Here is a 57,671-nt window from a genome sequence, read left to right as displayed (position 1 = left end):
CTCCAAGGACTCCGCCGGGACCACCCGGTTCACCAGACCCAGCTCCCGCGCCTCCGTCGCCGACACCGCGTCCCCGAAGAACATCAGCTCCTTCGCCCGCTGCGGCCCGATCAGCCGCGGCAGCAGGTACGCCCCGCCGCCGTCCGGGACGAGGCCACGCCGTACGAACACCTCGATGAACCGGGCCGACTCGGACGCCAGGACCAGGTCGCACGCGAACGCGAGGTGCGCCCCGATCCCCGCCGCCGTCCCGTTCACCGCCGCGATCACCGGCTTCTCGCAGTCCATGACGGACCCGATGAACCGCTGCGCCCCGCGCCGGATCGTGCGCGCCACGTCCCCGGGGACGGTCTCCGTCACCGCCGGCCCGCCCCGCAGGTCCGCGCCCGCGCAGAAGCCCCGGCCCGTCGCCGTCACCACCACCGCCCGGACGTCCGGGGCGGCGGAGGCTTCGTCGAGCAGGGCCATGATGCGTTCCCGCTGGTCCCAGGTGACCGCGTTCATCGCCTCGGGGCGGTTGAGGGTGATCCACGAGACGCCGTTCTCGACGGCGTGCAGGACGTCGGACATGGGTCTGGTCTCCTCAGCGGCAGACGGCGAGCGCGTCCAGGGCCACGGCCCCCTGCCCGCGCGGCAGCACCATCAGCGGGTTGATGTCGAGTTCGGCGAGGTCGCCGTCGAGTTCCAGGGCCATCCGCTGGACCCGCAGCACCACCTCGACGAGCGCGTCCACGTCGGCGGGCGGGGCGCCCCGTACCCCGTCGAGAAGGGCCCGGCCGCGGAGTTCGCCGAGCATCGAGCGCGCCTCGGACTCGCCGAACGGCGGGACCCGTACGGCCGTGTCGTTGAGGACCTCCACCAGGACCCCGCCCAGCCCGACCGTGACCGTCGGTCCGAACAGGTCGTCGCGGGTCACCCCCACCACCATCTCGACCCCGCGCCCGACCATCTGGCAGACGAGGATCCCGTCGAGGTCGATCGACTCGAAGCGCGCGATGTCGGTGAGTTCGCGGTACGCGTCCCTGACCTGGCTCGCGGAGGTCAGCCCGACCTTCACCAGGCCCAGTTCGGTCTTGTGGGCGAGCTGCGCGCCCGAGGCCTTCATCACGACGGGGTAGCCGACGAGCCCGGCTGCCCGGACGGCCGCCGCCGCGCTGGTGACGAGCTGCTCGCGCGGCACGCGTATCCCGTACGCCCGCAGGAGCTGCTTCGCCGCGTGCTCGCTGAGCCGCCGGCCGGGCCGCATGAGGGCCTGGGCCTTGCGGAAGGAGGGGGAGGGGGTGCGGGGGGCCTCGTCGAAGGGGGAGCGGTAGGCGGTGGTGAAGCGGTGGTGGTCGAGATAGGCCTTCACGGCGCCGATGCAGTTGGCGAAGGTGCGGAAGGTGGCGACGCGCGAGGAGCCCAGCAGGGTCGTGCGGTACGCGTCCTCCGTACCGACCGGGGAGCCCCACACCACGCACACCAGCTTGTCGGTCGCCTCCGCGGCGTCGACGAGGTCCTGGGCGAGCTTGTCGCTCATGGGCGGGAACGGCCCGGTGATCGGACAGATCAACACGCCCACCGACGGGTCGGCGAGGATCGCGTCGATGATCTTCCGGCCGCGCCAGTCGCCGACCGGGTGGCCGCCGTTGTCGACGGGGTTGGCGACGCTGAGGTACTCCGGTATCCACGTGTGCAGTTCGTCCTGCTTGGCCTGCGGGAGGGTGGGCAGCCGGAGCCCCGCCTCGGTGGCCAGGTCGGCGAAGTGGGCGCCCGTACCGCCGGAGATGGAGTAGACGACGACGCCGTCGGCCTGCGGGCGGCGGGCGCGGGCGAGCAGGGTGGCGGTGTCCTGGAGCTGGTCGAGCCCGTCGACCCGGATCACCCCGAACTGGCGCATGGCCGCGTCGACGACCTGGTCCGCGCCGGTGAGCTTGCCGGTGTGGGAGGCGGCCGTACGGGCCCCGGTCTCGGTGCGGCCGACCTTCACGGCGACGACCGGGACGCCCTGGCGGGCGGCCCGGTCGGCGGCGAGGAGGAAGGAGCGGCCGTCCTTGAGGCCCTCGACGTAACACGCGATGGCGCCGACCTCGGGCCGTCCGGCGAAGTACGAGATGAAGTCGGAGGTCTCCAGGTCGGCCTCGTTGCCGGTGGGTGCCCAGTGGGAGAGGCGGACGCCGAGCTCCTGGAGGGTGAAGACGGGCCGTCCCTGGTGACCGGACTGGGTGATGAGGGCGACGGCGGGGCCTTCGAGGTCCTCGCGGAAGCGCTCGAAGGCGTTGAGGTTGGTGTTGGGGCCGAGGAGGCGGAGTCCGGAGCGGCGTACGGCTGCGGCGAGGCGTTCCTGCGCGGCGGCTCCGGCCGCGCCGGTCTCGGCGAATCCGGAGGCGAAGGCGACCGCGAACTTCACCTTGGTCTCGGCGAGTTCCTCGATGACGGGGAGCGGGTCGGCGACGAGGAGGACGGCGAGGTCGACGGGTTCGGTGAGCGCGCCGACGGAGGGCACGCAGTCGATCCCGAACACGCGGGTACGGGTCGGGTGCACGGGCACCAGCCGGGCGCCGACCTGCTCGGCCCAGGCGAGCAGCTGCCGGGTGATCCCGGTGTTGGGCCGGCCCTCGGCGTCGGACGCGCCGACGACGGCGACGGACTCAGGCCGGAAGAAGCGGTCGAGGTCGGGCACGGCGGCGTGCAGCGGGCGACCGCTGACGTCCTGGTCGCCGGGGGCGGCGGTGACGCCGTGCACGGTGGTGCGGGGCGACTCCCCGCAGGCGACCACACGGGCGCGGAGATCGGTGGTGAAGGTGCCGTGAGTCGATCCAAGCATGTGTTCCGCCCGCCCTTCACCCATCCGTATACACCTGACGCTCAGTCAGATTACAGAACTGACGGCCAGTCAGGAATAGGTGTGAGGCGGCGCGGTTGCGTGAGGCGCCGGTTGGCGGGTCGGGACCTTCCGGTGCGGCGCCGTTTGCAGGGCCGGGACGTCCCGGTGGGTCGCCGGTTGCCGGGCCGGGACCTACTGCGCCGGGACCTCCCGGTGTGTCGCCGGTCGCCCGGCCCCGCGCCTCCCGGTGTGCTCCTACCGGGAGGCGCGGGTCCCGGCTACCGCGCGATCTGCCGTGCGATCCGCCGCGCGATCTTCTCCGCGTCGATCGCCAGCTCCCGGAACATCCCGCTGATCGGGTTCGTGAACCCCGTGAAGTAAAGCCCCGGTGCCTCGCGCGGACAGCGTGCCCCGTGCACCACCGGGTGACCGCGCCCGTCGAGCACGTCCAGATGCCCGACGAGCGGCTCCAGGGCGCGCCGGTAGCCGGTCGCCGCGATCACCGCGTCCGGGGCGATCCGGGTGCCGTCCGCGAGGACCACCTCATCGCCCTCGAAGGCCTCCACGGCCGCGACGACCTCGACCTTCCCCGCCCGCACCGCGTCGATCAGGCCCACGTCCTGCACCGGGATCGCGCCCTCGCGCTGGCGCGTCGCGAGGCCCTTCTCGGGCCGGGGCAGCCCGTACTCCGAGAGGTCCGGCGTCCCGACCCGGGCCGCGAGGGCGCCCAGGCGGTCGACGAGGGCCGTCGGCAGGCGGCGGACGAGGATGCCCGAGCGCTGTGCAGGCCAGCCGGCGGTGGTGCGCTTCACGATGTGCGGGACGGTCCGCACCGCGAGCCGCACCCGGGCGGCTCCGCCGTCGGCGACGTCGGCGGCGATCTCGGCGCCGGTGTTGCCGATGCCGACGACGAGGACGTCCTTCCCGGCGTACGGCTCCGGGTTGCGGTAGGCGCGGGCGTGGTCGAGGTGCCCCTTGTACGCGTCGCGGCCGGGCCAGTCGGGCAGTCGCGGGGTGTGGTTGTATCCGGTGGCCACGACGACCGCCCGCCCGGTGAGCCGGCGCCCTCCGGTCGCGTGCAGGACCCAGTCGTCCCCGGCCCGCTCGACGCGGAAGACCTCGACGCCCGTCACGATCTCCAGCTCGTGCTTCTCGGTGTACTTTTCCAGGTAGCGCACCACGTCCGCGCGGGCGACCCAGCGTCCGAAGGAGCGGGGCATCGCGAGCCCGGGGAGGGCGGAGAGCCGCCGGGTGGTGTGGAGCCGCAGCCGGTCGTAGTGGGCGCGCCAGGAGGCGCCGACGGCGTCGGACTTCTCCAGGACGACGGCACGGACGCCCCGCGCGCGCAGGGCGGCGGCGACGGCGAGCCCGCCGGGGCCCGCGCCGATGACGTACACGGGGTGGTCAGCCTGTGGAGGGAGTGCAAGGGGGGTGGTGGCCATGAATGCTGAGCGTAATGACGTGTACACGCTGTGGGTCTCGGTCAAGAGGGATTTCGGTTGCGAATCGGTCACGCCGACCAGGCGCCCCCGGTCGCCAGGCCCCCGCCTCTTGCGCGGGAGGCGGGGCTGCGCTGAACTGACGTACCGTCAGATTCAGTCGTGTCCCACGAGGGGAGCGCGCATGCAGACCGTCTGGCTCACCGGCGCCGAATGGCTCGCCGTCCTCCGCATCGGCCTCGGCCTGTGGTGGCTGGAGAGCTGGCGCCACAAGGACAAGAAGGGCTGGTTCGAGCGCGGAACCGGCATCGCCTGGGCCGCCGACGTGGCGGGCAAGCACAGGTGGCCGCCGGTCAAGAAGGGCTTCGAGACGGTCGTCGCACCGCGCCCCAAGCTCATGGCGTACGTCGTCGTCTACGCCGAACTGGCCATCGGACTCGGCCTGGTGGCCGGCTTCCTGACCCCGGTCGCCCTGATCGGCGGTCTCCTCCTGAACCTCCTCTACCTCGTCCTCATGATCCACGACTGGGCCGAGCAGGGGCAGAACGCGATGATGGCGCTCATCTCGCTCGTCGCGCTCCTCGCTCTGTCCTGGCAGACCTGGTCACTCGACCACGCGATCGGACTCTTCTGATGACGGCCGCCGACCCCGACATCGACGCCTTCACCCGCCCGTACTGGGACGCCGCCGCGGAGGGACACCTCCTGCTGCGCCGCTGCGCGGCCTGCGAACGACCCCACCACTACCCGCGCGAGTTCTGCCCGCACTGCTGGAGCGAGGACGTCACCTGGGAACGCGCCGGCGGCCGCGCGACCCTCTACACCTGGTCGGTCGTCCACCGGAACGACCTCCCGCCCTTCGGCGAGCGCGTCCCCTACGTGGCGGCGGTCGTCGACCTCGCCGAGGGCCCGCGCATGATGACGGAGGTCGTGGGCGTCGCGGAGGGCGACCTCCGGATCGGGATGGAGCTGGAGGTCGCCTTCCGGAGCGAGGGGGAGGTGGTGGTCCCCGTCTTCGGCCCGTGCTCAGAGGGCTGAGATGTTCCGCCAGACCTGCTCGCTCTGGCCGGAGGAGCCGCAGGTGTACGTCATGGCGAACGACCCGGCCGTCAGACACCGCCCGTCGCTCGCGTTCCTGAACATCCGCCCGGCGGACGTCGAGGAGACGACCTTCCAGGACTGGGCCGAGGAACCGTTGCACGCGGCGGTGGTGACGGTGGTGTTCCCCGCCGGCTGGAGGCAGCGGCCGGAATGCCGGTTCTTCAGCCGGAAGGTGCCGTCGTCGCCGGGCGAGAAGGTCCAGGAGAACCAGTACGTGCTGCCGCCGCTGCCCGCGGATCCGCACGCGGCGGACGTGACGAGGTCGCCGAAGCCCGCGTTGTACTCCGCCAGGCAGTTGCCGGTGGACCCGTTCTCCAGGGAGTACGTCCCCGAGGGCGCCGAGACGCCGGAGGCCGGCGGCGGCGCGGGCTTCGTGGTCCGCGGCGGCTGCGTCGTGGCCGGAGGGCGCGTCGTGGAGCCGCCACCGCCGGCGGCCGCGGGGTCGGAGCCGCCGCCGGAATCGGACGATCCCGCCCCGCCGCTGCCGGACCCGCTGCCCGAACCACTGCCCGAGCCGCTGCCTGAACCGCCGCCGGGGCCGCTCCCGCCGCCCCCGGGCCCGGTACCGCCGACGGCGGCACCGCCACCCGCACCGCCCCCGGGGCCGCCGTCGGCGGGCGGCGGAGCGCCGGGGGAGGAGGCCGGGGGCTTGGACGGCGACGGCGCGGAGCCGGACGGGGTCGTGGTGGAAGGGGAGCCGGGCGGGGTCGACGGCAGCTGTACGTTCGCCGGCTGCGAGGCCACGGAGGACGGTGAGGAGGAGGGCCCGGGGCCCGCGCCGAGCTGACCGATCTGGTACGGGCCGAGGGCCACGGTCAGGGTGGTGCCGGTCGCGACGACGACGGGCACGGCGACCATGAAGAACCGGTTGCGCCGCCGCTCACGCGGCCCGCGAGCGGCGGAACCGGTGGCGGCGAGCGGATCGGGGGAGGCGGTGGCGGGCTCCTTCGAGCCCGCCTGCGGGGTGAGGGGGGCGGTGGCGACGTCCTCGGCGGGCTCGGCCCGCGCGAGCTCCGCCAGATGCCCGGCGGTGGGCGGCTCGGCGGCGAAGGCGGCCCGCTCGGCGATGCGCTCACCGACGGCGGAGGGCCAGAGGGAGCCCGCGGCGTGCTCGGTGGAACGCTCGACGAGATCGGCGGCCGTGGGACGGTCGGCCGGGTCCTTGGCGAGACAGGTGCGGAGGAGGCCGGCGAGCTCGGGCTCGGCCTCGGCGAGCCGGCCGAACTCGGGCTCGGCGTGGACGACGCGGTAGAGCAGGTCGGGACCGGAGCCGTCGCCGAAGGGAGGGCGGCCGTTGGCCGCGTAGAGGAGGAGGCTGCCGAGGGCGAAGACATCGGCGGCGCCCGTGAGCTGCCGGTCGGCGACGGCCTGCTCGGGGGCCATGTAGGCGGGGGTGCCGATGACCATGCCGGTCTTGGTGAGCCGGCTCTGGTCGGCGGCGCGGGCGACGCCGAAGTCGATGAGGGAGAGGCCGGAGGAGGTGAGCATGACGTTGGAGGGCTTGAGGTCCCGGTGAACCATGTCGGCGCCGTGGACGACGCCGAGCCCGGCGGCGGCGTGATGGAGGAGCCGCCAGAGGGCGGGCCCGGGAAGGGGGCCGCCGTGCAGGCGGATGGCCTCGTTGAGGGTGATGCCCGGGATGAACTCGGTGGCGAACCACGGGGGCTTGGCCGTCCGGTCGCTGGCGAGCAGCTTGGTGTTGGCACCGGCGGGAAGCCGGGCGAGATTGTCGAGCTCGTGGCCGAAGTGGCTGAGGAAGTCGGCGTCTTCGGCGAGGACGGGAAGAACCCGCTTCACGGCGGCGAACTTCCCGGGCACGGCGCCGAGATAGACCCGCCCCATCCCGCCGGACCCGAGGACACCGAGCAACCTGAACGCGCCGATCTGCCGGGGATCACCCGGTTCCAGCGGCATGGCCCCGCTGCCGTCCAGACTGCCCAAATTAGAGTTGTTTTCCAGTTCCCCCTGCATGGGCCACACAGTAGCGGAGGGGGTTTGCGATCTGAATCGAAGCCAAGTGCTTGTTTCTGGACTGTAGTTGAACGGTGGAGGCGGGTTGTTGGGGTTCTGAGGGTGGGCCGGGTTGGTGGGGTGCGGGTGCGGCCGCCCTCTTTCCGAGTGTGGCGGCCTCCGCCGCCGCGTCAAGGGCGCTCCTTCGTCGCGTCGGCTTCGCCGATTCCGCTGCGCTCCACCCTTGACCCGGCGGCGGAGGCCGCCTTTTCACACTCGGAGGGCGGCCGAGGGCCGGGGCCGCGCGGATGCCGGGTAGGGGCCGGTCGTGGTGGGCGGGTGTCGGCCGGTGGGTGGGGGCTTGGTTTGCGGCTGGGGCCGGTGGGCGTTGATCCGTGGGTTCGGGGTGCGCGGTTGTTGAATGGGGCGGCCCGGCAGCGCTTAGCGACCGACCTTCGTCGTCGGGCTGGGACTCAGGCCCCGCTGGTCACCCCCGGTGGGTGGTGGGGATCGGTCGGCGGGAGTTTCTTACGCTTTCAGCGCCCGATAAGACCGATTCACCCCTCATGGGGCATCTTTCGGGATGTGTTACTCGGAGTAGCCCGCAGTTTCCCTCACCCACACCCCACCGGCAGTGACCAGCGGGGCCTGAAGCCCCACCATGAACCACCGCAACCCGCTAAGCCGGAGCCCAGCCGCCCCATTCAACAACCGCGCACCCACCCACCGACCGGCACACGCAAACCGACGCCGGGCACTGCCCGAGCCCCGGCGTGGACCCGGTCCCCCGGACCGCCCTCCGAGAGTGTTTTCGCTCCTGGAGGTGGTGGGTCAAGGGTGGCCGAAGGCCATCGCGCAGCGACGCGACGAAGGAGCGCCCTTGACGCACCGCCGGAAGGAGCGACTCTCGGAAAGAGGGCGGTCCCACCAGAAGCCCACCTACCCGGCCCACCCCAAGAAACCCAAGACCCGCACCCCCCGCCGGCCCCCGCCGGGCCCCTCACACCCCAACCGCCCCATCAATCCGTTCGCGGATCAGGTCCGCGTGGCCGTTGTGACGGGCGTACTCCTCGATCATGTGGACGAGCACCCAGCGCAGCGACACCGTTCCCCGCCACGAGTCGTGACCCTCGACGTCCAGGTGCGCAGCCTCGGCCACGAAGGCCTCCGCGAACGCGACCTCGTCCTCCCATGCCGCCCAGGACTCCGCGACGGTCCCGGGTTCGGGTCCCGCGCCGTCGAAGTCGCCCTCGGGGGATTCTGGGGAGGAGAAGCGCAGCTCGACCTCGTGTCCCGCGAGCACCGACCGGAACCACCGGCGTTCCACGTCGGCGAGGTGCCGTACGAGGCCCAGCAGCGACAGCGAGGAAGGCGGCACGGACCGTACGGCCAACTCCTCGGCCAGACCCGAGCACTTCAGCTTCAGCGTTGCCCTCTGGGCATCCAGCATGGCCACCAGCATGGTCTTCTCGTCGCCGGTCGCGGGGCCTCCGAACCGGCGCTCGCTCTCGGCGCCGGTGAACAGTTCGATCCGTCGGTCGGGAATCTTCATGCCCGCATCATGGTCTCAGCGCACGGCCACCGCATCCACGATGTGAGGCGCCGCCTCCGCCAGCGACCGGAAGTGCCGATGGGCCTCGGGGTGGGGTGCCTCGGTGTTGACCGTCCAGACCGTCATCCCCGCCGCAAGCCCCGAGCGGACGCCGGACGGCGCGTCCTCGATCACCAGGCAGTCCGCCGGGTCCGCGCCCAGTTTCTCGGCCGCGAACGTCTCGACGGGCCGCGTCCGGAGCGCGACGGCGTACACCTCGTCCCCGTCGACCCCGTACCGCGCGGCCCACTCGTGCCAGACGCGGCGCTGGTTGGCGACGGCGTCCATGAGGGTGCCGTCTACGTCGAAGAGAACGAACGTGCTGGTCATGTGCCCGATGCTAGGCGCCGGTCGTGCCGTCGACCAGCTCGCGCAGGATGTCCAGATGGCCGTTGTGCCGGGCCGTCTCCTCGACGAGGTGGAGGAGGATCCAGCGGAGGTCGACGTGCCGGCCGTCGCGGATGGCTCGTTCGGCCCGGGCTTCCAGGTCGGTCTCCGCGACGAGTTCGCGGTAGCGGGCGCTCTGCTCGGCGTATTCGTCGAGCAACTGCGCGAGGGGGAAGTCGACCCCGATGCGCATCTCCCGGTCGGGGTCCTCCTCGGTCCAGGGGCCCTTGTCGTCCTCGCCGAGGAAGACCACCTGGAACCAGTAGTACTCGACCCAGCGGAGGTGGTTGATCACTCCGCTCATGGTCATCAGGGGTGAGCCCGGGAGAGGCGCCGTGCGGGCGTTCTCGGCGGAGACGCCCTCGCATTTGGCGCGGGCGGTGTCCCGTGCGTAGTCGAGGAAGGTGGTGAGCTGGGTGCGCTCGTCCCACGCGGGCGGAGTGTCACTGAGTCTGGTCATCGCCCGAAGGGTCCCTGATCACCACGTTCCTTGTCGATGTGTTTATCGGAGCGCGACACCCACCCGTTCCTGGCTTCACCCGTCCTGGCTTCACCCGTCCTGGCGTCACCCGTCCTGGCTTCACCCGTCTCGGCTCCGCCTGCGAAGGACCCTCTTGGCGCCGAGCCGCACGGCGTACCGCTCGCGTGCCGCGAAGTCCGCCGTGCCCCACACCGCCGGGTGTCCGACCTCCGCGCACAGGTGGAGGATCGCGTCCTCGCCGACGTGGACGCCGACATGGGCCCCGTACGCGTCGGCCGTGGCGTTGAAGAGGACCAGGTCCAGGGGCTGTGCGACCGGCACGTGGACCGTGGTGCCGGTGTCGTTCCACAGCTCGGAGGAGCGCAGCTCCGGAGGCGTCAGGCCGAAGTGCCGGAGCACCGCGTACGCGAACAGCTGGCAGTTGGCGCCGGCCGAGAGCCCCGGCCGCGCGGCCACGGCGGCGGAGCCGGGGAAGCGCGAGCCGTCGTACCGGACGGTCCGGAACTCCGCCGGGAGAGCGGTGACGATCGATTCCATCGCCGTGTCCTTCCTGGCCGCCCTCGCCCCCTCAGCGCGAGGGTCTCGCGTGGCCCGACCGGCCCCGGGGCTGCTCCCGGGGCCGGTTCCGGGACCGGCCCCGTCGACGGGTCAGAACACGGTGTAGGGGTAGAGGTCGGCGTAACTGTAGGCAGCTGTACGGGGCTTGAAGGGGCGCGCCAGTCGCCGGTGACTCGTGCGGCGGTGTCAGGAGACGGAGTTGAACTTCGTTCCCTCGCCCGCGTACAGGTTCGTCGTCATCCGGACGAACGGCGCCGTCGCCGAGCCCGTCGAGCGGTAGACGTACGTGCCGCCCGCCCCGTACGCGATCAGGTCGGGGCGCCCGTCGTTCGTCACGTCGCCGCCGCCGACCAGCTGGGAGAAGCCGCCCCAGCCGGCGCCGACCCGCACACGGGCGGCGAAGGTGCTGTCGCCCTTGCCCTGGTAGAGCCAGAGGACACCGGAGGTGTCGCGGGCGACGAGGTCGCCGGCGGCCGTGCCGGCGATGTTGCCGACGGCGGTGAGGTGGTTGTAGGTCCCCCAGCCGCCGCCGACCCGCACGCGCCCGGCGAACGGGGCCGTGGTGCTGCCGGTGCCCTTGTAGAGCCAGAGGGAGCCCGCGGCGTCCGTGGCGAGGAGGTCGGAGCGGCCGTCGCCGTTGAGGTCGGAACCGCCCGCGAGCTTGTTGTAGCCGCCCCACCCGGCCCCGACCTTCACACGGCCTGCGAACGTCCCGTCGCCCTTGCCCTGGTAGAGCCAGAGCACGCCCGTGCCGTCGAGCGCGACCAGGTCGCCGGCCGCGCTGCCCGCGATGCTGCCGACGGCCTCGATCTGCTTGTACGTCCCCCAGCCCGGACCGACCTTCGTCCGCTTGCCGGTGCCGACCTGGCCGCCGGTCGGCCAGTCGAGGAGGTCGTCGCGCCACAGCACGCCCGCGGCGTCGCGGGCGAGGACGTCGGTGGAGCCGTTGTCGTTGTAGTCGTGCGGGTTCGCCGTACGGTTCACGTCGAAGTAGGCGCCGGTGGAGGTGTGGCCGTACCCGTTGAGGGAGGTCACGTCGATGTTCACGGCGTAGGTGCCGTTGGGCGCGCTGACACCGCCGATGAGGCCGTCCCAGGTGAAGCTGAAGCGGTTGCCCGAGGACGGGGCGGCGATCCGCTGCGTGAACTTCGCTCCCGTGCCGACGTGGGTGAAGGTGAGGTCGAGGGACGCGTTGGGGCGGGACAGGGTCCACGCCAGCGTCACCGTGCCGCTGTTCCTGTCGAGCGTCGCGTCGGGGACGGACGACTCGACGACCTGGACGGCCACCGGCCGGCCCGTGCCCGCGACCTTCGTGACGGTCGGCGTGCCGCCCGCGTCGGAGATCCGGAACAGGCCGTCGCCGTCCTCCACCGAGCCGCCGCGCACGAGCAGGCTGCCGTCCGCCGCGACGGCCGTGGAGGTGAAGTAGTCGAGGAGCTGGTACGCCCCGCCGGTGGAGAGGGAGCGTCCGGTCAGGGAGTCCTTGCCGTCCTCCGTGGTCGCGGTGAGGCCGCCGGGCTCGCCGTACACCACGGAGTCGCCGACGACGCCGGCGATCACGGTGTCCTGGCCGGCGATCCGGTCGAGCAGCTGGGCGGGGGCGACGCTCCCGCGGGCGTACCACTTGATGTCGGTGGAGCCGCCCGGGTGCTCGGTCCACACCAGGTGCTGCGGGGTGACGGCGGCGGTCGCGCCCGGGCCGGCGTACCCCGCGGTGTCGATCCTGGTCTGCCACTGGTCGTTGGCGTCGAGCTTTGCCAGGAAGCGGTGGTTCGTGACGTGGTCGCCGGTGCCCCGGGTGGCGAGGCCGAACGCGTCCGTGCCGGAGTGGGCGAGGACCCGGAAGGACTTCTCCCCCGAGTAGTTCGTCACCATCCGGTTGACGAGCACGCCGTTGAGCCGGGTGATGCGGTGCAGCTCGGGGTCGCCGCGGCCGTCCGGCTTCGTCGCCCAGATCGTGGTCCCCGTCAGGCCGACGAAACGGTAGTCGGTGGTGCCGAGGACCTGGACGAGGTTGATCGACCAGGCGGAGTAGCCGGGCGCGGCCATGTCGCGGAAGCTGAACTGGGCGCCGTCCTTCGTCACCACGACGTCGGACGTGGTGCTCAACGCCTCGGTGCCGGGGACGACCTCCACCGAGCCGTCGGAGAACTTCCGCCATTCCAGGACGGTTTCACCGGAGGAGGCGTCCTTCCGTGAGGTGAGGAAGCCCTGGGTGCCGGTGCTGACGATCTCGGTGTCGGCCGGGACCGAGAGCACCGCGTCCTGGGCCGCCGCCGGGGCGCCGGGCGCCGGGGTAGCGGGCGCGGGGGCGGGTGCGGCGGCGGAGGGGTCCACGGTGGCGCTCGGGCCCGCGGTGGCGCTCGGGCCCGCCGGTGCGGCGAGCGCGGCCGGGCCGGAGGCCAGGGCCGTACCGGCGGTGATCGCGAGGACGGCGGTCACGGCGGCGGTGAGTCGGCGGCGGTGAAGGGACGAACGATGCGGCACAGCGATTTACCCCCAAGAACAACCGGACGTGGCGAAGGCCACGCCCGGTTGGACTCATGATCGACTGCGGTGGTTGTACGAGCGCATCGAACAAGTGCGCCGGTTCCCCGACCGCCGGGGCGCTACCGCCGCTCCACCACACCCCGTACGTAGGCCGCCTGTCCCGCGTGCTGAAGGGCGTCCGCGATCACCGACACCAGGCGCACGCCGAGCGTGACCGGCGGGTCCCAGGCGGCGTCGACGACCCGGTCCAGGTCCGCGTTCGTCACCGACCGCACCAGGTCGAGGGTCCGCGCGTGCACCGCGTCGTGGTAGCCGAGCAGCAGGTCGGCCGGAGCCCGCACCTTGCCCACCTGGGCGCTCGTCTGGCCGTAACCGGTCGCCCCCTTCCCGAAGGGCAGCCCGAACCGGTCCCGCCAGCCGTCCGCGTCCCACAACTGGTCGGTGCCGAAGGCGCCCGCGAGGTGGTCGTCCTGGATCCGGGTGAGGTGCCAGACGAGCCAGGCGATCGAGTTGGCGTCCGGATCGACCCGGGCGGCGAGCTCGTCCTCGGTGAGGCCCTCGACGGCCTCGTGGACGGCCTCACGGACCCGGCCGAACGAGTCGACCAGCAGACCGGCGCTGTTCGTGGCGGACATGAGGGGCTCCTCTCGACGACGCGTGAGCAGGGGTTACGAGCTCCGCTGCGCCCGCCACCGCTCGACCGTCGCCTCGACGTCGAAGGGCTTGAGGTTCAGCGGCGGACCGGCCGGCGGGCGGAGCAGCGCCTCGGCGATCCTGGTGTTGATCTCGCCGAGGATCCGGCGGACCTGGCTCTCCGAGACGGCAGCGGCCACCGCCTCCTCCGCGTCCTCCGCGGCCTTGCGCAGGGCCAGTGAGGGCGGGAGCACGGACGCGCCCTCGCGGTGCATCTTCCCCTTGATCCACCACAGCTCGTCGTACGGGGCCGTGTCGTCGGGGAGCGGCTTCCCGAACCCCGACAGGCTGCTGAACTCACCACGCTCCGACGCCTCGCGGATCTGCTTGTCCACGAACGACTCGAAGCTGACTCCGGGCGGTTTGCGTTCGGTCATGTGTCCAGACTACGTAAGCCCCGAGGTACGGGTGTGGTCTTCGCGGTCTACTGCGGGACGCGGTCTTCCGGCACGCTGTGGTCCGTTCCCCCGGGGTCAACGCGCGTCGACCCCGGTCCCCAGGCCACCGACCCCCACGTACCGGAGGACGCATGCGTGCCCGGATCACCCCCCTCGGCACCCTGCTCGCGCTCGTCGCGGGCCTGCTGACCGCGCTCGTCACCACCACCCCCGCCCAGGCCGCGCCGCTCTTCAAGGCGCCCTTCCCCTGCGGCCAGACCTGGACGTACAGCCATCACTCGGCCGAGGTCCGCCAGGCCCTCGACTTCGTGCGGTCCGACGGCGGTACGACCGCCGGCACCCCGGTCCTGGCCTCGGCGTCCGGCACCGCGTACCGCTACTCCCAGCCGTCCGGCGCGGGCAACTACATCGTGGTCGACCACGGGGGCGGCTGGAAGACGTACTACTTCCACCTGAACGCCTACTCGGTGGCCAACGGCGCCGCGGTCTCCCAGGGCCAGCAGATCGGCACCACCGGCAGCACCGGCAACAGCTCCGGCGCCCACATCCACTACGAGCAGCTCCTCAACGGCGTGGGCCAGTCGATCGTGATCAACGGCTCCTCGCTCGCGCCCTACCCCGGCTCGTACGGATCCAAGTCCCTGACCAGTGACAACGGCTGCTCGGGCGGGGGAGGCGGGAAGTACTGGGTCGACACCTTCGCCCACGCCACCGGCTACGCGCAGGCCAACACCAACGACGCCCAGGGCGTCCTGAACCAGGGCACGAACTACGTCTACTGCAAGGTCTGGGGCCAGGAGATCCGGGACGGCGCGGGGAACTACAACCACTGGTGGCTCAGGACCGACCTCGACACCGTGTACGCGGGGAAGAACGGGCGCGGGGCGTACGTCTCCGCCTACTACCTGTCCCGCTGGGGCAACGACGAGGCCCGCGACAACAGCGGAACCGTGATCCCGAACTGCTGAGCGCCCGCAAAGGTCCCCAAAGGGCAGGAGCCCCGCTCGTGCCCGAAGGCACGGAGCGGGGCTCCTTGGGTACTGCTCTAGTCGTGCGTGTTCGCCGACCCTGGCCCTTAGGCCGGGGAGACGTTCTCCGCCTGCGGGCCCTTCGGGCCCTGCGTGACGTCGAAGGTCACGAGCTGGTTCTCCTCGAGCGAACGGAAGCCGTTCGCGTTGATCGCGGAGTAGTGGACGAAGACATCCGGGCCGCCGCCGTCCTGGGCGATGAAGCCGAAGCCCTTTTCAGCGTTGAACCACTTCACGGTTCCGGTAGCCATGAGCCCTCCTATGGGCCAAAGGGTCGCCCTGCTCCAGAACCTGCAAACAAGTCTGAAAACTACAAAAGCCTGCGGGTCACATGCTCCGCAGGCTCTGTACTGCAAGGGAAACCAAACTGCAACTTGCGTTGAGCGTAGCACGCAGCCCACCCGGGACGGTAGAGGGAAAGATCACGTCACTCGCATGTTTGATCTCGCTCCGTGTGCTGACGCGTGTGCCCCGGCGATGCCCACGGTACGAGACGGGTCTAGCCTCACGATGTGGACAATGCAACCGACGAGCAGCAGCGCAGCCGGCCCCGCGTCGGGCACATCCAGTTCCTGAACTGCCTCCCCCTGTACTGGGGCCTGGCCAGGACCGGAACGCTCCTCGACCTCGAGCTGACCAAGGACACCCCCGAGAAGCTCAGCGAGCGGCTCGTCCGGGGCGATCTGGACATCGGCCCCATCACCCTCGTCGAGTACCTCCGCAACGCGTCGGACCTGGTCGCGCTCCCCGACATCGCCGTCGGCTGCGACGGTCCCGTCATGTCCTGCGTGATCGTCTCGCAGCGGCCCCTGGAGGAGCTGGACGGGGCGCGCGTCGCGCTCGGCTCCACGTCCCGTACCTCCGTACGCCTCGCCCAGCTGCTCCTCGCCGAGCGGTACGGGGTGGCGCCCGACTACTACACCTGCCCCCCTGACCTGGGCCTGATGATGCAGGAGGCCGAGGCGGCCGTCCTCATCGGCGACGCCGCGCTCCGCGCCTCGCTGCACGACGCGCCCCGGCTCGGCCTCCAGGTCCACGACCTCGGCCTCATGTGGAAGGACTGGACGGGCCTCCCGTTCGTCTTCGCCGTGTGGGCGGCCCGCAAGGACTTCCTGGCCCGCGAGCCGGAGACCGTCCACGAGGTGCACCAGGCGTTCCTCGCCTCCCGTGACCTCTCCCTCGAAGAGGTCGCCAAGGTCGCCGAGCAGGCCGCCCGCTGGGAGACCTTCGACGCCGAACTCCTGGAGCGGTACTTCCGTACGCTCGACTTCCGCTTCGGCCCCGAGCAGCTCGCCGGAGTGCGCGAGTTCGCCCGCCGCACCGGACCCACGACCGGCTTCCCGTCGGACGTCGCCGTGGAACTGCTTCGTCCCGCGCGGGATTAGCGGTTCGGGCGCGTTCCGGGTTCCCGATTCGGCTTCCCGGAATTCGCCGTCGCGTCTCCGTTCGGTAATTCACCCTCATATCCATGTCCGGACCGTCCGCATTACCGCCCCGCCCCCGCGCGCGACCCGACGGAAGCGGTGAGGAGCGCTGGCGTACGCTGGTTCGGTCGACAGAACCCCTCCGAAAGGGACACACCCGGTGACCGAGAAGGCCGAACTCCAGTCTGTTCTCGACCGCGCTGCCGCGGGTGGCCGGATCACCCCCGAGGAGGCGCTCGACCTCTACCGCTCGGCGCCCCTGCACGCCCTCGGCTCCGCCGCCGACGCCGTGCGCCGCCGCCGGTACGCGGGGACCGAGCACATCGCGACGTACATCATCGAGCGGAACATCAACTACACGAACGTCTGCGTGACGGCGTGCAAGTTCTGCGCCTTCTACGCCGCCCCCAAGGACACGAAGAAGGGGTGGAGCCGCGACCTCGACGACATCCTGCGCCGCTGCGCGGAGACCGTGGAGCTCGGCGGCACCCAGATCATGTTCCAGGGCGGCCACCACCCGGACTACGGCGTCGAGTACTACGAGAAGCACTTCGCCGCCATCAAGGCCGAGTACCCGCAGCTGGTCATCCACTCCCTCGGCGCGTCCGAGGTCGAGCACATGGCCCGGATCAGCGGGGTCTCCGTCGAGGAGGCCATCACCCGCATCCACGCGGCCGGCCTCGACTCCTTCGCGGGCGCCGGCGCCGAGCTCCTGCCGGAGCGGCCGCGCAAGGCCATCGCCCCGCTCAAGGAGAGCGGCGAGCGCTGGCTGGAGATCATGGAGATCGCGCACGGCCTCGGGGTCGAGTCGACGTCCACCATGCTGATGGGCACCGGCGAGACCAACGCCGAGCGGATCGAGCACCTGCGGATGATCCGTGACGTGCAGGACCGGACGGGCGGCTTCCGGGCCTTCATCCCCTACACGTACCAGCCCGAGAACAACCACCTCAAGGGCCGCACGCAGGCCACGCTCCTCGAGTACCTGCGCATGATCGCCATCGGCCGGCTGTTCCTCGACAACGTCGCCCACATCCAGGGCTCGTGGCTCACCACGGGCAAGGAGATCGGCCAGCTCACCCTGCACTACGGCGCGGACGACCTCGGCTCGATCATGCTGGAGGAGAACGTCGTCTCCTCGGCCGGTGCCAAGCACCGCTCCAACCTGCGCGAGATGATCGACATGATCCGTACGGCCGACCGCGTCCCGGCGCAGCGCACCACGACGTACGAGCACATCGTCGTCCACGACGACCCGGCGAACGACCCGGTCGACGAGCGCGTCGCCTCCCACATCTCGTCGACGGCGATCGAGGGCGGCACGGCGCACCCCGAGCTGAAGCTCCTCGACGCCCACTGACGCGCCCGTGCTGACCATCCACGTCGCCGAGGCGACGCCCGAGACGGCGGTCCTGGTCGACGGCGACCGGATCGCCGCCGTCGGCCCGTTCGACGACCTGGTCGCCGTCCGGCCCGAGGCCCGGGTGCGCCGGTGGCCCGGCGTCCTCACCCCGGGGCTGCTCAACCCCTTCGCGCCCGAGCTCCTCGAAGGCATGTACCACCCGGACCCCCGGGAGGCCGAGGGCTTCGGCACCGAACCGATCACCGGCGAGCGGGCGCAGCGGATCTTCCGCATGGACGCCTCCCGCCGCGGCGCCTCCGCGCGCCGCGGCGTGCAGCGGCTCCTCGCCCACGGGACCGTCGCCGTGGCGGGCGAGCTCCGCGGCCAGGCGGCGGCGGACGCCGTGCGCCGGGCGGGCATGGCGGTGGGCCGGCGCCCCGAGAAGCTCCCGGGCGCCCCGTCTTTCTCACCGGCTCCGCTGATCCTGCTGCCCGGCCTGGCACCGGGCGGCCCGGCCCGCTTCGCCGTCTTCGACGTGCCGGACCGGGCCGCCCTGGTCCGCCTCGGCCCGTCGACCTGCGTCGTGACCGTGATCGGCGGACGGCTGGTCTACCGGGCCCGCTGAATCGGCTCGCAGTTCGCCAGCTGCCGTTGTTCCTCCGGGGTGAGGGTGAGGGGGAGGGTCTCAAGGAGGCTCTTCTCCTGAGGCTGTACAGGGCGTGCGTCGGCCTCCTTCACCAGGTTCACGAAGCGCGGTTCCTGGCCGACGGCGAGCAGATCCTCCACCGCCAACGGCCCCGACGATGTCCCGGATCTCACCCTCAGGGTGATCTCAGTCCTGCCCAACGAGTACTGCACGTAGGCCCCGCACAACCCGCTGATCCCCCCGGACTGCAGTTCCTTCCCCGCACAGGCGGCACTCTTCGGGTTCCACGTGCAGGCCCCCCGCCCCTCGGCGGCCGGCCGCACCGACGCGACCATCGGGAAGGTCCTGCCGCCCACGGTGATGCGGTACTGGCCCGTCTCGTCCTTCACCGGCCGGACGGAGGTGACCTTCGCCGGCAGCAGCTCGTCCAGCAGCGCGGCCATCCTCCGCTGGTAGTCCGCGCGGCGCTCGGCCTCACCGCCGACGCCCGTCGACACTCCGGTGGCGTCCGCCCCCGGACGCGGCAGCACCGTCACGCCGAGGACACCCGCCGTGACCACGGCGAAGGCCGCAGCGCCGGCCGCGAGCCGGGACCGGGCGCGCCGTCTGCGGCCCTCGCGCACGGCGATCGGGGCGAGGTCGGGGAGGGGCGGCAGGCCGTCCGTCGTCCGGTCCATGGCGTCGCGCAGCAGGGTGATGTCTTTGTCGTTCTCCACGGTGGACCTCAGCTTTCCGTGAGCGAGAGCCCGGCGTCCGCCAGGCGGGCGCGAAGGCGGGCGAGCGAACGGGAACACTGGCTCTTGACGGTGGCCTCGCTGCACCGCAGCTGGGCCGCCACGGAGGCCACGCTCTGGTCCTCCCAGTAGCGCAGGACGACCATCGCCCGTGCCCGGGGCGGGAGTTCGGCGAGGGCGGCGAGCAGTGTCACCCGCAGGTCGGTGTGGTCGGCGACCGGCGCCGGGTCCGTACCCCCGGTCCGGGTGAGGGCGAGCAGATCGCGCAGCCGGCGCCGCCGTTCGGACAGGAAGGTCCGGGTCAGGACCGTCTTGGCGTAGGCGTGCGGATGGTCGGCGGCCCCCGCGCGCCGCCAGTGCTGGTACACCTTGGCGAGCGTGGTCTGGGTCAGGTCGCGGGCGGTCTCGGGCTCGCCGCAGAGCAGGTACGCCGTGCGGTACAGCCGCTGCTGGGCGGCCCGGGCGAACGCCTCGAACCCGATGTCCGTCCCCACGTCCGTGCCGGCCTCCGTCCCGGCGCCCGGCCCCACTTCCGGTTCGGCCCCCGGTTCCACGTTCACCCCCACATCCGCTCCCACGGGTCTCATCTCGGTCGACACTGCCATCCCACCCCTGCTCCCCTCGGTCCCGGACAGCGCTGACGCAGCGCGCTTCCGACCGTCCTTGAGCACTCCCGGGCCCGAAAGGTTGAAGCGGTACGGGAGGAGATTCGGGCGGCTGCTTGAATGGGTCCCGTGACCCGAGCCAACCTGGACAAAAAGCCGCACGAAGTCGCCTCGATGTTCGACGACGTGGCGGCGAACTACGACCTCACCAACGACGTGCTCTCCCTGGGCCAGGACCGGCGCTGGCGCAAGGAGGTCGCGAAGGCGGTCGACGCACGCCCCGCGCAGAAGGTCCTCGACCTGGCGGCCGGCACGGCCACCTCCTCGCAGCCCTTCGCCCGCGCGGGCGCGTACGTCGTGCCCTGCGACTTCTCGCTCGGGATGCTCCGGGTCGGCAAGAAGAACCACCCGTGGATGCCGTTCACGGCCGGCGACGGCACGAAGCTGCCGTTCCGCGACGACGTGTTCGACGCGGTCACCATCTCCTTCGGCCTGCGGAACATCCAGGACACCGAGCAGGCGCTGCGCGAGATGTACCGCGTGACGAAGCCCGGTGGCCGGGTCGTCATCAGCGAGTTCTCGCACGCCACCTGGGCGCCGTTCCGCACGGTGTACGAGGAGTACCTGATGCGCGCGCTGCCGCCGGTGGCCCGCGCGGTCTCCTCGAACCCGGACGCGTACGTGTACCTGGCCGAGTCGATCCGCTCCTGGCCCGACCAGCCGGCCCTGGCGGGTCTGCTCCAGAAGGCCGGCTGGTCGCAGGTGGCGTGGCGGAACCTGACCGGTGGCATCGTCGCCCTCCACCGGGGCTTCAAGCCCGCCTGACCCGTTCCGCTCGTCGGGCGGGTTCCTCCTTCGCCCTCGGCCGGGCCCCTACTTCACGTAGAGCCCGTAGCCGCCGACGCCCGTGTACACCGCGTCCGCCACGTCCCGGTGCACGGGCGTTCCGTTCACCAGGTCCGTCGGCGGGGTGTGCACCTGCGTGCCCGTCTGCAGGGTCGTGGAACCGCCGCCGTCGAGGTTGAGGGCGTCGATGATGCCGAGCTCGGGGGAGTCCAGCAGCGCGGCGAAGCTCCGGAGGTAGTCGCCGTCCTCGTTGTCCTGCCCGGTGAGGGTGATGAGCACCGGGCGGCCGCGGGTGTTGGTGCCGAGGGCCGTGCGCGAGTCGGTGCAGATCAGGGTCGTACCGTCGGCGCCCTTCTCCTTGCCGCTGCAGGAGTCGGGCAGTTCGGCGGGGATGTCGCCGGAGCGCAGCAGGTGGTGGAAGGAGCTGACGACGTCGACCGAGTCGTCCAGGGGGATGTCCCGGTCCGTGGTCATGTCGTGGAGCTTCTGGTCGACGGTCACCGTGTCGTCGCGGACGAGTCGGGTGCGGAGCCACTGGGCGCCGGTGCCGATGCCCTGGATGATCCGGCCGCCGGCGGGGACGACGGTGCCGCCGCGTCCCTCGCGGGCCTCGGTGACGGCCCCGTGCGCGTCGACGACGACCTCGAAGCCGGGGTCGCCGGTCGCGGGGACGGCCGGGTCGGTGCCGGGCCGGGGGACGGGCGCCCCGTAGTCGTCGGTGAAGACGACGATCTCGTCCGGGTCGGTGTAGACCGGCGGGCTGGTGCTGACCTGGACGTCCTCGGCGTCGCGCGCGCAGTGCGGGGCGCGGCCGGGGGCCCGGTTGACGTCGTCGATCCGTACGGTCTCGCCGGTGGGCGCGGTCAGCTTCATGTCCGTGCGGAGCTTGGTGATGTGCGGGATGCCGTACTGGATCACCGCGCCGGTGCTGCCCTTGCCGGCGCTCCAGCAGCTGGAGCTGTGCAGGGTGCCGTCGGTGGCGGAGACGCCGGTGTGCACGATGGTCTTCTCCGCGCCCGCGCCCGCGGGCTCCCGCTGGAACAGGCCGCCGTTGACGCCCGCGTACGGGTGGCGGGTCGGGACCGTTGTGACCCGGGCGAGCTGCTCGGTGAGCGTCTCCGCGGTGGAGTCGTCGGTGCCGAGGGCGCCTTCCAGGGTGAGGGCTCCGGCGGTGGGGTCGATCTCGACGATCTGGAGGACGCGGGCCTTCGTGCGGTTGTCGAGCGTCGTCTCGGTCCAGGTGGTGCGGGTGACGCCGGTCGTGACCGTGACGGGGGTGCCGGCGGTCCAGCGGGCGGCGAGCGGGCTCGGGGCGGGTTCGCCGGCGCCGGAGGCGGGCGAGGTGAGGGCGAGGGCGGCGCCGAGGGCGGCGGTCGCGGCCGCCCAGGTGCGTCGGTTGCGGGTCACTGGCAGTCCGCCGTTCCGTTGACGAGCTCGTGCGAGCGGAAGGTGCCGGCGAAGGGCGCCGGGACGGTGGTGCTGTCGCCGCGCAGGACGACGTACGCGCCGAACCTCTTGCGGCCGGAGGGGTCGGCCGGGTCGGCCCAGCTGCCGGTGAAGGCGGCCTCGGGGTAGAAGCAGACGTGCTTCTGCGTGCGGTTCCAGGCCGACCTGGGGGCGGCCTCGGTGCCGTAGGAGTTGCCGTAGTTCTTGGTGGCGGGGTCGGTCGACGGGAGGTGGACGGTGATCGGGCCGCGGCCGTTGGGCTCGGTGAAGGTGCAGACCCGGTTGTCGGGGCAGCGCTCGTAGCCGGTGAAGCAGAGGGCGCGGGTCGGGACCAGCTTGTGGGCGCGGACGGCGCCGGGGGCGTACGCGTCCTTGTTGCCCGGCTTGACGGTCTCCAGGAGCCCTCCGTAGCCGGGGGCGCCGTAGACGCAGGCCCACAGGGCGGTGTTGTTCTTCGCCGAGAGGCTCGTGCCGTCCCAGGCCGCGTCGTAGCCCTGCAGGGCCTGCCGGTCGGTGAAGTCCCGTCGCTCGCCAGTCCCGTCGGCCCCGGAGTAGAGGCAGAACGTGGCGGCCGGGCAGTCGTCGTACGGGGCGGGGTCGGCGTTCGCGGGCAGGACGAGGAACGCCGAGCAGAGGAGGGCGAGGACGGCTGTGATCAGCGCGCCCCGTCGTAGGTCGGTCGTACGTAGGGTGGTCACGACCGGTGATCATGACATCGTCGTACGGACGTGCGAATTCCGTCGGGGTTCCCTCTCACGGGGTGGACCTGCGCATGTCCTTCGGGTGGCCCTCCGGACGGCCCGCGACCCGCCCCCATAGACTGCCCCGGTACGTCCGTACCGCCTCCTACCGTCGAGTCTCCGGGAGAATCCGCCGTGACCGAGCAGCCCCTCTCCGAGCACAGCGCAGATGTGATCGTCGTCGGGGCGGGCCCGGCCGGCTCGACCACGGCGTACTACCTCGCCAAGGCGGGACTGGACGTCCTCCTCCTGGAGAAGACCGCGTTCCCCCGCGAGAAGGTCTGCGGCGACGGCCTCACCCCCCGCGCCACCAAGCAGCTCGTCTCCATGGGCATCGACATCTCCGAAGAGGCCGGCTGGCTGCGGAACAAGGGCCTGCGGATCATCGGCGGCGGCGTCCGCCTGGAACTCGACTGGCCGGAACTCGCCTCGTACCCGGACTACGGACTCGTCCGCAAGCGCGACGACTTCGACGAGCAGCTCGCCCGCCAGGCCCAGAAGGCCGGCGCGCGCCTCTACGAGCGCTGCAACGTGGGCGCCCCGATCATCGACGACCGCACGGGCCGGATCACCGGCGTCCACGCCAAGCTCGGCGAGGACAAGCGCGAGGTCACCTTCCACGCCCCGCTCGTCGTCGCCGCCGACGGCAACTCCACCCGCATCTCCCTGGCGATGGGCCTGCACCGGCGCGAGGACCGCCCGATGGGCGTCGCCGTCCGCACGTACTTCACCTCGCCCCGGCACGACGACGACTACCTGGAGTCCTGGCTGGAGCTGTGGGACCGCCGCGGCGCCGAGGACCGCCTCCTCCCCGGCTACGGCTGGGTCTTCGGCATGGGCGACGGCACCTCCAACGTCGGCCTCGGCATCCTCAACTCCTCCAAGGCCTTCCGCGAGCTGGACTGGCGCGAGGTCCTCAAGGCCTGGTGCGCCTCGATGCCGGAGGACTGGGGCTTCACCCCGGACAACATGACGACGCCGATCCGCGGCGCCGCCCTCCCGATGGCCTTCAACCGCCAGCCGCACTACACCAAGGGCCTGCTGCTCGTCGGTGACGCCGGCGGCCTCGTCAACCCGTTCAACGGCGAGGGCATCGCGTACGCCATGGAGTCCGGCCAGATCGCGGCCGACGTCATCGTCCAGGCCCACGCCCGCACGACCCCCGCCCAGCGCGAACTCGCCCTGCGGAACTACCCGCAGGTCCTCAAGGACACCTACGGCGGCTACTACACGCTCGGCCGCGCCTTCGTGAAGCTCATCGGCAACCCCAAGGTCATGAAGATCGCGACCCAGCGCGGCCTCACCCACCCGATGCTCATGAAGTTCACGCTGAAGATGCTGGCGAACCTGACCGACCCGTCGGGCGGCGACGCCATGGACCGCATCATCAACGGACTCTCGAAGGTGGCCCCGAAGGCCTGAACGCCCGCCGGTAGCCGGACGGGGACACCCCGACGGCGCGGGTGAAGTGGCGGCGCAGATTGGCCGCCGAGCCCAGACCGCTGTGGTCGCCGACCAGCTCCACGGGCAGGTCGGTGGATTCCAGGAGGGTCTGGGCCCGGGCCACCCGCTGCTGGAGCAGCCACTGCAGCGGGGTGGTCCCGTACTCCTCGCGCACCCGCCGGTGGAAGGTGCGCGGGCTCATCCGGGCCCGCCGGGCCAGCTCCTCCACGGTCAGCGGCTCGGCCAGGTGCTCGGTCGCCCACTGCAGGACGGGCCCCAGGCTGTCGTCGTCGCTCGGCGGCAGCGGCGCCTCGATGAACTGGGCCTGACCGCCCGGTCGGTGGGCCGGCACGACGAGGCGCCGGGCGAGCTGCCCGGCGACCGTCGCCCCGAGGTCGGTGCGCACCAGGTGCAGGCAGAGGTCGAGCGCGGCGGTGGCCCCTGCGCTGGTCAGGACGGACCCCTCGTCCGTGTAGAGGACCGAGTCGTCCACGATCACCTCGGGGTGGCGGGCGGCCAGTTGCGCGCTGTGCTGCCAGTGCGCGGTGGCCCGGCGGCCGTCGAGGACGCCGGCGGCGGCGAGCGCGAACGCGCCGGTGCACAGCGACACCATCCGGGAGCCGGACGCGGCGGCCGCGCGCAGCGCCTCGACCAGCTCGGCCGGCACCTCCTCGCCGTCCTCCACGACCGCGTCGGGCACGGACGGTACGATGACGGTGTCCGCGCCCACGAGTCCGTCGAGACCGTGGTCGGTCCGCACGGAGAAGACGCCGCCCTCGCCGGGGTCCCCGCACAGCCTCAGCCGGTACCAGGGGTCGGCCAGGTCCGGATGCGGGATGCCGAAGACCCCCAGTGCCAGGGAGAGTTCGTACAGCTCCCACAACGACGTTCCGGTCCGCCGGTCCGGTACGACGGCGATGGCGACGGTCCCTGCGTTCATGATCCCGACCGTACGGCAGGAATCGTGCGGTCGTCGTCGGTCCTGCCACTGTCGTCCGGATTCCGCCGTTGAGAGCGTGGATCCCATGAGCGCACAGAACGTCCCCGCACCCGACTCGGGCACCCGGAACACCGACGCACAGCACGTCGGCACCCGGAATCCCGACGCCCAGCACGCCGACGCCCAGAACCCCGACGCACCGGGCATCACGGTCATCGGTCTCGGCCAGATGGGCTCCGCCCTCGCCGATGCCTTCCTCACCGCCGGCCACCGCACGACCGTCTGGAACCGCACCCCCGGGAAGGCCGACTCCCTCGTCGCCCGGGGAGCCCTCCGCGCCGCCTCCGTCGCCGAGGCCGTCGAGGCGAGCGGGCTCGTCGTGGTCTGCGTCCTCGACTACCCGGCCGTCCGCGGGCTCCTCGCCCCCGTCGCCGGGTCGCTGCGGGGCCGGGTCCTGGTCAACCTCACCTCCGGTTCGCCGGAGCAGGCCCGCGCCGAGGCGGAGTGGGCCGCGGAGCACGGCGTCGGCTACCTCGACGGAGCCGTCATGACGACCCCGCCGGGGGTCGGCGACAGCGCCAACATGTTCCTCTGGTCGGGCTCGCCCGAACTGCTCGCCGCGCACCGCGCGACGCTCGGCGTCCTCGGCGACCCGGTGGACCTCGGCCCGGACGCGGGGCTCGCCTCGCTCTACGACGCGGGGCTGCTCGGCCTCATGTGGTCCGTCTTCGGCGGCTGGCTGCACGCGACCGCCCTGGCGGGCGCGGACGGGGTGCCGGCCCGTGACTTCACGGCGGTGGCCACCCGCTGGCTGAAGACGGTCTCCTGGTTCATGACGACGTACGCCGAGCAGATCGACGAGGGGAAGTACCCCGGCGACGACGCCACCATCGACGTCCAGGTCGCGACGATCGGGCACCTGCTGCACGCGGCGGAGGCGAGGGGGGTCGACAACCGGCTGCCGGAGCTGCACCTGGAGCTGATGCGCGCGGCGGTCGCGGCGGGCCACGGAGGGGACAGTTACGCCCGGATCATCGAGAATTTCCGCAAGTAGGGTGTACGTCGCCGAGTAGGCGTTAAAGGGAAAAGCCGTCACTCCCCCGAGGAGTGACGGCTTTCCGTGTGCCGTGGGTGCGGGTCGGTCAGAGGAGACGGACCGCGCCGGAGGGCATGTCCCAGTCGAGGGAGCGCTCGACGACACCGGTCGACGAGTTCTGCGCGCCGACGTAGTTGCCGCCGCCCACGTAGATCGCGACGTGGTACGAGCCGCTGCGGCTGCCCCAGTACAGGATGTCGCCCGGCTGCAGGTTGTCCAGGGAGACGGAGGTGCCCATGCTCGACTGCTGGTAGGAGATGCGGGGCAGGTCGATGCCGGCCTCGCGGTAGGCGGCCTGGACGAGGCCGGAGCAGTCCCAGGAGTTGGGGCCGGTGCCGCCGGTGACGTACGAGTCGCCGACCTGGGCACGGGCGAAGGCCACGATCGCGGCGGCGGAGCCGGAGGGGGCCTGCGTCTGGCTCTCGTTCGAACCGGCGGAGGAACCGCTGGAGGAGCCGGAGTCCGAGGAGCTGCCGCTCCCCGACGTGGAGGTGAGCTGGGTGCGCTCGCTGGTGCGGGAGGCGCGCTCCTGCGCCTCCTTGCGCTCCTGCTCGGCCTTGGCCTCGGCCTCGGCCTCGGCCTTGAGGCGGGCCCTCTCGGCCTTCTCGGCGGCGGCCTTGCGGTCGGCCTCGGCCCTGGCCTTCTTGGCCTCCTTCGCGGCCTTCTGCAGCGCCAGGTTCTCCTGCGTCTGGAGGCTCTGGTCGAGGGCCTCCTGCTGGGAGGCCTCGGCGGAGGCGGCGACGGCGGAGGCGAGACCGGAGCCGGTCTCGAGCGAGCCCAGGGTGGGCATTTCGATGGTCTCGGTCACCGGCTCGGCATTCGCCGGCCCGGCAGCACCGGCCACCGCGATGGTGCCGAGGACGCCACCGGCAACTCCGGCTCGCAGCGCGAGCTTCGAGGCGCTGCGGCGGGGCTTCCGGTGGCTGGGTATGTGAGCGGTGTGGGACATGAGAACAACCGCTATCAGGGCTTCACGGTTCCCTTCAAGAAACGTGGGTTGCGCCACAGTTACGTTCGGAATCTCATAATCCGCTTCTGTGGCGCCCTTATTGACGCCGTAACGGGCAAATCGGGCACAGCCCATCTGGCCCTTGATCACGGGTTTTCAAGGAAACGTCCGAATTGCCCGACGCTTACCATCTCTTGACGCATGTGGCCAAGCCCCCTGTTTTTCGACCCTTCGAGGTGTGTCACAGGTCACACTTCCGTCTCGCGAACGCTCGTGAACGGGCGCACGCGTCCACCGCGGTACGCGGGGCCCCTCGACCGGGCGACGGGCGGTTCCTTTATCACCCGGATGCGTCCATCGCCAATTTGCCTGTAGTGACCATCACTTGATAGTGCGACACCCCCTCCGATCAGCGATTTCCGGTCCGGATGTCACATCTGGTGATCACCTGGGCGCTTCGCGCAACAAGATCACCGCTCATCCGACTTCATGATCCTTCGTCAGGTGGTGGAGATCACAAAGTCGTTGGTGTACCCCGTGTCGCAGATCACAGAGGGGCGGGCATAAGATGCGGGGCAGCCGGGCTTGTGAACTGCCTCACATGGGGGCGATCTTTCACGGTCCGGCCGTGCGGTCCAACGGTCAAGGACGACTGGAAGGAGCGAGGAGCGTGAATGCGTACGCGCCCGTCCTCGTGCTCGGTGCCCTGGGTGCGGGGTTTGCGATCTTCTCCGTGGTCATGGCCACGCTTATCGGCCCAAAGCGGTACAACAGGGCAAAGCTTGAGGCGTACGAGTGCGGCATCGAGCCGACACCCACTCCCGCCGGCGGCGGCCGCTTCCCGATCAAGTACTACCTGACGGCGATGCTCTTCATCGTCTTCGACATCGAGATCGTCTTCCTCTACCCCTGGGCGGTCACCTTCGACGCCCTGGGGCTTTTCGGGCTCGTGGAGATGCTGCTCTTCGTGCTCACCGTCTTCGTCGCCTACGCGTATGTGTGGCGTCGCGGCGGCCTGGAATGGGACTGAGGGGCTGAGGGGCACCTATGGGACTCGAAGAGAAACTCCCGAGCGGCTTTCTGCTGACGACGGTCGAACAGGCCGCGGGCTGGGTGCGCAAGGCGTCCGTGTTCCCCGCGACCTTCGGCCTCGCCTGCTGCGCCATCGAGATGATGACCACCGGAGCCGGCCGGTACGACCTGGCCCGCTTCGGCATGGAGGTCTTCCGCGGCTCGCCGCGGCAGGCCGACCTGATGATCGTGGCCGGCCGGGTCAGCCAGAAGATGGCGCCGGTCCTGAGGCAGGTCTACGACCAGATGCCCAACCCCAAGTGGGTGATCTCCATGGGCGTCTGCGCCTCCTCGGGCGGCATGTTCAACAACTACGCGATCGTCCAGGGCGTCGACCACATCGTGCCGGTCGACATCTACCTGCCCGGCTGCCCGCCGCGCCCGGAGATGCTGCTCGACGCGATCCTCAAGCTCCACCAGAAGATCCAGGACTCCAAGCTCGGCGTGAACGCCGAGGAGGCGGCCCGGGAGGCGGAGGAGGCGGCGCTCAAGGCGCTGCCGACCATTGAACTGAAGGGTCTGCTGAGGTGACCGACGCACGCGCGGCCGCCGGGCCGCAGACAGCGACGAAGCCGGCACCTCTGCGCCGTGCGGGCGGAGAAGGGAACGGTTCAGCACAGTGAGCGACGAGACACCCAATCCCGAGAAGGACCTCAGCGCGCAGAACCTGCCGGGGCAGCGCGGGGACCACGGCGAGGAGGTCCGCGTCCAGCGCGGCATGTTCGGCGCGAACAACGGCGGCGACACCTCCGGCTACGGCGGACTCGTCCGCTCGATCCGGCTCCCCGGACCGGCCTCCCGTCCCTACGGCGGCTGGTTCGACGAGGTCGCGGACGAACTGGAAGGCGCGCTGGAGGAGCAGGGGCTGCTCCCGGAGAACGCCATCGAGAAGACCGTCGTCGACCGCGGCGAGCTCACCTTCCACATCGAGCGGGAGCACCTCGTCCGTGTCGCCCGGACGCTCCGCGACGACCCGGCGCTCCGCTTCGAGCTCTGCACCGGCGTCTCGGGCGTCCACTACCCGGGGGACAAGGGCCGCGAGCTGCACGCCGTCTACCACCTGCGCTCGCTCACCCACGGCCGGCTGATCCGCGTGGAGACGTCCGCCCCGGACACCGACCCGCACCTGCCGTCGCTCGTCGCGGTCTACCCGACGAACGACTGGCACGAGCGCGAGACGTACGACTTCTTCGGCATCGTCTTCGACGGCCACCCCGCCCTCACCCGGATCATGATGCCGGACGACTGGCAGGGTCACCCGCAGCGCAAGGACTACCCGCTCGGCGGCATCGCCATCGAGTACAAGGGCGCCCAGATCCCGGCTCCGGACCAGCGGAGGTCGTACTCGTGAGCACTTCCCACGCGTCTCCCCGAGAGACGACAGAAGGCGCCGTCTACACGGTGACCGGTGGCGACTGGGAAGAGGTCGTCCAGTCCGCCGCCAAGGCCGACGACGAGCGCATCATCGTCAACATGGGCCCCCAGCACCCGTCCACCCACGGCGTGCTGCGGCTCATCCTGGAGATCGACGGCGAGACCGTCACCGAGGCCCGCTGCGGCATCGGCTACCTCCACACCGGCATCGAGAAGAACCTCGAGTTCCGGACCTGGACGCAGGGCACCACCTTCGTCACGCGCATGGACTACCTCACCTCGTTCTACAACGAGACGGCGTACTGCCTCGGCGTGGAGAAGCTGCTCGGCATCACCGACCAGATCCCGGACCGGGCCAGCGTCATCCGCGTCCTGCTGATGGAGCTCAACCGGCTCTCCTCCCACCTGGTGTGCATCGCCACCGGCGGCATGGAGCTCGGCGCCACCACGATCATGATCTACGGCTTCCGGGACCGCGAGATGATCCTGGACCTCTACGAGCTGATCACCGGCCTGCGCATGAACCACGCGTTCATCCGCCCCGGCGGCCTCGCCCAGGACCTGCCGCCCGGCGCCGTCGACGCCGTGCGCGAGTTCGTGAAGACCATGAAGAAGAACCTGCCGGAGTACGACAAGCTCGCCACCGGCAACCCCATCTTCAAGGCCCGCATGCAGGACGTCGGTTACCTCGACCTCACCGGCTGCATGGCGCTCGGCGCCACCGGACCGATCCTGCGCTCGGCGGGCCTCCCGCACGACCTGCGCAAGACCGACCCGTACTGCGGCTACGAGGACTACGACTTCGAGGTCCCCACCGCCGACACCTGCGACTCCTACGGACGCTTCCTCGTCCGCCTGGAGGAGATGCGGCAGTCCCTCCGGATCGTCGAGCAGTGCCTCGACCGGCTGGAGCCGGGTCCCGTCATGGTCGGCGACAAGAAGATCGCCTGGCCCGCGCAGCTCGCGCTCGGCGTCGACGGCCTCGGCAACTCGATGGACCACATCGCGAAGATCATGGGCACCTCCATGGAGGCCCTGATCCACCACTTCAAGCTGGTCACCGAAGGCTTCCGGGTCCCGGCCGGGCAGGCCTACGCGGCCGTCGAGTCGCCCAAGGGCGAGCTCGGCGTGCACGTCGTCTCCGACGGCGGCACCCGCCCCTTCCGGGTCCACTTCCGCGACCCGTCCTTCACCAACCTCCAGGCCATGGCCGCGATGTGCGAGGGCGGCCAGGTCGCCGACGTCATCGTCGCCGTCGCCTCCATCGACCCCGTGATGGGAGGCGTCGACCGATGACCGACCAGATCAGTCTGGGCATGCCCCAGCTCCCCGCCCCCGCGTACCCGGCCGAGGTCCACGCCCGTCTGACCGAGGACGCGCGGGCGATCGTCGACCGCTACCCGGACTCCCGCTCCGCGCTCCTGCCGTTGCTGCACCTCGTGCAGGCGGAGGAGGGCCATGTCACCCGCACCGGCATGGCGTTCTGCGCCGAGACCCTCGGCCTGACCACCGCCGAGGTCACCGCGGTCGCCACCTTCTACACGATGTACCGGCGCAAGCCCTCCGGTGACTACCAGGTCGGCGTCTGTACGAACACGCTCTGCGCGGTCATGGGCGGCGACGCCATCTTCGAGGAGCTCAAGGAGCACCTCGCCGTCGGCAACAACGAGACCACCGACGACGGCAAGATCACACTTGAGCACATCGAGTGCAACGCGGCCTGCGACTTCGCCCCCGTGGTGATGGTCAACTGGGAGTTCTTCGACAACCAGACCCCCGAGTCCGCCAAGCGCATGGTCGACGACCTGCGGGCCGGCCGGACCGTCGAACCCACCCGCGGCGCCCCGATCTGCACGTTCAAGGAGACCGCCCGCATCCTCGCCGGGTTCCCCGACGAGCGCCCCGGCGCCGTCGAGGCCACCGGCGGCGCCGGCCCCGCCTCGCTCGTGGGACTCCGGCTCGCCAAGGGTGAGCAGCCGCACCACCGAATCGTCCACCCGCGTGGTGAGACCTCCGGTCAGGAGGGGGAGTGATGACCTTGGCCGCCGAGATCAACAACAGCAGCCCCGAGAAGCTCCTGTCGCCCGTCCTCTCCGCCTTCTGGGACCAGCCCGACTCCTGGACCCTGGAGACCTACGAGCGGCACGAGGGATACCAGGGGCTCCGGAAGGCCCTCGCGATGAGCCCCGACGCGCTCATCGCGTACGTCAAGGAATCCGGTCTCCGCGGACGCGGCGGCGCGGGTTTCCCCACCGGCATGAAGTGGCAGTTCATCCCGCAGGGCGACGGCAAGCCGCACTACCTCGTCGTCAACGCCGACGAGTCCGAGCCCGGCACCTGCAAGGACATCCCCCTCCTCTTCGCCAACCCGCACTCCCTCATCGAGGGAATGATCATCGCCTGCTACGCGATCCGTTCCGAGCACGCGTTCATCTACCTGCGCGGCGAGGTCGTCCCCGTGCTGCGCCGCCTCCACGAGGCGGTGCGCGAGGCGTACGCCGCCGGCTACCTCGGCCGCGACGTCCTCGGCAGCGGACTGAACCTGGACATCACCGTGCACGCCGGCGCCGGCGCGTACATCTGCGGTGAGGAGACCGCGCTCCTCGACTCGCTCGAAGGGCGCCGCGGCCAGCCCCGGCTGCGCCCGCCCTTCCCCGCGGTCGCCGGTCTGTACGCCTGCCCCACCGTGGTGAACAACGTCGAGTCCATCGCGTCCGTTCCCGCGATCCTCAACAAGGGCAAGGACTGGTTCACCTCGATGGGCAGCGAGAAGTCCCCGGGCTTCACGCTGTACTCGCTGTCCGGGCACGTCTCCTCGCCCGGCCAGTACGAGGCCCCCCTCGGCATCACCCTGCGCCAGCTCCTCGACATGAGCGGCGGCATGCGCCCCGGCCACCGGCTCAAGTTCTGGACGCCCGGCGGCTCCTCCACCCCGATGTTCACCGACGAGCACCTCGACGTGCCCCTCGACTACGAGGGCGTCGGCGCCGCCGGATCGATGCTCGGCACCAAGGCGCTCCAGTGCTTCGACGAGACCACCTGCGTCGTCCGGGCCGTCACCCGCTGGACCGAGTTCTACGCCCACGAGTCCTGCGGCAAGTGCACGCCCTGCCGCGAGGGCACCTACTGGCTGGTCCAGCTGCTCCGTGACATCGAGGCGGGCAAGGGCAAGCTGTCCGACCTCGACAAGCTCAACGACATCGCCGACAACATCAACGGCAAGTCGTTCTGCGCCCTCGGCGACGGCGCCGCCTCGCCGATCTTCTCCTCGCTGAAGTACTTCCGCGAGGAGTACGAGCAGCACATCACCGGCCGCGGCTGCCCCTTCGACCCGGCCAAGTCGACCGCCTGGGCGGACAACCACAAGGAGGTGACCGCATGACCGTCACCACGCCCCAGCCCGCCGGCGGCGGCAGCCCGGCCGTACCACCGGAAGATCTCGTCTCGCTGACGATCGACGGCGTCGAGATCTCCGTCCCCAAGGGGACCCTGGTGATCCGCGCCGCCGAACAGCTCGGCATCGAGATCCCGCGCTTCTGCGACCACCCGCTCCTCGACCCCGCCGGCGCCTGCCGCCAGTGCATCGTCGAGGTCGAGGGCCAGCGCAAGCCGATGGCGTCCTGCACCATCACCTGCACCGACGGCATGGTGGTGAAGTCGCAGCTGACCAGCCCCGTCGCCGAGAAGGCCCAGCACGGTGTGATGGAGCTGCTGCTCGTCAACCACCCGCTGGACTGCCCGGTCTGCGACAAGGGCGGCGAGTGCCCCCTGCAGAACCAGGCCATGTCCCACGGGCAGTCCGAGTCCCGCTTCGAGGGCGTCAAGCGCACCTACGAGAAGCCGGTCCCGATCTCCACCCAGGTGCTGCTCGACCGCGAGCGCTGCGTCCTGTGCGCCCGCTGCACCCGCTTCTCCAACCAGGTCGCCGGCGACCCGATGATCGAACTCATCGAGCGTGGCGCCCTCCAGCAGGTCGGCACCGGCGAGGGCGACCCCTTCGAGTCGTACTTCTCCGGCAACACCATCCAGATCTGCCCGGTCGGCGCCCTCACCTCGGCCGCCTACCGCTTCCGCTCCCGCCCCTTCGACCTCGTCTCCTCGCCGTCCGTGTGCGAGCAGTGCGCCGGCGGCTGCGCCACCCGCACCGATCACCGGCGCGGCAAGGTCATGCGGCGGCTCGCCGCCGACGACCCGGAGGTCAACGAGGAGTGGATCTGCGACAAGGGCCGCTTCGGCTTCCGCTACGCCCAGCAGCGCGACCGGCTCACCACCCCGCTGGTCCGCGACGCCGACACCGGTGAACTGGAGCCCGCGTCCTGGCCCGAGGCCCTGGAGGCGGCCGCCCGCGGACTCGTCCGCGGCCGCACCGGCGTCCTGGCCGGCGGCAGGCTGACCGTCGAGGACTCCTACGCGTACGCCAAGTTCGCCCGGGTCGCCCTCGACACCAACGACATCGACTTCCGGGCCCGGATCCACTCCGGCGAGGAGGCCGACTTCCTGGCCTCCGCCGTCGCCGGACGCGGCCGGGACCTGGACGGCACGGGCGTCACGTACACCTCGCTCGAAGCCGCCCCGGCCGTCCTCCTCGTCGGCCTGGAGGCCGAGGAGGAAGCCCCCGGCGTCTTCCTGCGGCTCCGCAAGGCCTGGCGCAAGCACGGCCAGAAGACCTACGCGGTCGCCGCCTTCGCCACCCGCGGCCTGGAGAAGGCGGGCGGCACGCTGCTGCCCGCCGCCCCCGGCACCGAGACCGAGTGGCTCGACGCGCTCACCTCCCGGGTCGGCCTCGAAGGCGACGGACCCGCCGCCGCCGAGGCCCTCCGCCAGGACGGCGCGGTCCTCGTCGTCGGCGAACGCCTCGCCGGCGTCCCCGGCGCCCTGACCGCCGCCCTGCGCGCCTCCGCCGCCACCGGCGCCCGGCTCGTGTGGATCCCGCGCCGCTCCGGCGAACGCGGAGCCGTCGAGGCCGGAGCGCTCCCCGCGCTGCTGCCCGGCGGCCGGCCCGCCACCCACCCGCGCGCGCGTGAGGAGGTCGCCGCCGCCTGGGGCGTCCGCGAACTCCCGCACGGCTACGGCCGCGACACCGGCCAGATCGTCGAGGCCGCCGCCACCGGTGAACTCGCCGCCCTGCTCGTCGGCGCCGTCGAGGTCTCCGACCTCCCGGACCCGGCCCGCGCGCGCGAGGCACTCGACGCGGCCTTCGTCGTCTCCCTGGAGCTGCGGCCCAGCGAGGTCACCGCACGCGCCGACGTCGTCCTCCCGGTCGCCGCCGTCGCCGAGAAGCCCGGCACCTTCCTCAACTGGGAAGGCAGGGCCCGGATGTTCGAGGCCGCGCTGAAGCCCGAGCAGATGACCCGGCCGCTGGCCCCGGCCGACGCGCGCGTGCTCCACATGCTCGCCGACGCCCTCGACGCCCACCTGGCGCTGCCCGACCTCAGGGCCGTACGCCGGGAACTCGACCGGCTCGGCGGCTGGACGGAGGAGCGGGCCTCCGAGCCCGTCGAACCCGGCCAGGCGGCACCCCGGCCCGGCGACGGCGAGGCCGTCCTCGCCGGACACCGGATGCTCCTCGACCTCGGCCGGCTCCAGGAGGGCGACACCGCCCTCGCGGGCACCCGGCACGCGGCCGTCGCCCGGCTCTCCGCCGCCACCGCCGCCGACACCGGCGTCAAGGACGGCGACACCCTCGAAGTCACCGGCCCCGCGGGCTCCGTCGCCTTCCCGCTCCAGGTCACCGAGATGCCCGACCGCGTCGTCTGGCTCCCGCTGAACTCGGCCGGGCGCGGTGTCCTCTCCGACACCGGCGCCCACCCCGGCGACCTGGTCCGCATCGGCCCGGCGACCCCGAGCCCCGTCGATGCCACGGAGGTGCAGGCATGACCACGCCGCTCGCCGCCGAAGACCTGTCCATGTTCGGTACGGACCCCTGGTGGCTCGTCCTGATCAAGGCCGTCTTCTGCTTCGCCTTCCTGATGGTCACCGTGCTGTTCTCCATCGTGTGGGAACGCAAGGTCGTCGCCTGGATGCAGCTGCGCATCGGCCCCAACCGGCACGGCCCCTGGGGCCTCCTCCAGTCCCTCGCGGACGGCGTCAAGCTGATGCTCAAGGAGGACGTGATCGTCAAGAAGGCCGACAAGGTCGTCTACGTCCTCGCCCCGATCATCGCCGCCATCCCGGCGTTCATGGCGATCGCCGTGATCCCCTTCGGCCCGGCCGGCAACGAGGTGTCGATCTTCGGCCAGCGCACCTCGATGCAGCTCACCGACCTGCCGATCGCGATGCTGTACGTCCTCGCGGTCGCCTCCGTCGGCATCTACGGCATCGTCCTCGCCGGCTGGTCGTCCGGCTCCACGTACCCGCTGCTCGGCGGTCTGCGCTCCTGCGCGCAGATGATCTCGTACGAGATCGCCATGGGCGCGGCCTTCGCCTCCGTCTTCCTCTACTCGGGGTCGATGTCGACCTCGGCGATCGTCGAGGCGCAGGCGGACCGCTGGTTCGTGATCCTGCTGCCGGTCTCGTTCATCATCTACATCGTCACGATGGTCGGTGAGACGAACCGCGCCCCGTTCGACATGCCGGAGTCCGAGGGCGACCTCGTCGGCGGCTTCAACACCGAGTACTCGTCCATCAAGTTCGCGCTGTTCATGCTCGCCGAGTACGTGAACATGGTGACGGTCTCGGCCGTGTCGGTGACGCTCTTCCTGGGCGGCTGGCGGGCCCCGTACCCGGTCTCCACCTTCTGGGAGGGCGCGAACCACGGCTGGTGGCCGATGCTCTGGTTCGTCATCAAGGTGCAGCTGCTGCTCTTCTTCTTCATCTGGCTCCGCGGCACGCTGCCCCGCGTCCGCTACGACCAGCTGATGAAGCTCGGCTGGAAGGTCCTCATCCCGGTCTCCGTGGTCTGGCTGATGCTGGTCGCCACCGTCCGGGCGCTGCGGAACGAGAACATCGCCTTCGGCAACATCGTCCTGTACGTGGCCGGAGCCGTCCTCGGACTGCTGCTGCTCTCCTTCGTGGTCGACGTGTTCCGCGACCGGAAGGCGAAGGCCGCGGCTCCCGCACCGGAGGGCACCCGCTCCTTCGACCCGATGGCCGGAGGCTTCCCCGTACCGCCCAAGCCCGGACAGTCCCTGCCGCCCGTGCCCCGGCGCAGGCCGCGGCAGGACCGGGACCTCGTGGCCAGCGGCGCCCCCGATACAGCTCCTGCGAGTGAGGGAAAGGAGACGGACGGTGTCTGATTTCCAGAATCCGGTGGCCGGCTTCGGCGTGACCTTCAAGGCCATGTTCAAGAAGCGGCTGACCGAGCAGTACCCGGAGCAGCCGAAGACGACGGCGCCCCGCTTCCACGGCCGGCACCAGCTCAACCGTCACCCCGACGGTCTGGAGAAGTGCGTCGGCTGCGAGCTGTGCGCCTGGGCCTGTCCCGCCGACGCGATCTACGTCGAGGGCGCGGACAACACGGAAGAGGAGCGCTACTCCCCGGGCGAGCGGTACGGCCGCGTCTACCAGATCAACTACGCCCGCTGCATCCTCTGCGGACTCTGCATCGAGGCCTGCCCCACCCGGGCGCTGACGATGACCAACGAGTTCGAACTGGCCGACTCCTCCCGCGAGAACCTGATCTACACCAAGGAGCAGCTGCTCGCGGGCCTCGAGGACACCATGGTCGACTCGCCGCACGCGATCTTCCCCGGCATGACGGAGCAGGACTACTACCTGGGCCTCGTCGAAGGGGCCGCGCCCGGCACCGTCCGCCAGGTCGCCGTGTCCAAGGGCGAGAAGGACGAGCCGGAGGGGGCGGACGCATGAGCAACCTCGCCGCCTACACCACCTCGTCCGGTGAGGCCGTCCAGTTCTGGGTCCTCGGCACCGTCGCCGTCGTCGGCGCCCTCTGCACGATCCTGATGCGGCGGGCCGTGCACTCGGCGCTCTGCCTCGCCGGAACCATGATCATCCTGGCGGTCTTCTACCTGGCCAACGGGGCGTACTTCCTCGGCATCGTCCAGATCGTCGTCTACACCGGCGCGATCATGATGCTCTTCCTCTTCGTCGTCATGCTGGTCGGTGTCACGGCCGCGGACTCGCTGAAGGAGACCATCAAGGGCCAGCGCTGGTGGGCCGTCGCCTGCGGCCTCGGCTTCGGCATCCTGCTCGCCGCCGGCATCGGCAACGCCTCGCTGAAGGAGTTCGCCGGACTGGGCGCCGCCAACAGCGCCCGCGGCGGGAACGTCGAGGGCCTCGCCGCCCTCATCTTCACCAAGTACGTCTTCGCCTTCGAGATCACCGGCGCGCTCCTCATCACCGCCGCCGTCGGCGCGATGGTGCTCACCCACCGCGAGCGCACCGAGCGGGCCGCCACCCAGCGCGAACTCTCCGAGCAGCGCGTACGCGAGGGCACGCACGTGCCGCCGCTGCCCGCGCCCGGCGTCTACGCCCGGCACAACGCCGTGGACATCGCCGGTCTGCTGCCCGACGGCACGCCCGCGGAGCTCACCGTCATGCAGACCCTGCGCAAGCGGGGCCAGATCCGGGACGTGTCCACCGAGGCCCTCGCCGACCTCAAGGCCCTGGAGCAGCGCTCCGAGGAGCGGCTCGGCCGGGACCGGGACGAAGAGGAGGCCACCCGGTGAATCCCGTCAACTACCTGTACCTCGCCGCGCTGCTGTTCACCATCGGTGCGGCCGGGGTCCTGATCCGGCGCAACGCGATCGTGGTCTTCATGTGCGTGGAGCTCATGCTCAACGCCTGCAACCTCGCGTTCGTCACCTTCTCCCGCATGCACGGAAACCTCGACGGCCAGATCATCGCGTTCTTCACGATGGTCGTGGCCGCCGCGGAGGTCGTCGTCGGGCTCGCGATCATCGTGTCCGTCTTCCGTGCCCGCCACTCGGCCTCGGTCGACGACGCCAGCCTGATGAAGCTGTGAGGGGCTGACCGTGGAAAATCTCATTGCGCTGCTCATCGGGGCACCCCTGCTCGGCGCGGCCGTCCTGCTCCTGGGCGGACGGCGGCTCGACAAGGTCGGGCACTGGATCGGCACGCTCCTCGCGGGCGCCTCCTTCGCCATCGGCCTCGCGCTCTTCGCCGACATGCTCGGCAGGAGCGCCGACGACCGGGCCCTGCACCAGCGGCTCTACACCTGGATCCCCGTCGAGGGCTTCCAGGCGGACATGGCCTTCCAGCTCGACCAGCTGTCGATGACCTTCGTCCTGCTGATCAGCGGCGTCGGCACGCTCATCCACGTGTACTCCATCGGGTACATGGAGCACGACGAGCGCCGCCGCCGCTTCTTCGGCTACCTCAACCTGTTCGTCGCGGCGATGCTCCTGCTCGTCCTCGCCGACAACTACCTGCTCCTGTACTTCGGCTGGGAGGGCGTCGGTCTCGCCTCGTACCTCCTGATCGGATTCTGGCAGCACAAGCCCAGCGCGGCCACCGCCGCGAAGAAGGCGTTCCTGGTCAACCGGGTCGGCGACATGGGCCTCTCCATCGCCATCATGATCATGTTCACCACCTTCGGCACCTTCGCCTTCGGCCCGGTGCTCGAGTCGACCGGGGAGGCGAGCCAGGGCACGCTGACCGCGATCGGCCTGATGCTGCTCCTCGCCGCCTGCGGCAAGTCGGCCCAGGTGCCGCTGCAGTCCTGGCTCGGGGACGCGATGGAGGGCCCGACCCCGGTCTCGGCCCTCATCCACGCGGCCACGATGGTGACCGCCGGTGTCTATCTGATCGTCCGCTCCGCCGACATCTTCAACGCCGCGCCCGACGCCCAGCTCGTCGTCACCATCGTCGGTGCGGTCACGCTCCTCTTCGGTGCGATCGTCGGTTGCGCGAAGGACGACATCAAGAAGGCCCTCGCCGGCTCGACGATGTCCCAGATCGGCTACATGATCCTGGCCGCCGGCCTCGGCCCCATCGGCTACGTCTTCGCGATCATGCACCTGGTGACCCACGGCTTCTTCAAGGCCGGTCTGTTCCTCGGCGCCGGTTCGGTCATGCACGGCATGAACGACGAGGTCGACATGCGGAAGTACGGCGGCTTGCGGAAGTACATGCCGGTCACCTTCGTCACCTTCGGCCTCGGCTACCTCGCGATCATCGGCTTCCCCGGCCTGTCCGGCTTCTTCTCCAAGGACAAGATCATCGAGGCGGCCTTCGCCAAGGGCGGCACCGAGGGCTGGATCCTCGGCGCGGTCACCCTGCTCGGCGCGGCCATCACCGCGTACTACATGACCCGCGTGATGCTGATGACCTTCTTCGGCGAGAAGCGCTGGGAGAACGACGAGAACGGCAACCCGCCGCACCCGCACGAGTCGCCCAAGTCCATGGTCATCCCCATGGTCCTGCTCGCCGTCGGCTCCGTCGCCGCGGGCGCGTTCTTCGAGTTCGCCGGGTTCGTCGAATGGCTGGAGCCGGTCACCGGCTTCGAGCACGGCCACTCGCCGCTCAGCGCCGCCGCCGTCACCACCGCCACCGTCGCCGTCATGGTGATCGGTGTCGGCCTCGCGTACGTCCAGTACGGTCGCAAGCCCGTCCCGGTCGTCGCCCCGCGCGGCTCGCTCCTCACCCGGGCCGCCCGCCGCGACCTCCTCCAGGACGACCTCAACCACGCCGTCTTCGTCCGCGGCGGCACCCACCTGACCCGCTCGCTCGTCTACGTCGACCACACCCTGGTCGACGGCGTGGTCAACGGCACCGCGGCCTCCGTCGGAGGACTCTCCGGCCGGCTGCGCAAGCTCCAGAACGGCTACGCCCGCTCGTACGCGGTCTCCATGTTCGGAGGTACGGCGGTGCTGATCGCCGCGACCCTGCTGATGAGGGCGGTGTAACTCCCATGTCCTTCCCGCTCCTTACGGTGACGGCAGCGGTTCCGGCGGTCGGTGCGATCCTCACCGCCGCCGTCCCCGCCGCCCGCCGCACCGCCGCCAAGTGGCTGGCGCTGCTCGTCTCGCTCGCCACGCTCGCGCTCGCCGCCGTCGTCTTCGTACGGTTCGAGCCCGGCGGCGAGCGGTACCAGCTGACCGAGTCGCACTCCTGGATCAAGGACTTCGGCGTCCGCTACGAGCTCGGGGTCGACGGCATCGGGGTCGCGCTCATCGCGCTGACCGCGCTGCTGATCCCGTTCATCATCCTGGCCGGCTGGCACGACGCCGACCCGCTGGAGACCTCCTCCAAGCGGTGGCGCCCGACCCAGGGCTTCTTCGCCCTGATCCTCATGGTCGAGGCGATGGTGATCCTCTCCTTCGAGGCCACCGACGTCTTCCTCTTCTACATCCTGTTCGAAGCCATGCTCATCCCGATGTACTTCCTCATCGGCGGCTTCGGCGACCGCGCCCACGCGGGCTCCGACGAGAACGCGGCGGCCCAGCGCTCGTACGCGGCCGTCAAGTTCCTCCTCTACAACCTGGTCGGCGGCCTCATCATGCTGGCCGCCGTCATCGGGCTCTACGTGGTCGCGGGGAACTTCTCGCTCACCGAGATCGCCGAGGCCCGCGCCAACGGCTCGCTGGAGATGGCGACCAGCACGGAACGCTGGCTGTTCCTCGGCTTCTTCTTCGCCTTCGCGGTGAAGGCCCCGCTCTGGCCGCTGCACACCTGGCTGCCGAACGCGATGGGGGAGGCGACCGCCCCGGTCTCCGTCCTCATCACCGCCGTCGTCGACAAGGTCGGCACCTTCGCGATGCTCCGCTTCTGCCTCGGGCTCTTCCCCGAGGCGAGCAAGTGGGCCACCCCGGCGATCATCGTCCTCGCCCTCATCAGCATCGTGTACGGGGCGCTGCTCGCCGTCGGCCAGCGCGACATCAAGCGCCTGGTCGCCTACGCGTCGATCTCGCACTTCGGCTTCATCATCCTGGGCATCTTCGCGATGACCACCCAGGGCCAGTCCGGTGCCACGCTCTACATGGTCAACCACGGCATCTCGACGGCCGCCCTGATGCTCGTCGCCGGCTTCCTGATCTCCCGGCGCGGCTCGCGGCTCATCGCCGACTACGGCGGTGTGCAGAAGGTCGCCCCGGTGCTCGCCGGCACCTTCCTCATCGGCGGTCTCGCGACCCTGTCGCTGCCCGGACTCGCCCCGTTCGTCAGCGAGTTCCTCGTCCTGGTCGGCACGTACGCCCGCTACCCGGTGGCCGGTGTCATCGCCACCACCGGCATCGTCCTCGCCGCGCTCTACACCCTCGTCCTGTACCAGCGGACGATGACCGGGCCGGTGAAGGAGGAGGTGCGGGAGCTGCCCGACCTGCGGGTGCGTGAACTCGCGGTCGTCGTCCCGCTGATCGCCGTCCTGATCTTCCTCGGGGTCTTCCCGAAGCCGCTGACGGACGTCGTCAACCCGGCCGTGCAGCACACCATGTCCGACGTCCAGCAGAAGGACCCCCAGCCAGAAGTGGAGGCGGCCAAGTGACTGCATCCGCCGTCGCGTCCTCTGTCCACAGCCTGTGGACGACCGCTGCCGAACCGCTGGACAAGATCCCGGCACCCCACATCGAGTACGTCCAGCTCTCACCCGTACTCATCGTGCTCGGCGCCGCGATCGTCAGCGTCCTCGTCGAGGCCTTCGTGCCCCGCAAGGGCCGCTACCACAGCCAGCTCTTTCTCAGCGTGGTGGCGCTCGTCGCCTCCTTCGCCGCCATCGTCGGCCTCGCGGCCGGCGGGTACGGCTCCACCAAGGCCCACATCGCGGCCATGGGAGCCATCGCCGTCGACGGGCCCGCCCTCTTCCTCCAGGGCACCATCCTCCTCGCCTCCGTCGTCGCGATCTTCACCTTCGCCGAGCGCAGGCTCGACCCGGCCGACCACGGCCACAGGGTCGACTCCTTCGCCGCCGAGGCCGCCGCCGTCCCCGGCAGCGACCACGAGAAGGCCGCCGTCAAGGCCGGGTTCACCACCACCGAGGTGTTCCCGCTCGCCCTCTTCGCCATCGCCGGCATGCTCGTCTTCCCGGCCGCCAACGACCTCCTGACGCTCTTCATCGCCCTGGAGGTCTTCTCCCTCCCGCTGTACCTGCTCTGCGCCGTCGCCCGCCGCAAGCGGCTGATGTCGCAGGAGGCGGCCGTCAAGTACTTCCTGCTCGGCGCCTTCTCCTCGGCCTTCCTGCTCTTCGGGATCGCCCTGCTCTACGGCTACGCGGGCTCCGTCTCGTACGCCACCATCGCCCAGGTCGTCGACGGCTCGATCGCCACCGTCAACCCGGCGCTCGCCGACACCATGGGCAACGACGCGCTGCTGCTCATCGGCTTCGCGATGGTCCTCACCGGGCTCCTCTTCAAGGTCGGCGCCGTGCCGTTCCACATGTGGACCCCGGACGTCTACCAGGGCGCCCCGACCCCGGTCACCGGCTTCATGGCCGCCGCGACCAAGGTCGCCGCCTTCGGCGCGCTGCTCCGCCTGCTGTACGTCGTGCTGCCGGGCCTCACCTGGGACTGGCGGCCGGTCATGTGGGGCGTCGCCATCGTCACCATGCTGGGCGGCGCGATCGTCGCCATCACCCAGACCGACATCAAGCGGCTCCTCGCGTACTCGTCGATCGCGCACGCGGGCTTCCTGCTCGCCGGTGTCATCGCGGCCACGCCCAGCGGCATCTCGTCCGTCCTCTTCTACCTGGGGGCGTACTCCTTCGTGACCATCGGCGCCTTCGCCGTCGTCACGCTGGTCAGGGACGCGGGCGGCGAGGCCACCCACCTCTCCAAGTGGGCCGGTCTCGGGCGTCGTTCGCCTCTCGTCGCGGCGGTCTTCGCGGTGTTCCTGCTCGCCTTCGCCGGCATCCCGCTGACCTCCGGCTTCTCCGGGAAGTTCGCGGTCTTCAAGGCGGCGGCGGACGGCGGCGCGGGCGCGCTCGTCGTGGTCGGTGTGATCTCCTCGGCGATCGCCGCGTTCTTCTACATCAGGGTCATCGTGCTCATGTTCTTCAGCGAGCCCAAGGCGGACGGCCCCACGGTCGCCGTGCCCTCGGCCCTGACGACGGTCACGATCGCGGCGGGTGTGGCGGTCACGCTCGTGCTCGGCTTCGCGCCGCAGTACTTCCTGGACCTCGCGAACCAGGCGAGCGTGTTCGTCCGGTAGCTCCGGCCGTACACGTGAAGGGCCCGGCTCGGGGGCGAGCCGGGCCCTTCGTCGTACGCGGGGGTGACCCGGGGAGGCGTCCGTGCCATCGTGGAACCGCCCCAGTGGTCTGTACCAGTAGAGGAGAGGGGAGCCGCGCCATGAGCGGCACGACCGCCTTACCCGGGACACCCTGCACCACCCCCAGGGCCGGCGACCCGCCCATGCACCGCCTGGAGGTCCGGCTGCCCGACCAGGTCCCCTTCGCCGTCGGGACCTTCGACACCATCGGCCCGATGTCCCGGGCCGCCTTCCCGCACCGGCACACCTTCTACGAGATCGTCCACGTCACCGCCGGGACCGGCACCCATGTCGTGGACCTCGCGCGCTGGGAGCTCCACCCGCCCCACCTGGGCCTCATCCTGCCCGGACAGCTCCACCACTGGGAGGACGCCCGGGGACTGGACGGCACCGTCGTCCTCTTCACCGAGGACTTCCTCCTCGACCACCCCGGCGACCGGGACCTCCTGCGCCGCCTCGGCGAACGGCCCTGGCTCACCCTCGACGGACCCGCGCACGCCCGCACCGGCCGCCTGATGGGCGAACTCGTCGAGGAGTACGGGCACGGCGCCGACGGCTTCGCCACCGTCCTGCGCTCCCTGCTCCACGTCCTCCTGGTCCGTACGGCGAGACTGCGCGGCCCCGGCACCCACGCGCCCCCACCGGGCCGACCCGCCGCCGTCGCCGAGGAGTTCGCCCGCCTGCTCGCCCGTACCGGAACGGAAGGGGTGACCGTACGCGAGTGCGCCGAGCTGATCGGCGTCACCCCGGGCTACCTCGCCGAAGCCGTCAGGGCCGCCACCGGCCGCACCCCCGGCGCCCTGCTCCGCGAGTCGCGCTCCCGCGAGGCCCAGCGCCTGCTCGTCGGCACCGGGCTGTCCATACGCCAGGTCGCGGCCCGCGTCGGGTTCGACGACCCCGCGTACTTCTGCCGCTTCTTCCGCCGCGAGACGGGACTCAGCCCCGGCGACTTCCGGAGGTCCCACGAGCGGCGGCACCGCGGTCGGAAACACCACGACCGCCGTGATCCGTCCATCGAAGGCGGCGCCCCGCCCGCCTAGGTTCGATGCCGACCCCCCTCAGCCCCCACGCGAGGAGCAGGCAGGCATGGACAACGAGACCAGTACCGGGCACGTCACCCGCAAGGCGGTGCTGCGGGCCGCGCTCGCGGCCGGCATCGCGGCGCCCACGGTCCTCATGGGCGTACCGGCGCTCGCCCGTACGCTCACGGCGGGCGAGGCCGCGCCCTCGCTCACGCCGGAGTGCGACGACGGCGACGACCCCACGGTGCCGCAGACCGAGGGCCCGTACTTCAAGCCCAACTCGCCCCTGCGGAACAGCCTGCTGGAATCGGGCACGACCGGCGTCCGGCTGACGGTGAGCGGCTACGTCTTCGGGCTCGCCTGCCGGCCGATAGCCGGAGCCCTGCTCGACTTCTGGCAGGCCGACACCAACGGCGCCTACGACAACACCGGCTTCCGGTTCCGCGGCCACCAGTTCACCGACGCCCAGGGCGCGTTCAAGCTCACCACGATCGTGCCCGGCCTCTACCCGGGCCGCACCCGGCACCTCCACGTCAAGGTGCAGGCGCCCGGGCGCCCGGTGCTCACCTCGCAGCTGTACTTCCCGGGCGAGCCCCGCAACAACACCGACACCATCTTCGACGCCCGGCTCCTGATGAGCGTGCGGGACGCCGGCGGGGCCAGGGAAGCGGCCTTCGACTTCGTCCTGAACGTGCCGCAGAACCCCGGCCCGAGCCCGACGGCCACCGCGACCACCCAGCCCCCCGGCGGCAGTTGGGCCGCCGGCACCGCCTACCGGGCGGGGGACCGGGTCACCTACGGCGGCCCGGCCTATGTGTGCCTGCAGGCACACACGGGCCAGGCCGGGTGGGAGCCGCCGAACGTGCCCGCACTCTGGCGGGCCGTCTAGGCGGGACGGTCAGGCGGAGGGGAGGATCCGGCCCCGGACCTCGCCGAGCCCCACCCGCGTGCCGTCCGGGCCCGGCGCCCAGGCCGTCATCACGACCTCGTCGCCGTCCTCCAGGAACGTCCGCTTGCCACCCGCGAGTTCGATCGCGTCCCGGCCGTTCCAGGTGAGTTCGAGGAGCGAACCGCGCTGGTTCACCTCGGGCCCGGACACCGTCCCGGAGCCGTACAGGTCACCCGTGCGCAGCGAGGCGCCGTTCACCGTCATGTGGGCGAGCTGCTGCGCGGCCGTCCAGTACATGGTGGAGAACGGCGGCTCGGCCACCGCCTCGCCGTTGATCTCCACGGTGATCCGCACGTCGAAGCCGCCCGGCTCCTCCTCACCCGCGTCGTCCAGGTACGGAAGGAGCGGGAAGTCCCGCGCGGGCGGGGCGGTCCTGGCGGCGTCCAGCGCCTCCAGGGGCGTCACCCACGCGGCCACCGAGGTCTGGAACGACTTCCCCAGGAACGGGCCGAGCGGCACGTACTCCCAGGCCTGCACGTCCCGCGCCGACCAGTCGTTGAGCAGCGTCAGACCGAAGACGTGCTCACGGAAGTCGGCGAGCGCCACCGGCGTGCCGAGCTCCGACGGCGTGCCGACCAGGAAGCCGACCTCCGCCTCGATGTCCAGCTTGACGGAGGGGCCGAAGACCGGCGCCGGGTCCGTCGGGGCCTTGCGCTGCCCCGAAGGGCGTACGACGTCGGTGCCGGAGACCACGACCGTTCCCGCGCGGCCGTGGTAACCGATCGGCAGGTGCTTCCAGTTGGGTGTGAGCGCGTCGCCGTCGGGGCGGAAGATCCTGCCCACGTTCGTCGCGTGGTGCTCGCTCGCGTAGAAGTCGACGTAGTCCGCGACCTCGTACGGCAGGTGCAGGGTCACCTCGCCCAGCGGACGCAGCAGCGGCTCGATGTCCGCCCGGTGCGCGGGCACCGTGACCCAGGCGGTGAGCGCCCGGCGGACATCGCGCCAGGCGGTCCGCCCGGCCGCGAGGAGCGGGTTCAGACTCGGCCGGTCGAGCAGCGCCGCGTACGGGGAGCCGAGCGCGTGCGCCGCGGCACCCGCGTCCAGCACGTGCCCGCCGATCCGGACGCCGAGCCGGCGCCGGTCGGGCTCGTCGGCGGTGGAGAAGACGCCGTACGGGAGGTTGTGCGGGCCGAAGGGATCGCCCTCGGCCAGGTCGAGCGGGCTGTGCTCGGACATCGGTACGTGCCTCGCTTTCCACGGGTGTGGGGGACACGTTACGGGTCGCGCTGTCGGGCGTGGATGACATGGATCACACAGAAAGTGCGGCCTCCGCGGGCAACTGTCGGGCTTTGCGTCCTTTGCCCGCCAAGTGGGTGCGGGACCCCGCCGCGAGCTGCGGAAAGACCCCTCCCGGACAGTCGTTCCTCGCCATACGATCACGGTGGTATCGCGCCGCGTGAGGTTGCCGCGGGCGCGCGCCCCGCACGTCTCATCCTTCCCTGACCAGGAAAAAGGGTCCCGCACTGTGAAGATTCGTCGCATCCTCGCGACCGCCGTGGCCGCCGCCGTGACCACCCCGGTCGTCTTCCTCTCCGCCGCGCCCGCGTTCGCCGACACGAAGCCGGCGCCCGCGTCGACGCAGAAGCCCGCGGCGGGTGACGAAGACCCCGACGAGGACATGCCGTCGCTCGACGAGCTGAGGGCGGCCGTCGCGCTGGCGCAGAAGGAGTACGACGAGGCCGTCGTGGGCCTCGACACGGCCGTGAAGGCCCTGAAGGCCTACGACAAGCCCGACCACCCGCTCCAGGTCGCCGTCACCGACGCCAAGACCGCCGCCGACGCGGCCGCCACGGCGAAGACGGCCGCCGACGAGGAGCTCACGAAGGCCCAGAAGGCCCTGTCCGAGCTGCCCGCCGACGCCACCGAGGAGCAGAAGACGGCCGCCGCCGATGCCGTCACCGCCGCGCAGACCGCCGCCACCACGGCCGCCACGGCCAAGACCGCCGCCGACGAGAAGCTGGCCAAGGCCTCGAAGGACCTCGCGGAGGCCCGGGACGCCGCCTCCACGGTGGTCGACCTCGCCCAGAAGGTGAAGAAGTCCGCCGACGAGAAGCTTGCCGAGGCGAAGGACGAGCTGGAGTTCTTCGAGGAGATCGGCGAGTGCGAGGTCGAGGACCTCAAGTCCCTCAAGGTCACGCTGAGCGGCCCGAAGAAGGTCACCGCCGGCCAGAGCGCCTCCTTCTCGCTGCGCGTGACCAACGACGCCGAGCGGACGCTGGAGGACGTCAAGGTCGCCGTCAACGCCATGCGCCTCCCCGAGCCCGGCGAGGTCATCGACGACGAGACGGACTTCAGCAAGCACGTCATCCCCGTCGAGTGGTCCTCCGCCGACAACCTGGAGTGGACCCCATTCACCGAGAAGTTCGACTCCATCGAGGTCGGCAAGCTCGTCAAGGGCGGCCAGTACGACGTGAAGCTCCGCCTCACGCTCCCCGCCGACGCCCCCGCGGGCGAGGGCACGATCTTCAGCTTCGGCTCGTACGACAAGTTCGACGGTGACTGCGGCGGCGACGAGCAGTTCGCCCAGACCGACTTCGACATCCTCGCGGCCGAGACCGGCAAGCCGACGCCCGAGCCGACCCCGTCGGAGACCACCGCGACGCCCACCCCGGCGCCCACCAGCGGTGGCAACAGCAACACCAGCCAGCAGGGCGGCTCCTCGACCACCGCGGTGAAGGGCACCCTGGCCGCCACCGGCGCGAACGAGAACCTCACCCAGCTCGGCCTCGCGGCCGCCGCGACCGTCGCCCTGGGCGCCGGCGCCCTGGTGATCGGCCGCCGCCGCAAGGCCGGCGCGGACGCGTAACCGGCACCCGCTCCACCCGGTCCCCCGTACGGCGCGCTCTCAGCCCGCCGTACGGGGGATCGTCTTCTCCCACGTCCGGTGGAAGACGACCTCCCCGCCCTCCTTGCACACCACCTCGTTCACCGTGAAGAACGCGTCCGCGTCGCAGGTGATCTCCGAGCGGGTGTCGACCGTGACGTCCCAGGCCAGCTCCGGACGGTGGAGCCGGATCGACCACTCCGAGCGCGTACGGGCGGACAGCGGCCCGCTCTCGTCGATCGCGTACGTCTCCACCGCGTCTTCGGTGAACTCCAGGCCGTCGGGGTACACGCGCGTGCCGCCGTACTTCGGGTCGACCTCCAGGGTCCACTCGCCCTTCGCCACGTCCCTGACCACCACCCGCTCCGGGCGCGGTTCCTCCAGGGTGCGCGGGAACACGACGCCGAGCGGCTCCGACTGCTCCGGCTCCTCCCACGTGACGGCGTCCTGGGTGGGGCGGCGGACCGGCAGGGTCAGGGAGGAGCCCGCCGGGTCCAGGGTGAAGCCCGCCGCGTCCGGCTGCGGCCAGATCCACGGCCAGTACGTGGAAGAGACCGCGAGGCGCACCCGGTGGCCGGGCGCGAAGGCGTGGCCGATGCCGTTCAGCTCGAAGACGAAGCTCTCCGTCTCGCCGATCTGCGCCTCCACGGCCCGGTCGCGGCCGTAGCGGGCGGAGAAGTTCAGCACCCCCCGGGTGACCAGGGTGGACGAGCCGTCGGGGGCGATGTCGCAGAGGCGGGCGACGACCTGCCCGGTCGGGGCGGCCGAGCGCAGCGCGAGGCTCACCGACGGGCGGCCGAGGATCTCCACGGGCCCGCCGTCCTCCGGGACGGGGAAGTCGAAGCAGGCGGAGTGGGCGTCCTCGTCGCGCTGGTCGGGTGGCAGGTCGGCGTCGTTGCCGAAGGGGAAGAAGCGGCCCGCGTCGAGCCCGGTCTGCTGGGGCGAGTCGACCACGACCGGCACGCCCTGGAAGGCGTACGTCACGGGGGTGACGTTCGGGGAGGGCCAGGCGGGGTCGGCGACCCAGCGCCCCGGCAGCTCGTCGTACACCGTCGCCGGCAGGTGCGAGTCGCTGATCCAGGAGCGGAGCAGCGGCTCGGCCATCACGTCGTTGTCGGCGTCCTTGAGGTGGTGGTCCCACCAGCGCAGGGTCTCCTGGAGGAAGCCGATGGCCGGGCCGGGCGGCAGGCCGCGGTCCGGGTACTGGTGCGACCAGGGGCCGATGATGCCGCGCACCCGGTCCTGGGGGAGGTGCTGGGCGAGCCGCAGGACGGTGTCGCGGTACGGGTCGTGCCAGCCGCCGACGGCGAGGACGGCGGCCCGGATCGCGCCGTAGTCCTCGCAGACGCTGCCGTGCCGCCAGTACGCGTCGCGGGTCTGGTGGGAGAGCCAGGTGTGCAGGAACGGTTCGACGGCCTCCAGGCGCTTCAGCCACATCGCGCGCCACTCCTCGCCCACGTGCTGCGGGTCGGGCGGGCGGCAGACGAAGGCGAGCATGGTGGCGGCCCAGGCGTGCATGTCGACGGCGAGGACCGAGCCGCCCATGTAGTGGACGTCGTTGTCGTAGCGGTCGTCGGTGGAGCAGACGGTGACGATCGCCTTCAGCGGCTCGGGGGCGAGCGCGGCGATCTGGAGCGAGTTGAAGCCGCCCCAGGAGATCCCGAACATGCCGACCTTGCCGGTGCACCAGGGCTGCTCGGCGAGCCAGTTCACGACGGCCACGCCGTCGGCCAGCTCGACCGGGTCGTACTCGTCGCCGGGCAGGCCCTCGCTGTTGCCGTGGCCGCGGACGTCGACGCGTACGGAGGCGTAGCCGTGGCCCGCGTACCAGGGGTGGCGCTGCCAGTCCCGGGGCGCCGTCCAGTCGGTGAGCCGGTACGGCAGGTACTCCAGGAGCGCCGGCACGGGTTCGTCCGTGAGCGGCCGCCACACGCGCGCGTACAGCCGCGTCCCGTCCGGCAGCGGGATGCGGAGGTCCTCGTGGCGGGTCTCGTACGGGAAGTCGGTACGGATCTTCGTCATCACGTCACCTCAAGGGACGGGTGGGCGGTCCTCAGTGGACGGGGTGCATGGTGCGGCGCAGCCAGGGCGCCAGGGCGATCACGACGAGGCCGACGGCCACGGCGATGGCGCCGTTCACACCGAAGTAGACGGGCTTGGAGACGTCGTCGTAGAGCTTCACGGTCTGCGCCTGGATGCCGTTGGCGAGCGCGAGCGAGAGGAACCAGAGCGACATGGTCTGGCTGGAGAAGGCCTTCGGGGCGAGCTTGCTGGTGGCCGACATCCCGGAGGTCTCCAGGAGCACGTCGCCGAGGCCGAGCAGCAGGTACGAGCCGACGATCCACCAGGCGGCCATCCGGTACGTGTCGTCGGCGTGCCCGGAGGTGGGCAGGACCATCAGGAGGAACGACAGACCGCCGAGGATCACGCCGAATGCGATCTTGTTGGAGGCGTGCGGCTGCCGGTGTCCCATCCGGGCCCAGACGGCGGCCACGACGGGCGCCAGGGCCACCTCGAAGGCGCCGAGGGCGGAGGCGTACCAGCTCGCCGGGAAGTCGAAGCCGAGGATGGTCGTACGGGCGTTGGTCGACGCGAGCAGGATCATCGTCGAGTACGCCTGGAAGAGGATGAAGTTGAAGGCGACCGAGGCCAGGAACAGCACGACGTACGGCCTGAGGCGGCCGCGCTCCTCCGCGGTGACGCGGGGGCTCGTGAACATCACCCAGAAGTAGACGACCGGCGCGATCACCGAGATCACGGTCAGCACGTCCACGAAGCGGTCCATGGTCAGCCAGCCCGCGAGCGCGAGGGCGGTGCCGGCGGCGGCCACGACCACGGCCCCGGCGATCATGAGCTTGACCGCCCGCCGCAGGGCCTCGGGGGCCAGCGCGAACTCGGCGGAGTGCTTGCGCCCGGCCAGGTGACGGCGGCCCGCGACGTACTGGATCAGGCCGAGCGTCATGCCGAGCGCGGCGGCCGAGAAGCCCCAGTGGTAGCCCTGGTGGTCGGCGAGCCAGCCGGTGATCAGCGGGCCGGCGAACGCGCCGATGTTGATCGCCATGTAGTAGAGCGCGAAACCGGCGTCCCGGCGGTCGTCGTCCGTCCGGTACAGCTTGCCGACCATGGTCGCCACGTTCGGCTTGAGCAGTCCGGTGCCCGCGCTGATCAGACCGAGGCCCACCCAGGTCATGGCGGCCGTGGGCACGGCCATCGCGTAGTGGCCGCAGGCGATCAGGATGCCGCCCCACAGGACCGCCCGGTACGAGCCGAGGATGCGGTCCGCGAGCCAGCCGCCGGCCACGGAGACCAGGTAGACGAGCGTGCCGTACGCCGCGGCGACCGAGGCCGCGGTGCCCGACGCCATGCCGAGACCGCCGTCGGAGACGGCCGCGGCGAAGTAGAGGACGAGGATCGCCTGCATGCCGAGGAAGGAGAACCGCTCCCAGACCTCCAGGCCCGAGAGGGTCAGCAGACCCCGGGGGTGCCCGAGGAAGGCGTGGTCGTCCTCGGGGGGAGGCTGCTCGCTGTTCGGATCGGTGTCGATCGTTGTTCGGGACAAAGGGCATACTCCTGGTCGTATGAGCTGATCCCGAACATACCGGGGGTGACGGGAAGGCGCCCACGGTGATCGAAAGGTGACCGGATACGCTGGCTTGAGTGAATCGAGCGACACATCGACAATCCATGTGATCGTCAGCGTGATCGCCCGCAATCCGTGTGAACGATTCGTGGGAACATCAGCAGGCGTCAGCAGACAGGAGACCCCCTCGTGACCGTCGTCGGGCCGTTCGGTCTTAGCGTGCGGGACCAGGCTCTTGAGGCCGATGTCCAGACCGGTTTGGCGGCAGTGGAGGCGGGCCTCCTCGACGCCACCAAGAGCGATGTCCCCTTCATCACGGAGGCCGCCCAGCACCTCGTCCTGGCCGGCGGCAAGCGGTTCCGCCCCCTGCTCGTGATGCTCGCCGCCCAGTTCGGCGACCCCTACGCGCCCGGCGTCGTCCCCTCCGCCGTCGTCGTCGAACTCACCCACCTGGCCACCCTGTACCACGACGACGTCATGGACGAGGCCGACGTCCGCCGCGGTGTCGACAGCGCCAACACCCGCTGGGGCAACTCGATCGCCGTCCTCACGGGTGACTTCCTCTTCGCCCGCGCCTCGCACACGCTCGCGGACCTCGGTCCCGAGGCCGTACGCATCCAGTCCGAGGCGTTCGAACGCCTCGTCACCGGCCAGATCCTGGAGACCGCCGGCCCGCAGGAGGACCGCGACCCGGTCGACCACTACCTCGACGTCCTCGGTGGCAAGACCGGCTCCCTCGTGGCCGTCTCCTGCCGCTTCGGCGCCATGATGTCCGGCGCCGACGAGAGCGTCGTCGACATCCTCACCCAGTACGGCGAACGGCTCGGCGTCGCCTTCCAGCTCGCCGACGACGTCCTCGACATCGCCTCCGACTCCCACGAGTCCGGCAAGACCCCCGGCACCGACCTCCGCGAGGGCATCCCGACCCTGCCCGTCCTGCACCTGCGGGCCGCGGCCGCCGCGCACGGGCGCCCCGAGGACCTGGAGCTCGTCGAGCTCGTCGACGGCGACCTGACCGACGACGCCCGGCACGCCGAGGTCCTGCGCAGGCTCCGCGCCCACCCGGCCCTGGAGCAGGCCCGCCGCGACACCGTGCGGTACGCCGAGGAGGCGCGCGCGATGCTCGCGCCGCTGCCGGACGGATACGCGAAGGCGGCCCTCGCGGAGATGTGCGACGCGGTGGTGCACCGGGCGGGCTGACGGCCTCCGGGAAGCGGCGTACGGGAACTGCGCACGGACGGGGCCGACGGCCTCCGGGAAGCGGCGTACCGCCCCCGGGGGCGGCTGCCCGCGGACGCCCTGCGGACGCCCCGTGGACGCCCCGAGGACGTCCCGCGGGCGGGGTCGACGCCGTCCGTCGCTGTCCTCCGCCGTCCGCCGCACGGGCGGCCCGTCTCAGGGTCGGGTCATCCCGAAGCAGTACGCGAGGTTGATCCCCGGGGCTGACGTTTCCGCCCCTCCCTTTTGGTGAGATGGAGACATCGACCACGAGGGCCCGTGAGGGCACGGAGGTAGGGGAGACCATGGCAGAGTCCCGTAAGGCGAGCCGGTACATCGTCCCGGTCGCGGTGGCAGGAGTTGCCGCGGCGACCATCGGCCTCGTCCCGGCGCTGGCGGCGTCCGGCGACCCCGATCTGCCGGAGATCACCGCTCAGCAGCTCATCGAGAAGATCGCCGCTTCCGACACCCAGACCCTGTCCGGCACGTTCCGGATCTCCACTGACCTGGGGCTGCCCCTGGAGGGCCTGACGTCCGGCCTCGGCGGCCTCGCCGGCGGCATGGGCGGCGGCGCCGGCGGCGGCTCGTCGGCCGACCCCTCGGAGCGGCTGACCCAGCTCGTCTCCGGCAGCCACACCCTGCGGGTGGCGGCGGACGGCCCCGAGCGCCAGAAGCTGACCCTGCTCGACGGCTCCGACGAGTACAGCCTGATCCACAACGGCGACGACGTCTGGGCCTACGACAGCAAGTCCAAGGAGGTCTTCCACGAGAAGGCCCCGGCGGACGCGGACGCCCCCGGCGCCCACGAGGGACCGAAGGACCAGGAGCTGCCGGGCACGCCCAAGCAGCTCGCGGACGAGGTCCTGAAGGCGGCGGGCGACACCACGTCGATCACCGTCGACGGCACGGCGAAGGTGGCCGGCCGGGACGCGTACCAGCTGGTGATCAAGCCGAAGCAGTCCGGTTCGACGGTCGAGTCCGTGAAGATCGCGGTGGACGCGACGAACGGCACCCCGCTGAAGTTCACCCTCTCCTCGGTCGAGGGCGGCAAGCCCGTCGTCGACGCGGGCTTCACGAAGATCGACTTCTCGAGGCCGGCGGCCTCCGACTTCACCTTCAAGGCGCCGGAGGGCGCGAAGGTGACCGAGGGCGGGGCGGAGAAGGCGGCCGGCGAGAAGGGCGACCCGTTCGACGGACCGCTGCCGGAGGGCCTTGAGGACGCGTTCGGCGGCTTCGGCCCCGGCCTCGACTCCGGCAAGGGCGGCGTGAACGTCATCGGCGAGGGCTGGACGACCATCGCGAAGATCGACAGCGGGGCGCCGGTCCCCACGACGGACGAGGCGCCGAAGGAGTTCCAGGGGCTCCTGGACTCCTTCGGCGACAAGGTCACCGGACCGTTCGGCTCGGGCACCCTCTTCAAGACGAAGATCGTGAACGCGCTCCTCACCGACGACGGCAAGGTGTACGTCGGCGCGGTGACGAAGGACGCGCTGGTGGCCGCGGCGAACGCCGGCAAGTAGAGCTGTACGGCTCTGCTTCCGCAGGGAAGAGAGTTGGGACCCCGGGCGGGTCGGGGGCGATGTTCACCGACCCGCCCGGGCGTTCGTGTGCGCCTGCGCCTGCGCCTGCGCTTGCTCCTGAGCCTGCGGCCTTAGGGGAACGTCAGCTTGAAGCTGTTGATGTAGCCGGTGTCGGCCGAGGCCTTGTCCTGGACGCGGAGCTTCCAGGCGCCGTTGGCTACCTCGGAGGAGGCGTTCACGGTGAAGGTCTGGACGATGTTGTCGGCGCTGCCGCCGGACCGGTTGGACAGGCTGTAGGCGGAGCCGTCCGGGGCGACGAGGTCGACGACGAGGTCGCCGCGGTAGGTGTGGACGATGTTCACGTCCACCTTGAGGGCGGAGGGCGCGTTGCCCGTGATGCCCGTGACGTTGACCGTCGAGGTCACCGCGGCGCCGTTGTCCGGGATGGACACGTCGGCCGTGTTCTCGAAGACCGTGCCGGGCGGCGTGGTCGTACCGGCGGACAGCGTCCAGATCGCGTGCGCGATCGCGTCGCTGTTGCGGTCGAGAGCGGTGTCGTTGATGTTCGACGTCGTGTCGCAGGACGAGTGGTAGCAGCGGTCGAAGGCCGTGGCCGTACCGCCCCACTTCTGCACCTGGGCACTGGACTTGACCCGGCTGGCACCCGTGAAGAGGCCGCCGACGGGAACGCCGACGTTCTTGAAGGACGCGTGGTCGGAGCGGCCGTCGCCCTCCGTCTCGATCTCCGTCGGGACACCGAGACCGCCGAAGTAGTTCTTGAAGGTCGTCTCGATCGTCGGGTCGTCGTCGTAGACGAAGTAGCCCGGGTTCGGCGAGCCGATCATGTCGAAGTTGAGGTAGCCGGAGAGCTTGGCGCGCTCGGCGGTGGGCAACTGGGACACGTAGTACTTCGAGCCGACGAGACCGAGCTCCTCTGCGCCCCACCAGCCGAAGCGCAGGTGCTTGGTGGGCTGGTAGCCGGAGCGGGCGACGGCGAGGGCGGTCTCCAGGACGGCCGCGGAGCCGGAGCCGTTGTCGTTGATGCCGGGACCCGAGGTCACGGAGTCCAGGTGCGAACCGGCCATCAGGACCTGGTTCGGGTCGCCGCCGGGCCAGTCGGCTATCAGGTTGTAGCCGGTGGATCCGCCGGAGGTGAACTGCTGCACGGTGGTGGTGTATCCGGCGGCGTCCAGCTTCGCCTTCACGAAGTCGATCGATGCCTTGTAGCCGGTACGGCCGTGGGCGCGGTTGCCGCCGTTGGCGGTGGCGATCGACTGGAGGTCCGTCAAGTGCTGCTTGACGTTGGCCAGCGGGATGTCGGGCGCGGCAGCGGCCGCGGCCGGGTTGGCCGAGGCGGTGGTGCCGGTGAGGCCGGAGAGGGCGAGCGCCGCGAGAGCGGCGACCGCGGTGGCTTGGGTGACACGTCTGGGCACGGAGATGGTCATCTGTGGGGGCTCCGGATTCCGAACGGGGATGGGACGGAACGTGCGAGACGCCTCGGGCTGGAGTGCCACGAGGCGCTGGAGCTGTGCGAGTGCGTGTGCTGTGTTCAGTTGTCTGGGTGTTCAGATGTTCTGTTGTGCGTGCTGAATGTTCAGTGAGATTTTGACTCCGCGTCAAGAGCGGAAACCGGTCAGACCTGTTCGCTCATCGGACAAGCGCGTCGGCGACGGCCTCCCGCACCCCCGGGTCGGGATCGTGCGCCAACTCCCTGAGCAGCACGTCGACTCCGGGCGTCGACCAGGAGGAGGCGGCCTCGACGAGGGCGATCCGCACGGCCGGGTCGTCGTGCCGGGCGAGCCGGGAGAGCCGCGCCAGCGGGGCGCGCCGCCGCATCCCGTACCAGCGGAGCGCCTCACGGAGCGCCGCCGTGTCGCCGCGCGCCTCGGCGGCCTCGACCCGGGCGAGCAGGACGCGGGGGGCGGGCGGCGGACCGTCGAGCGGATGGGGCCGCCGCTCACGGAGCCGACGGGCGCCGTAACCGCCGCGGTCCCGGCAGCCGAAGCAGAGGCAGGGCGGCCTGCCGTGGGCGCCGGGGAAGTAGCGCCACCCGTTGACCTGGCGCACGGGCCGGATGTGCCGGACCTCGGAGGGGGCGACGGAGCGCGGAAGGAACACCTCCCAGCCCCGGCAGTCGTCGGCGCCGGCGACCCGCCGCACGGCCTCGGCGGCCGACACCTGCGGGGGCCGGTGGTCGCTGTACCGGCCGACGGTCACGGGCTCGTCGTCGGGCAGCCGCACGTGGACGGCGACGAGCCCACGAGGCCCGGGGCGACGGGCGAGCTCGCGCAGCCACTGGTGGGTGAGGGTGTACGAGGGGAGCACGGGGAAGAGGAACACGCCGCGCCACCGATCATGCCCGGCAGCCTTGAGACCGGCACGACGGACGCGGGCGGAGTGGACGGCGGGGGTGAGGTGGACGAAGGTCGCCATGGGCGGGAGCGTAGGAGGCCCGGGGGGTGCTCTTCGAGCGAGTTTCGGGGGAGGGGGAGGCGGGTTGTTGGGGTTCCGGGGGTGGGCCGGGTTGGGGAGCCTCGGGTGCGGCCGCCCTCTTTCCGAGTGTGGCGTCCTCCGCCGCCGCGTCAAGGGCGCTCCCTGCGGTCGCGTCGCTGCGCGATGGGCTGCGCCCACCCTTGACCCGGCGGCGGAGGCCGCCTTTTCACACTCGGAGGGCGGCCGAGGGCCGGGGCCGCGCGGATGCCGGGTAGGGGCCGGTCGTGGTGGGCGGGCGTCGGCCGGTGGGTGGGGGCTTGGTTTGTGGCCGGGGTCGGTGGGCGTTGTTCCGTGGGTTCGGGGTGCGCGGTTGTTGAATGGGGCGGCCCGGCGGCGCTTAGCGGCCGACCGTCGTCGTTCGGCTGG

General features: G+C 71.3%; 51 protein-coding genes (1 of these 51 only partly in view). 28 read left to right on the top strand and 23 right to left on the bottom strand.

What is annotated here, in order from left to right; genetic code table 11:
* The 3 genes from AMK27_RS22280 to AMK27_RS22270 all read right to left on the bottom strand — a co-directional run.
* On the bottom strand, positions 1–570 hold the 5' portion of the coding sequence (locus AMK27_RS22280) for an enoyl-CoA hydratase/isomerase family protein (protein ID WP_073911106.1). The gene continues 216 nt to the left of window position 1, outside the view; the window shows 570 of its 786 coding nt (coding positions 1–570); its start codon is at positions 568–570; its stop codon lies beyond the left edge, outside the window.
* Positions 571–583: 13 nt separating this feature from the next.
* The gene (locus tag AMK27_RS22275; protein WP_073911104.1) at positions 584–2,806 is read right to left on the bottom strand and encodes an acetate--CoA ligase family protein; all 2,223 of its coding nucleotides are present in this window, start codon (positions 2,804–2,806) and stop codon (positions 584–586) included.
* A 278-nt stretch (positions 2,807–3,084) separates the two neighbouring features.
* Positions 3,085–4,248 (bottom strand): flavin-containing monooxygenase, encoded by a 1,164-nt coding sequence (locus AMK27_RS22270; protein ID WP_073911102.1) that lies wholly within the window; start codon positions 4,246–4,248, stop codon positions 3,085–3,087.
* Between the two features lie 181 nt (positions 4,249–4,429).
* Between AMK27_RS22270 and AMK27_RS22265 the strand changes: the two genes are divergently transcribed.
* Both AMK27_RS22265 and AMK27_RS22260 read left to right on the top strand, forming a co-directional pair.
* Positions 4,430–4,879, top strand: coding sequence for a DoxX family membrane protein (locus AMK27_RS22265; RefSeq protein ID WP_073911100.1), 450 nt, complete (start codon positions 4,430–4,432; stop codon positions 4,877–4,879).
* A complete protein-coding gene (locus tag AMK27_RS22260; RefSeq protein WP_073911098.1) occupies positions 4,879–5,283 on the top strand; it encodes a Zn-ribbon domain-containing OB-fold protein in 405 nt (134 codons plus the stop codon). Before AMK27_RS22265 ends, AMK27_RS22260 begins: the two co-directional genes overlap by 1 nt.
* Here the strand turns inward: AMK27_RS22260 and AMK27_RS22255 are convergent.
* The 8 genes from AMK27_RS22255 to AMK27_RS22220 form a co-directional block, all read right to left on the bottom strand.
* A complete protein-coding gene (locus AMK27_RS22255) occupies positions 5,272–7,317 on the bottom strand; it encodes a serine/threonine-protein kinase (RefSeq protein WP_241847574.1) in 2,046 nt (681 codons plus the stop codon). The genes AMK27_RS22260 and AMK27_RS22255 overlap by 12 nt on opposite strands.
* A 979-nt stretch (positions 7,318–8,296) precedes the next feature.
* Positions 8,297–8,848 (bottom strand): DinB family protein, encoded by a 552-nt coding sequence (locus tag AMK27_RS22250; RefSeq protein WP_073911093.1) that lies wholly within the window; start codon positions 8,846–8,848, stop codon positions 8,297–8,299.
* 15 nt (positions 8,849–8,863) lie between these two features.
* The gene (locus AMK27_RS22245) at positions 8,864–9,217 is read right to left on the bottom strand and encodes an HAD-IA family hydrolase (RefSeq protein ID WP_073911090.1); all 354 of its coding nucleotides are present in this window, start codon (positions 9,215–9,217) and stop codon (positions 8,864–8,866) included.
* Positions 9,218–9,227: 10 nt separating this feature from the next.
* The gene (locus tag AMK27_RS22240; RefSeq protein WP_073911087.1) at positions 9,228–9,734 is read right to left on the bottom strand and encodes a DinB family protein; all 507 of its coding nucleotides are present in this window, start codon (positions 9,732–9,734) and stop codon (positions 9,228–9,230) included.
* Positions 9,735–9,854: 120 nt separating this feature from the next.
* Entirely contained in the window at positions 9,855–10,292 is a 438-nt protein-coding gene (locus tag AMK27_RS22235; RefSeq protein WP_073911084.1) for a hydrolase, read from the bottom strand.
* A gap of 207 nt (positions 10,293–10,499) precedes the next feature.
* The gene (locus AMK27_RS22230) at positions 10,500–12,755 is read right to left on the bottom strand and encodes an FG-GAP repeat domain-containing protein (RefSeq protein ID WP_241847573.1); all 2,256 of its coding nucleotides are present in this window, start codon (positions 12,753–12,755) and stop codon (positions 10,500–10,502) included.
* A 167-nt stretch (positions 12,756–12,922) separates the two neighbouring features.
* Positions 12,923–13,438, bottom strand: a complete 516-nt coding sequence (locus AMK27_RS22225; RefSeq protein ID WP_073911078.1) for a mycothiol transferase — start codon at positions 13,436–13,438, stop codon at positions 12,923–12,925.
* A gap of 33 nt (positions 13,439–13,471) precedes the next feature.
* Positions 13,472–13,873: a DnaJ family domain-containing protein gene (locus tag AMK27_RS22220; RefSeq protein WP_073911075.1), complete on the bottom strand. Its 402-nt coding sequence runs from the start codon at positions 13,871–13,873 to the stop codon at positions 13,472–13,474.
* A 152-nt stretch (positions 13,874–14,025) separates the two neighbouring features.
* Between AMK27_RS22220 and AMK27_RS22215 the strand changes: the two genes are divergently transcribed.
* On the top strand, positions 14,026–14,862 hold the full coding sequence (locus AMK27_RS22215) for a M23 family metallopeptidase (RefSeq protein ID WP_073911072.1): 837 nt from the start codon (positions 14,026–14,028) through the stop codon (positions 14,860–14,862).
* 107 nt (positions 14,863–14,969) lie between these two features.
* Here AMK27_RS22215 and AMK27_RS22210 read toward each other — a convergent pair whose 3' ends face one another.
* Positions 14,970–15,173, bottom strand: coding sequence for a cold-shock protein (locus AMK27_RS22210; RefSeq protein WP_015035453.1), 204 nt, complete (start codon positions 15,171–15,173; stop codon positions 14,970–14,972).
* A 261-nt stretch (positions 15,174–15,434) separates the two neighbouring features.
* Here AMK27_RS22210 and AMK27_RS22205 point away from each other — a divergent pair, with 261 nt between their 5' ends.
* The 3 genes from AMK27_RS22205 (at position 15,435) to AMK27_RS22195 (ending at position 18,313) form a co-directional block, all read left to right on the top strand.
* Positions 15,435–16,307, top strand: coding sequence for a menaquinone biosynthetic enzyme MqnA/MqnD family protein (locus AMK27_RS22205; RefSeq protein ID WP_073911069.1), 873 nt, complete (start codon positions 15,435–15,437; stop codon positions 16,305–16,307).
* Between the two features lie 199 nt (positions 16,308–16,506).
* Positions 16,507–17,706, top strand: coding sequence for a cyclic dehypoxanthinyl futalosine synthase (mqnC, locus tag AMK27_RS22200; protein ID WP_073911066.1), 1,200 nt, complete (start codon positions 16,507–16,509; stop codon positions 17,704–17,706).
* A 7-nt stretch (positions 17,707–17,713) separates the two neighbouring features.
* Positions 17,714–18,313 carry an imidazolonepropionase-like domain-containing protein gene (locus tag AMK27_RS22195; RefSeq protein WP_073911062.1) on the top strand — a complete coding sequence of 200 codons (600 nt, stop codon included), beginning with the start codon at positions 17,714–17,716 and terminating at the stop codon, positions 18,311–18,313.
* On the opposite strand, the gene AMK27_RS22190 is transcribed toward AMK27_RS22195, so the two are convergent.
* Together AMK27_RS22190 and AMK27_RS22185 are read right to left on the bottom strand one after the other, a co-directional pair.
* Entirely contained in the window at positions 18,298–19,050 is a 753-nt protein-coding gene (locus AMK27_RS22190; RefSeq protein ID WP_073911059.1) for a hypothetical protein, read from the bottom strand. The two genes, AMK27_RS22195 and AMK27_RS22190, sit on opposite strands and share 16 nt — an antisense overlap.
* A gap of 8 nt (positions 19,051–19,058) precedes the next feature.
* A complete protein-coding gene (locus tag AMK27_RS22185) occupies positions 19,059–19,598 on the bottom strand; it encodes a SigE family RNA polymerase sigma factor (RefSeq protein WP_445194867.1) in 540 nt (179 codons plus the stop codon).
* Positions 19,599–19,802: 204 nt separating this feature from the next.
* Here AMK27_RS22185 and AMK27_RS22180 point away from each other — a divergent pair, with 204 nt between their 5' ends.
* On the top strand, positions 19,803–20,498 hold the full coding sequence (locus AMK27_RS22180; RefSeq protein ID WP_073911894.1) for a demethylmenaquinone methyltransferase: 696 nt from the start codon (positions 19,803–19,805) through the stop codon (positions 20,496–20,498).
* Between the two features lie 48 nt (positions 20,499–20,546).
* On the opposite strand, the gene AMK27_RS22175 is transcribed toward AMK27_RS22180, so the two are convergent.
* Entirely contained in the window at positions 20,547–21,926 is a 1,380-nt protein-coding gene (locus AMK27_RS22175) for a phosphodiester glycosidase family protein (RefSeq protein WP_073911056.1), read from the bottom strand.
* Positions 21,923–22,663: a peptidase inhibitor family I36 protein gene (locus AMK27_RS22170; RefSeq protein WP_073911053.1), complete on the bottom strand. Its 741-nt coding sequence runs from the start codon at positions 22,661–22,663 to the stop codon at positions 21,923–21,925. Before AMK27_RS22170 ends, AMK27_RS22175 begins: the two co-directional genes overlap by 4 nt.
* A gap of 177 nt (positions 22,664–22,840) precedes the next feature.
* On the opposite strand from AMK27_RS22170, the gene AMK27_RS22165 reads away from it, so the two are divergent.
* Positions 22,841–24,127, top strand: coding sequence for a geranylgeranyl reductase family protein (locus tag AMK27_RS22165; protein ID WP_073911050.1), 1,287 nt, complete (start codon positions 22,841–22,843; stop codon positions 24,125–24,127).
* Here AMK27_RS22165 and AMK27_RS22160 read toward each other — a convergent pair.
* Entirely contained in the window at positions 24,093–25,088 is a 996-nt protein-coding gene (locus AMK27_RS22160; protein WP_073911048.1) for a GlxA family transcriptional regulator, read from the bottom strand. The two genes, AMK27_RS22165 and AMK27_RS22160, sit on opposite strands and share 35 nt — an antisense overlap.
* A gap of 229 nt (positions 25,089–25,317) precedes the next feature.
* Between AMK27_RS22160 and AMK27_RS22155 the strand changes: the two genes are divergently transcribed.
* Complete coding sequence (locus tag AMK27_RS22155) at positions 25,318–26,142, top strand: NAD(P)-dependent oxidoreductase (RefSeq protein WP_241847587.1); 825 nt, start codon at positions 25,318–25,320, stop codon at positions 26,140–26,142.
* Positions 26,143–26,230: 88 nt separating this feature from the next.
* Here the strand turns inward: AMK27_RS22155 and AMK27_RS22150 are convergent, their stop codons facing one another.
* Positions 26,231–27,133 carry a C40 family peptidase gene (locus tag AMK27_RS22150; RefSeq protein ID WP_073911045.1) on the bottom strand — a complete coding sequence of 301 codons (903 nt, stop codon included), beginning with the start codon at positions 27,131–27,133 and terminating at the stop codon, positions 26,231–26,233.
* Positions 27,134–27,803: 670 nt separating this feature from the next.
* Here AMK27_RS22150 and AMK27_RS22145 point away from each other — a divergent pair.
* From AMK27_RS22145 to AMK27_RS22070, 16 genes are all read left to right on the top strand, one after another.
* On the top strand, positions 27,804–28,163 hold the full coding sequence (locus tag AMK27_RS22145; RefSeq protein ID WP_019888619.1) for an NADH-quinone oxidoreductase subunit A: 360 nt from the start codon (positions 27,804–27,806) through the stop codon (positions 28,161–28,163).
* A 17-nt stretch (positions 28,164–28,180) separates the two neighbouring features.
* Positions 28,181–28,735 carry a NuoB/complex I 20 kDa subunit family protein gene (locus AMK27_RS22140; RefSeq protein WP_073911042.1) on the top strand — a complete coding sequence of 185 codons (555 nt, stop codon included), beginning with the start codon at positions 28,181–28,183 and terminating at the stop codon, positions 28,733–28,735.
* Between the two features lie 88 nt (positions 28,736–28,823).
* Complete coding sequence (locus AMK27_RS22135; protein ID WP_073911039.1) at positions 28,824–29,555, top strand: NADH-quinone oxidoreductase subunit C; 732 nt, start codon at positions 28,824–28,826, stop codon at positions 29,553–29,555.
* Entirely contained in the window at positions 29,552–30,874 is a 1,323-nt protein-coding gene (locus AMK27_RS22130) for an NADH-quinone oxidoreductase subunit D (RefSeq protein ID WP_073911036.1), read from the top strand. Before AMK27_RS22135 ends, AMK27_RS22130 begins: the two co-directional genes overlap by 4 nt.
* A complete protein-coding gene (gene nuoE / locus AMK27_RS22125; RefSeq protein WP_073911033.1) occupies positions 30,871–31,611 on the top strand; it encodes an NADH-quinone oxidoreductase subunit NuoE in 741 nt (246 codons plus the stop codon). The genes AMK27_RS22130 and nuoE overlap by 4 nt, the downstream gene beginning before the upstream one ends.
* Complete coding sequence (gene nuoF / locus AMK27_RS22120) at positions 31,608–32,960, top strand: NADH-quinone oxidoreductase subunit NuoF (protein ID WP_198955919.1); 1,353 nt, start codon at positions 31,608–31,610, stop codon at positions 32,958–32,960. Before nuoE ends, nuoF begins: the two co-directional genes overlap by 4 nt.
* Positions 32,957–35,455, top strand: a complete 2,499-nt coding sequence (locus AMK27_RS22115) for an NADH-quinone oxidoreductase subunit G (RefSeq protein ID WP_073911026.1) — start codon at positions 32,957–32,959, stop codon at positions 35,453–35,455. The genes nuoF and AMK27_RS22115 overlap by 4 nt, the downstream gene beginning before the upstream one ends.
* Positions 35,452–36,813 carry an NADH-quinone oxidoreductase subunit NuoH gene (gene nuoH / locus AMK27_RS22110; RefSeq protein WP_073911023.1) on the top strand — a complete coding sequence of 454 codons (1,362 nt, stop codon included), beginning with the start codon at positions 35,452–35,454 and terminating at the stop codon, positions 36,811–36,813. The genes AMK27_RS22115 and nuoH overlap by 4 nt, the downstream gene beginning before the upstream one ends.
* Positions 36,806–37,384, top strand: coding sequence for an NADH-quinone oxidoreductase subunit NuoI (nuoI, locus tag AMK27_RS22105; RefSeq protein WP_198955918.1), 579 nt, complete (start codon positions 36,806–36,808; stop codon positions 37,382–37,384). Before nuoH ends, nuoI begins: the two co-directional genes overlap by 8 nt.
* Positions 37,381–38,205, top strand: coding sequence for an NADH-quinone oxidoreductase subunit J (locus tag AMK27_RS22100; RefSeq protein WP_073911017.1), 825 nt, complete (start codon positions 37,381–37,383; stop codon positions 38,203–38,205). The genes nuoI and AMK27_RS22100 overlap by 4 nt, the downstream gene beginning before the upstream one ends.
* A complete protein-coding gene (gene nuoK / locus AMK27_RS22095) occupies positions 38,202–38,501 on the top strand; it encodes an NADH-quinone oxidoreductase subunit NuoK (protein WP_017239464.1) in 300 nt (99 codons plus the stop codon). Before AMK27_RS22100 ends, nuoK begins: the two co-directional genes overlap by 4 nt.
* A 10-nt stretch (positions 38,502–38,511) precedes the next feature.
* Positions 38,512–40,404 carry an NADH-quinone oxidoreductase subunit L gene (gene nuoL, locus AMK27_RS22090; protein ID WP_073911014.1) on the top strand — a complete coding sequence of 631 codons (1,893 nt, stop codon included), beginning with the start codon at positions 38,512–38,514 and terminating at the stop codon, positions 40,402–40,404.
* Positions 40,405–40,409: 5 nt separating this feature from the next.
* Positions 40,410–41,981 carry an NADH-quinone oxidoreductase subunit M gene (locus tag AMK27_RS22085; protein WP_073911011.1) on the top strand — a complete coding sequence of 524 codons (1,572 nt, stop codon included), beginning with the start codon at positions 40,410–40,412 and terminating at the stop codon, positions 41,979–41,981.
* Positions 41,978–43,639, top strand: a complete 1,662-nt coding sequence (nuoN, locus tag AMK27_RS22080) for an NADH-quinone oxidoreductase subunit NuoN (protein ID WP_073911008.1) — start codon at positions 41,978–41,980, stop codon at positions 43,637–43,639. The genes AMK27_RS22085 and nuoN overlap by 4 nt, the downstream gene beginning before the upstream one ends.
* Positions 43,640–43,779: 140 nt before the next feature.
* Entirely contained in the window at positions 43,780–44,739 is a 960-nt protein-coding gene (locus AMK27_RS22075; RefSeq protein ID WP_073911005.1) for a helix-turn-helix domain-containing protein, read from the top strand.
* Between the two features lie 46 nt (positions 44,740–44,785).
* Positions 44,786–45,610, top strand: a complete 825-nt coding sequence (locus tag AMK27_RS22070; RefSeq protein WP_073911002.1) for a dioxygenase family protein — start codon at positions 44,786–44,788, stop codon at positions 45,608–45,610.
* Positions 45,611–45,619: 9 nt separating this feature from the next.
* Here the strand turns inward: AMK27_RS22070 and fahA are convergent, their stop codons facing one another.
* Positions 45,620–46,846: a fumarylacetoacetase gene (gene fahA / locus AMK27_RS22065; protein WP_073910999.1), complete on the bottom strand. Its 1,227-nt coding sequence runs from the start codon at positions 46,844–46,846 to the stop codon at positions 45,620–45,622.
* Positions 46,847–47,135: 289 nt separating this feature from the next.
* On the opposite strand from fahA, the gene AMK27_RS22060 reads away from it, so the two are divergent.
* Positions 47,136–48,476, top strand: a complete 1,341-nt coding sequence (locus AMK27_RS22060) for a hypothetical protein (RefSeq protein WP_073910996.1) — start codon at positions 47,136–47,138, stop codon at positions 48,474–48,476.
* A 39-nt stretch (positions 48,477–48,515) separates the two neighbouring features.
* Here AMK27_RS22060 and AMK27_RS22055 read toward each other — a convergent pair whose 3' ends face one another.
* Together AMK27_RS22055 and AMK27_RS22050 are read right to left on the bottom strand one after the other, a co-directional pair.
* Positions 48,516–50,516, bottom strand: coding sequence for a CocE/NonD family hydrolase (locus AMK27_RS22055; RefSeq protein ID WP_073910993.1), 2,001 nt, complete (start codon positions 50,514–50,516; stop codon positions 48,516–48,518).
* 31 nt (positions 50,517–50,547) lie between these two features.
* Entirely contained in the window at positions 50,548–52,053 is a 1,506-nt protein-coding gene (locus AMK27_RS22050; RefSeq protein WP_073910990.1) for a peptide MFS transporter, read from the bottom strand.
* Positions 52,054–52,263: 210 nt separating this feature from the next.
* On the opposite strand from AMK27_RS22050, the gene AMK27_RS22045 reads away from it, so the two are divergent.
* Positions 52,264–53,274 (top strand): polyprenyl synthetase family protein, encoded by a 1,011-nt coding sequence (locus tag AMK27_RS22045; RefSeq protein ID WP_073910987.1) that lies wholly within the window; start codon positions 52,264–52,266, stop codon positions 53,272–53,274.
* A gap of 323 nt (positions 53,275–53,597) precedes the next feature.
* Positions 53,598–54,812: a LolA family protein gene (locus tag AMK27_RS22040; protein ID WP_073910984.1), complete on the top strand. Its 1,215-nt coding sequence runs from the start codon at positions 53,598–53,600 to the stop codon at positions 54,810–54,812.
* A 131-nt stretch (positions 54,813–54,943) separates the two neighbouring features.
* On the opposite strand, the gene AMK27_RS22035 is transcribed toward AMK27_RS22040, so the two are convergent.
* Positions 54,944–56,257, bottom strand: a complete 1,314-nt coding sequence (locus AMK27_RS22035; RefSeq protein ID WP_073910981.1) for a M28 family metallopeptidase — start codon at positions 56,255–56,257, stop codon at positions 54,944–54,946.
* 202 nt (positions 56,258–56,459) lie between these two features.
* Entirely contained in the window at positions 56,460–57,245 is a 786-nt protein-coding gene (locus tag AMK27_RS22030; protein WP_073910978.1) for a HEAT repeat domain-containing protein, read from the bottom strand.
* Positions 57,246–57,671: the final 426 nt, after the last annotated feature.

Origin of the sequence: Streptomyces sp. CB02009 (genome assembly GCF_001905825.1) — a bacterium.
Classification (GTDB): domain Bacteria; phylum Actinomycetota; class Actinomycetes; order Streptomycetales; family Streptomycetaceae; genus Streptomyces.
Note: the sequence above shows the minus strand (reverse complement) of the source record. Positions and strands in the feature narration are given on the sequence as shown.

Bases quoted from the DNA above. Each gene is read 5' to 3' on its own strand.
- AMK27_RS22275 (WP_073911104.1), bottom strand. From the start codon at position 2,806: ATGCTTGGATCGACTCACGGCACCTTCACCACCGATCTCCGCGCCCGT.
- AMK27_RS22270 (WP_073911102.1), bottom strand. From the start codon at position 4,248: ATGGCCACCACCCCCCTTGCACTCCCTCCACAGGCTGACCACCCCGTG.
- AMK27_RS22265 (WP_073911100.1), top strand. From the start codon at position 4,430: ATGCAGACCGTCTGGCTCACCGGCGCCGAATGGCTCGCCGTCCTCCGC.
- AMK27_RS22260 (WP_073911098.1), top strand. From the start codon at position 4,879: ATGACGGCCGCCGACCCCGACATCGACGCCTTCACCCGCCCGTACTGG.
- AMK27_RS22255 (WP_241847574.1), bottom strand. From the start codon at position 7,317: ATGCAGGGGGAACTGGAAAACAACTCTAATTTGGGCAGTCTGGACGGC.
- AMK27_RS22250 (WP_073911093.1), bottom strand. From the start codon at position 8,848: ATGAAGATTCCCGACCGACGGATCGAACTGTTCACCGGCGCCGAGAGC.
- AMK27_RS22245 (WP_073911090.1), bottom strand. From the start codon at position 9,217: ATGACCAGCACGTTCGTTCTCTTCGACGTAGACGGCACCCTCATGGAC.
- AMK27_RS22240 (WP_073911087.1), bottom strand. From the start codon at position 9,734: ATGACCAGACTCAGTGACACTCCGCCCGCGTGGGACGAGCGCACCCAG.
- AMK27_RS22235 (WP_073911084.1), bottom strand. From the start codon at position 10,292: ATGGAATCGATCGTCACCGCTCTCCCGGCGGAGTTCCGGACCGTCCGG.
- AMK27_RS22225 (WP_073911078.1), bottom strand. From the start codon at position 13,438: ATGTCCGCCACGAACAGCGCCGGTCTGCTGGTCGACTCGTTCGGCCGG.
- AMK27_RS22220 (WP_073911075.1), bottom strand. From the start codon at position 13,873: ATGACCGAACGCAAACCGCCCGGAGTCAGCTTCGAGTCGTTCGTGGAC.
- AMK27_RS22215 (WP_073911072.1), top strand. From the start codon at position 14,026: ATGCGTGCCCGGATCACCCCCCTCGGCACCCTGCTCGCGCTCGTCGCG.
- AMK27_RS22210 (WP_015035453.1), bottom strand. From the start codon at position 15,173: ATGGCTACCGGAACCGTGAAGTGGTTCAACGCTGAAAAGGGCTTCGGC.
- AMK27_RS22160 (WP_073911048.1), bottom strand. From the start codon at position 25,088: ATGAACGCAGGGACCGTCGCCATCGCCGTCGTACCGGACCGGCGGACC.
- AMK27_RS22155 (WP_241847587.1), top strand. From the start codon at position 25,318: ATGGGCTCCGCCCTCGCCGATGCCTTCCTCACCGCCGGCCACCGCACG.
- AMK27_RS22150 (WP_073911045.1), bottom strand. From the start codon at position 27,133: ATGTCCCACACCGCTCACATACCCAGCCACCGGAAGCCCCGCCGCAGC.
- AMK27_RS22140 (WP_073911042.1), top strand. From the start codon at position 28,181: ATGGGACTCGAAGAGAAACTCCCGAGCGGCTTTCTGCTGACGACGGTC.
- nuoE (WP_073911033.1), top strand. From the start codon at position 30,871: ATGACCGACCAGATCAGTCTGGGCATGCCCCAGCTCCCCGCCCCCGCG.
- AMK27_RS22115 (WP_073911026.1), top strand. From the start codon at position 32,957: ATGACCGTCACCACGCCCCAGCCCGCCGGCGGCGGCAGCCCGGCCGTA.
- nuoH (WP_073911023.1), top strand. From the start codon at position 35,452: ATGACCACGCCGCTCGCCGCCGAAGACCTGTCCATGTTCGGTACGGAC.
- AMK27_RS22100 (WP_073911017.1), top strand. From the start codon at position 37,381: ATGAGCAACCTCGCCGCCTACACCACCTCGTCCGGTGAGGCCGTCCAG.
- AMK27_RS22085 (WP_073911011.1), top strand. From the start codon at position 40,410: ATGTCCTTCCCGCTCCTTACGGTGACGGCAGCGGTTCCGGCGGTCGGT.
- AMK27_RS22075 (WP_073911005.1), top strand. From the start codon at position 43,780: ATGAGCGGCACGACCGCCTTACCCGGGACACCCTGCACCACCCCCAGG.
- AMK27_RS22070 (WP_073911002.1), top strand. From the start codon at position 44,786: ATGGACAACGAGACCAGTACCGGGCACGTCACCCGCAAGGCGGTGCTG.
- fahA (WP_073910999.1), bottom strand. From the start codon at position 46,846: ATGTCCGAGCACAGCCCGCTCGACCTGGCCGAGGGCGATCCCTTCGGC.
- AMK27_RS22055 (WP_073910993.1), bottom strand. From the start codon at position 50,516: ATGACGAAGATCCGTACCGACTTCCCGTACGAGACCCGCCACGAGGAC.
- AMK27_RS22040 (WP_073910984.1), top strand. From the start codon at position 53,598: ATGGCAGAGTCCCGTAAGGCGAGCCGGTACATCGTCCCGGTCGCGGTG.
- AMK27_RS22035 (WP_073910981.1), bottom strand. From the start codon at position 56,257: ATGACCATCTCCGTGCCCAGACGTGTCACCCAAGCCACCGCGGTCGCC.
- AMK27_RS22030 (WP_073910978.1), bottom strand. From the start codon at position 57,245: ATGGCGACCTTCGTCCACCTCACCCCCGCCGTCCACTCCGCCCGCGTC.